The organism is Acetobacter fallax, assembly GCF_011516735.1.
Lineage (GTDB): Bacteria > Pseudomonadota > Alphaproteobacteria > Acetobacterales > Acetobacteraceae > Acetobacter > Acetobacter fallax.
Map to the genome: position 1 here is coordinate 1 of NZ_WOSX01000011.1, position 57671 is coordinate 57671.

The following is a 57671-nucleotide window of genomic DNA, read 5'->3' on the forward strand; positions in this document are numbered from 1 at the left end:
CACGGCCATGCCGAGACCGGCCGAGATCGAGGTGGAGGAGTGAGCCGCGCCGAACGGATCGTATTCGCTCTCCGAGCGCCGGGTGAAGCCCGACAGGCCGCCTGGCTGACGTAGCGTGCGGATCCGGTCGCGACGGCCGGTCAGGATCTTGTGTGGATAAGCCTGATGGCCGACATCCCAGATCACCCGGTCATCAGGCGTATCAAACACAGCGTGCAGCGCGACGGTCAGTTCAACCACCCCGAGCGAGGCTCCAAGGTGACCGCCAGTCGTCGAAACCGTGTCAACCGTCTCCGAACGGAGCTCGTCCGCAACCTGCTTCAGCTGATCCGTCGACAAATTCCGTAAATCAACCGGATAATCTACCCGGTCCAGTAACGGAAAACGTCCCCGGGAGGGGATAGTCTGCTGCGTCGTTTCATCGGGTGTCGATGAAACTGCCTTGCCGTGAGCCATTGATGTCACATCCGTCTGGTTTCGCCGGGAAGACGCGCATGACCGAAAAACCGGATCATGCCACGCCGGAATTTGCATGAGGTCCCTGAGGACGCCCGGACTTCTTCCTGACGCAGGGCCAGGAGAGAACATCTTCTGCATATTCCGTTGAGGCGAATGAAAAAAACAGGTCCGAAACCGGCTGTCCTGTTGGTCGCGTTTCCTCTGTTCTGACAAGCATGGAATTTCGATTGGCTTGTCTGTGTGCTATTAATGCAACATATCTGCAATCAGGTCTTGAGTGCCCGAAAGGGATTATCCTATAGCCGACGCATTCAGACATCGTGGTGCCGTATATTCGCACGCGGGCCATGTGTTGTCCGCAAGCCTGAGCCACGAGACGGTTTCTATTCTTTATCCCGGACATGGCCATATATATGTCCGCAACATGACAGGCAGTCGGTGACGTGCCGACTTAGGAGCAGAGCGTAATGGCGGTACCTTTGATGCAGGCCGTCCGGGTCGGCGCATATGTCGTCAAGCAGCATATTACCGGACGTAAACGTTATCCACTTGTGCTCATGCTCGAGCCATTGTTCCGGTGTAATCTCGCATGCGCGGGTTGTGGCAAGATCGATTATCCGGCTGCCATCCTCAATCAGCGTCTGAGCATGCAGGAATGTCTCGACGCTGATGCGGAAGCGGGCGCGCCGGTTATTGCAATCGCTGGCGGAGAGCCGCTTTTGCATAAGGAAATGCCTCAGATCACCCGGGCGCTGATCGAGCGAAAGAAATACGTTTATCTCTGCACGAACGCTCTTCTCCTTGAGAAGAAGATGGACGATTACGAGCCAAGCCCGTTCTTCTCATGGGACGTGCATCTTGATGGTGACAGGGAGATGCACGATGCATCCGTCTGTCAGGATGGCGTTTATGAGCGTGCGGTCGCGGCAATCAAAAAAGCCAAGGCGCGTGGCTTCCGTATCTCTATCAACTGCACTCTTTTCGATGGTGCGGATCCCAAGCGTGTGGCTTCGTTCTTTGATGAAGTTATGGCCATGGATGTCGATGGCATCATGACTGCGCCGGGTTATGCGTATGAACGTGCGCCTGATCAGGAGCATTTCCTGAACAGGCAGAAGACCAAACAGCTCTTCCGTGACATCTTCCGCCTCGGAAAGGGCCATAAGTGGCGTTTCACACAGTCACCCCTGTTCCTGAACTTCCTTGCTGGTAACGAGACCTACCACTGCACCCCATGGGGTAAACCACTCCGCAATGTCTTCGGCTGGCAGCGTCCGTGCTATTTGCTGGGTGAGGGATATGCCAAATCGTTCGACGAACTGATGAACGACACAAAGTGGGATGATTACGGCACTGGCAACTACGAAAAGTGCGCCGACTGCATGGTCCATTCAGGCTACGAGTCGACAGCCGTGATGGACGCCGTTCGTCGTCCCTGGCATATCGCCAAGGTTGCGCTGTTTGGACCTGAGACCGAGAAGCCGATGGCTCCGGAGATCTCTCTCGCTAACCAGCGTCCGGCACAGTACGTCTACGCTGAGCAGGTTGAAGAGCAGATGCAGGAAATATCAGCTCGCAAAAAACCAGCCAGAATGCCGCGTGTGACGACCGTTGTCAGCGCATCGGCTGACCAGAATTCGGCTGTTCCGGCTGATGCAGCTGACTGAATTACGCGGCGTTTTCTAATCCGTCGATATAGCGACAAAAAGGGGGCGGAACCTGTCGGTTCAGTCCCCTTTTTTGTACATTTCCAGGTGTCATGACTCTTTCCATTCTCATCATCCTTCTCCTCGTTGTGCTCAACGGTATCTTCGCGATGGGGGAACTCGCACTGATTTCGGTGAAGCGTCCCAGACTCGTTATTCTGCATGGGCAGGGCGTGCGCGGAGCGGATCGTGCTCTCAAGCTGGCGGACGATCCGCAGAGTTTTCTGCCGACCGTCCAGGTTGGTATGACACTCGTTTCCATCCTTGAAGGCACGTTTGGCGGTATAAAAATCGAAGCTGCACTGACGCCCTGGCTGGAAACTTTTCCTGCTCTGCGTCCTTTTGCCGCTGATATTTCGATGATCGTGGTGGTGCTTGCCATTACGAGTCTGATGCTCGTACTTGGCGAACTGGTGCCGAAACAGCTCGCCCTGCAATATCCTGAACGGATAGCCGCCCGGCTTGCTGTGCCGCTTGATTTGCTGGCGACGATTGTGCGCCCGATCGTCTGGGTGCTGCGGCAGTCCTCCGATCTGGTGCTGCGGCTCATGCATGTGGCGCCAGCAGATAAACGAGCCCTGACAGAAGAGGAGTTGCGCGCGGTCCTGGCCGAGGGTGCTCAGTCAGGTGTCCTCGAACACGAGGAGCGCACAATGATCGAGCGTCTTCTGCGTCTCGCGGATCGTCCGGTGCGCGCCATCATGACGCCTCGCAACGAAATCAGCTGGATTGAGCGGCATGCCGGACGTGACGTGCTTGTGTCGACTTTGCGTTCGACGACCTATTCGCGTCTCGTTGTGTGTGAGGATGGTGTCGACAATCCTGTCGGCGTCATTCTGGCGCGCGATATGCTGGATCGGCTGCTCGACGGGATGCCTGTTTCGATTGAGGCGGGATTGCGCCAGCCCGTTGTCGTCCCGGATACTATTTCAGCACTCGATATGCTGGAGAGGATGCGTTCCATCCCGCTTGGTATCGCTCTCGTTGTTGATGAATACGGTTCGTTTGAAGGTATTGTAACGGCGTCTGATCTGTTCGGGGCGATCGTCGGTGAGGTCAGCGAACACGGTCAGCATAGTGTTCTGGAAGCAAAAGCTGGCGACGTAGTCATTCTTGAAGGAGCAGAGCCGGCTGACGAGGTGAGGGATCGTCTTAGTCTGGGTGAATTGCCCGGAGAAGGCGATTACCACACTCTTGGCGGCCTGATTCTCGCTCTGTTGCGGCGCGTGCCGGCGGTCGGAGATAAGGTGGTGTTCTCCGGCTGGCTGTTCGAGGTGCTGGAGATGGATGGACGGCGCGTCACGCGAGTGCGCGCAAGCAGGCAGGCACTCGCGGAGAACTGAGAGTAAGACACAGGTTAATCAGGTCCTTAAGCAGCGGACCTGCCGATTGCCTTGTGTGAGGCTGGCCGGGCTCTGCTCCGGAGCCGGGCAAAGGCTGTCTTTGCCAGACAGGTTTATTATCAGCAGGCCGGAGTGCAGGGGGCTGTGGTCCGTTTATTTACGGCCTCTGGTATCACTCAGCCGCGGCACGCAGTCCCATGCCGCCTGCAAGCGGGCAGAGTGGCAGGGCGCCGATCAGAAAGGCCATAAGGAGCTCAAGATCGGGCGCAAAGGGGAGGCCGGTCCGTGCCGCATCAACAGCCGCCGCACCAAAGATGAGGGCTGGTGTGACCAGAGGCAGAACGAGAAGCGGCAACAGCACTCCGCCGCGCCTTGCGCCGAGCACGATCGAGGCTGCCATGCCGCCAACAAGAGACAGAACAATGGTTCCGGGAATGAGGCCCGCCATCAGCACGGGAAGTGCTGAGAACGGGAGCCCCAGCATCATCGCCATTGGCGCGGAGGCGACGAGCAATGGCAGCCCCGTGGTGAACCAGTGCGCTGTCATCTTTGCGAGAGCGACCAGAGAAGGCGGCAGACCGAGGAGTAGTAACTGATCCAGCGAACCGTCTTCCAGCTCAGAACCGAACAGCCGATCAAGGGGCAGTAAAGCCGCGAGCAGAGCGCAAACCCAGATCACGCCCGGTGCCATGCGGCGCAGTAATTCCGGTGAAGGACCTAGCGCAAGCGGGAACAGGGCACCTGCCAGAATGAAAAACAGAACGGCGCCGAGTGTGTCGGCGCCATGACGAAGCGCCAGACGGAGGTCTCGTGCCACGATCGCGGCGAACAGGCTGCCGGCACTCATGGGACATCCTCCCACCCTGTCAGATCCACGAGCGGCGCGCCTGGCAAGGTCAGGTGACGCACATTGTCCAGCGGTAACGGAACATGAGTCGTGGCAATCACCATGCCACCTGCGGCACGGTGCTGTGCCAGTGCGATTCCGAGTCGCTCCACGGATCGTGCATCCAGTCCCAGACTCGGCTCGTCCAGAAGCCAGAGTGGAGCCTGAGCCAGCACAACACGAGTCAGAGCTGCGCGCCGCTTCTGGCCCGCTGAAAACAACCGGACCGGCACATGAGCGAGGTTTGTGAGATCGAAGATGGCGCACGCATCGTCCAGAGACTCGCCGCGGGCGAAGAGCGCAAGGTTCTCTGCCAGTGTCAGTCCAGACTTGAGTGCATCCTGATGTCCAAGATAGGCGATATGCGCCGCGTGCATGGCTACATCCGCGAGAATGTCAGAGTTCTGCCAGAGCAGGCGTCCTGCATCCGGGCGTCGCAGCCCGGCCAGAACGCGAAGTAATGTGGACTTACCTGCTCCGTTAGGGCCGGTGAGCAACAGGGCCTCTCCGGCGCTCATCGTGAGGCTGACCTCGTCGAGAACGAGTCGTTCGCCCCGGAAGACAGAGATGTTTTCCGCAGACAGGATTGGATCGTCATGGAACGGGGCCGAAATTGGAGTGATCCCTTAATTGTGACCGGAAACAGCCCCGTCCGGGCCTGTGCTCGCGTTCTCGTGGTCGCCGGTGTGCTTGTGCCAGGACCCTTCGCCGGTATGTTCTAGCGCCGATCAGAGATCAAGCCGGCGACCGGGGTTAGTCCCGGGGAAAGGCGTGCATCGCAGACCGTGATGTGACGCTGCCGGTATCGACATGCCAGCGGGATGCTGTTGTCGCGGAGGAAGTTTACATGAAAGCGGTTGGGCACGATTCGTTGAAAACCGGGCGCGAGCTCAAGGTTGACGGCAAGACCTACCATTATTTCTCGATCCCTGAGGCCGAGAAGACCATTGGCGACGTAAGCCGCCTTCCGGTCAGCCTCAAGGTGCTGCTTGAGAACGTGCTGCGTTTCGAGGACGGGCGCTCCTACACGCAGGACGATGCAAAATCGATCGCAGGCTGGCTGCCGAAGGGCAGCAGCACGAAGGAAGTGCCGTTCAAGCCTTCACGCATTCTCATGCAGGATTTTACCGGTGTTCCGGGTGTTGTTGATCTTGCTGCGATGCGGGACGGAATTGTCCAGCTCAAGGGTGACCCGGACAAGGTGAACCCGCTTGTGCCCGTCAATCTCGTGATTGATCACTCGGTCATGGTCGACGTTTATGGCACGAAGGATGCTCTGCAGAAGAACATCACCATCGAGTTCGACCGGAACGGCGAGCGTTATGCGTTCCTCCGGTGGGGCCAGGAAGCGTTCAAGAACTTCTCGGTGGTTCCGCCTGATACCGGTATCTGCCATCAGGTGAATCTTGAGCACATCGCTCAGGTCGCATGGACGGCTGAGGTTGGCGGCAAGGAATACGTCTACCCTGACACGCTGTTCGGCACGGATTCGCACACCACGATGGTGAACGGTCTTGGCGTGCTCGGCTGGGGCGTGGGCGGTATCGAGGCTGAGGCGGCCATGCTTGGTCAGCCGATCGCCATGCTGATCCCGGACGTGATCGGCTTCCGTCTGACCGGCAAGATGCCTGAGGGCGCGACAGCGACCGATCTGGTGCTGACGGTGACGCAGATGCTCCGCAAGAAGGGCGTTGTCGGTAAATTCGTTGAGTTCTTTGGTCCTGCGCTTGATCATCTGCCGGTTGCTGACCGTGCGACGATTGCGAACATGGCACCGGAATACGGCGCGACCTGCGGCTTCTTCCCGGTTGATAAACTGACGCTGGAATACCTGCATGAGACGGGTCGCGACGCGCACCGCCTGAAGCTGGTTGAGGAATACTACAAGGCGCAGGGGATGTTCCGTACATCCGAGACTGCTGAGCCTGTGTTCACTGACACCCTGGAGCTCGATCTTTCGACGGTTGTTCCTTCGATCTCGGGTCCGAAGCGTCCTCAGGATCGTGTTGTTCTGACCGATGCCACGACGGCTTTTGAGAAAGAGCTGGTTTCGGGGCTCGGCGTTCCGGCGAACGATGCACACAAACAGGCGAAGGTTGCGGGAACGAACTACGAGATCGGTCATGGCGATGTTGTTATCGCGGCGATCACGTCCTGCACCAACACGTCGAACCCTGCGGTGCTGATTGCTGCCGGTCTGGTGGCCCGTAAGGCGCGTGCTCTCGGACTGATGCCGAAGCCATGGGTGAAGACGTCGCTGGCGCCGGGGTCTCAGGTTGTCACGGATTATCTGAACCGTGCGAACCTGACGGAAGATCTCGATGCACTGGGCTTCAACACGGTTGGTTACGGCTGCACGACCTGCATCGGTAACTCCGGTCCGCTGGCTGACAATATTGTTGACGCCATTGAGGACAACAAGCTGGTCGCAGTTTCGGTGCTTTCGGGCAATCGTAACTTTGAAGGCCGTATCTCACCCAACGTGAGAGCGAACTACCTCGCCAGCCCGCCACTGGTGGTGGCTTACTCGCTGCTCGGCACGATGCGTAAGGATATCACGAAGGAGCCGCTCGGCACGTCTAAGGACGGCAAACCGGTTTACCTGAAGGACATCTGGCCGACGAACAAGGAAATCGCTGCCCTGATCGGGTCGTCGATCAACCGCGAAGAGTTCATCAAGCGCTACAAGGACGTGTCGAAGGGCACGAAAGAGTGGCAGGATCTCAAGGTTGCGACGGGGTCCGAGACCTACAAGTGGGATCACAAATCGACCTACGTGCAGGATCCTCCGTACTTCAAGGATATGGCTGTCGATCCAGGTAAGGGCGGAGGCAACATCTCCGGGGCGCGCGTTCTTGCTGTGCTGGGCGACAACATCACGACCGACCACATCTCTCCGGCAGGTTCGATCAAGAAGGATTCGCCTGCCGGCAAATACCTGATCGAGCATGGCGTAGAGGCGAAGGACTTCAATTCCTACGGTTCACGTCGCGGTAACGACCGGATCATGGTGCGTGGCACGTTTGCCAATATCCGCATCAAGAACGAGATGCTTCCAGGCACAGAGGGCGGGCTCTCGAAACACTTCCCTGATGGCAAGGAAGGCTTCATCTACGATGTGGCCATGGAGTACAAAAAAGAGCACGTGCCTCTCGTCGTCTTCGGCGGCAAGGAATACGGCATGGGTTCGTCGCGTGACTGGGCTGCGAAGGGCACCCTGCTTCTCGGCATCAAGGCCGTGATTACAGAAAGCTTCGAGCGTATCCATCGTTCCAACCTGGTAGGCATGGGCGTTCTGCCGCTGCTCTTCAAGGAAGGGACGACACGCAAGACGCTCGGCCTGAAGGGCGACGAAGTCATCGATATCAAGGGGCTTGAGAAAATCACTCCCCGGATGGACGTGACGATGGTCATTCATCGCGCCGATGGAAAGACCGAAGAGGTGCCTCTCCTCTGCCGTATCGATACTCTGGACGAGGTCGAATATTACCGGCATGGTGGTATTCTTCAGTATGTTCTGCGTGGGATGCTTAAGGCTGCCTGAGACTTATCCGTCTTACGACGACCATGAAATTGCCGACCCGGTGGAAACCGGGTCGGCTTTTTGCGTTGAGACGGTTCTGCGTGCGGAATCGCTCTGTAAATCTTTTGATTCCCATAAAGTCCTGCGCAATGTCTCTCTGACGGTCGAGCGAGGAGAACTTGTCTCGATTATCGGTCCATCGGGCTGTGGAAAATCAACCTTCCTGCGCTGTCTCAATTTTCTGGAAATTCCTGACAGCGGCGTCGTCACCATCGCGGATGACAGTATTCGCCGTAACGGCGGCCCCTGGCGCTCATCGGATGAGGCTCTGGCCCATCAGTTGCGTGCGCATGTCGGTATGGTGTTCCAGTCTTTCAACCTGTTTCCTCACCGCACGGTGCTGGATAACGTTATGCTGGCACCGCGTGTGGTAAAGCATGTCACGCCGTCGGTTATTGAAGCCGAGGCCCGTGACCTTCTCGCCAAGGTTGGACTGGAAGCCGCGGCCCTGCGCTATCCCTCCACCCTTTCCGGCGGTCAGCAGCAGCGGGCTGCGATTGCCAGGGCGCTCGCCATGCGGCCAGATGTCATGCTGTATGACGAGCCAACCTCCGCGCTTGATCCGCGCGTCGCCGAAGAGGTGCTCGAAGTCATGCGCGCTCTCGACCGGGAGGGTATGACGCAAATTGTTGTCACCCATGACATGCGCTTTGCCCGTGCCGCTTCTGACCGGATTGTGTTCATGGAAAGCGGCGAGATCATCGAAATCGGTGACCCTGATGAGATGTGCCTGAACCCGAACGACCCCCGCACGAAAGAATTTCTCGGGGCATCGCTTTGAAAAAACCTGCCTGGTGCACTGTCTTGCTGGCAGCTTTTTTCTGTCTGGTCTCTGTTCCGGAGGCAAGGGCGGAAGGCCCGCTACGATGGGCGGCCGACGGGACGGCAAACGTGCCTTTCACCTTTCATGATCCGGCCGAAGAAAGCCACATGGCCGGATTTGAATACGACATCATGCAGGAGATCGGGCGCCGGCTCGGGCGGGAAACTCAGTTTACCCAGAATGACTGGGACGGCCTGATTCCAGGTCTCCAGCGCGGCTTCTACGACATGGTCGCCGATGGCATTGAGATGACGCCCGAACATGTCGACGCGCTGGATTTCAGCCGTCCTTATTATGTGACAGCGGAGCGGATTGTCGTTCGTCGGGATCAGGCAGGTCTTGATTCCTTCGATCGTCTTGGCGGCCATACTGTGGGCACCATCAAGGATACGCTTGCTGAGCGGATGCTGCGAAGTCGGACTGATGTCACGCTGCGATCCTACGACGAAGAATCCAATGCGTTTTCAGACCTGCGGAACAGTCGCCTGGATGCCGTGCTTCTGGATGGCCCGATTGCACTCTATTACGGCGAAGCTGATCCTGATTTCCGGATTGTCGGTCCGCCTGTTGGTCATCTTTCGTATGGTATCGCTTTTCGGAAGGGCACCAATCAGGATCTGCGCCGCAGAGTCGATGCGGCTCTTCAGACAATGGTGGCGGACGGCTCCCTCCATCGTATTCTGGCACGATGGAATCTCTGGACACCGGAGATGGCGGAATGGACCGGCGATCACTCTGCGCCAGACATCGTGCCAACCGAATGGGAGCGGTATCTTGCGTCCACGGCTCCTGCACGTGGCTGGTCAGCCAGATTTTATCGATATGCAGGCTTTCTGCCCCTGATTGGACGAGGCGCATTACTGACGCTGGCTGTTTCGGGCTGTGCCATGGTTCTGGCCGTGGGTGTGGGACTTGCTCTTGCGCTGGCCCGTCGGTACGGCCCGTCCTGGCTTGCAACGCTGGCCTCAATATATGTTGAGATTGTTCGTGGAACGCCGCTGCTCATTCAGATTCTGTTTATTTTCTATGGTCTTCCGAGCATCGGTGTCCGGCTTTCCCCCTTTGTCGCAGGCGTCATCGGGCTCGGGCTGAATTACGCGGCCTATGAAGCCGAAAATTATCGGGCCGGCCTTCAATCCGTTGCACGCGGGCAGATGGAAGCAGCGACAGCACTGAACATGACGCATTTTCAGGCGTTGCGTTATGTCGTTGTGCCGCAGGCCTTCCGGGTTGTCGTGCCGGTGATGACGAACGACTTTATTTCGCTCCTCAAGGATTCCTCGCTGGTCAGCATCATTACTCTGACCGAACTCAGTCAGACATATGTGCGGCTGTCTTCCACGTATTTCGATTATTTCGGACCAGGTCTTATGGTAGGCGCGGCTTACCTTCTGCTGGGACTGCCTTTTGTGAGGCTCGCCCGGCTGGCGGAAAAGCGGCTTGCTGTCAGTGAGCGCCATGGCGGTGGCCGCCACTGATCCGCGGGTCCGCAATGGTGCCTGTGCGTTTTTGGTATAGCGGCCTCCATTTTCGCTATATTGTGCATAAATAAACGGGCCGTCATCATTGCTCCACAATCCTTTCATGGCGGCGCTTGATGGATCTCCTTTCTGCTCTGCATAGTTTCGTTCGCGTTGCGGCGACAGGCTCGTTTTCAGCTGTTTCACGGGAAACAGGTGCGAGCCAGCCAACGATCTCGCGGCATATTGCTCTCCTTGAGGCGCATTACGGCACGACGCTTTTCGCACGAACCACACGCAGTCTGATGATGACGGAGGATGGGCGCAGCCTTCTTCCTCATGCTTACGAAGTCCTGGAAATTCTTGAAACAGCCGAGACGGTTCTGGGCCGGAGACGGGCTTCCGTCTCTGGTCTCGTCCGTCTGGGTGTCACCACAGCTTTCGGTCTTTATCTGACATCACGCATCAATGATCTGCTTAAGCGGCATCCTGATTTGTCAGTTGAACTGATTATGCGGGACGGCTTTGGCGATCTGGTCGAAGAAGGGCTGGATCTCGCGATTCGGGTTGGTGAGATTGCGGAGGGATCGCTGATTGCCCGTAAACTCGGTGCCGTGCATCGATCACTCGTGATGTCCGCAAAACATTTCAACCCAAATGGACTGCTGGAGCATCCCCGGGATCTCGCTGATCAGCCATGTGTCGTCTACACTTATGGTGGCGGTCGACAGGACTGGCATTTTTACGGAAACGGTGAGGAAAGTGTCGTCGCGCCTGCCACGGTATTTCGGGCCAATAGCAGCGAAGCGGCGCTTTATGCGGTTCAGGCCGGAGTTGGAATCGGTCTTTTGCCGGAATTTCAGGTGCGCGATCTGATAGCGTCTGGCGAACTGATTCATCTTTATCCGCATTGGCAGGTTTCTCCGATGCCTCTCTATGCCGTTCATACCGGTCCCAGAACTCTGCCGCTGCGCACGCGGACTGTCCTCGATTTTCTGGTTGAAATCTCGTCAGGAATTCTCAGATCAGAGTAAGATCCGGGTGCTCTGTGCTGCCAGTCGGAAATGATCAGGGATTTTTTTCATACTGATCTGGTGAGGCGTGGCGGTTATTCCGGTCGAAGGCTTTGGTCAGTCTGTGGTCGTGCCTTTTGACCACGATAATCTCCAGCAGCTGATTCTGCCGAAATGCATATCGAAGCTGTCCGTGATCCGGTGACGCAGGCCAGCAGACCTGTCGGAGTGTGAACATGAACGAAAACGGAGAAGAAGATCACATGTCCGCTCCCGCGTTTCCGCCATTAAACCCCTCAGCGGAACGGGCTTTTTTCGAGCGACGCTTTACTGAACTGGCTGAACGCAATCAGGAGCAGGATCGTTATATTCGCGGCCTGCGTGCGCTGGTTGATATGCTTAGACAGGAACTGGAGGGTTTTCGCGTTCAGGAGGTAAGCGGGCCGGTAACGGAATCTCCGGTTGCTCATGTGGATACGGCAGAATCCGCAAGGGTCCCGTCACCGTGGGGAGTTATTCCTTCTGTGCTCTCCGTGAAAAACAATCTCTTTCTGCCCGCAGGCTGGCCCGTTGCCGGAAAAGATGAAGACGGAACGCAACGTTACGCCGCTCTGAAGGTCTATGGAGAAAATACGGCTCCTTCTGAATGGAGTGGGATGCTTTCTTCATGGTTTGATGATCACGCAGCGGATATCAGTGCGGCCCTCGTGCCGCACGAGATTGCCAGCCCGGACTTTCTTGATCAGTTACGGAAGGCAACTGTGGCACCAGTGATCGTTGTCTGGAGCGGGAAAGTGAAAATATCCGATGACCGTGATGCCCGTATTATCGCAGCGTCTGACCTGAGCGTAACGGATTCTGCCTCTGTCGTATCCAGTATCCGGCAGTTGCATTCAGGTTGTCCCGTTGTCGAATTGCCTCCGGATCACGTTTTTTTCGCAACTTTCAGGTCGCAGGCGGTGTGATGGGACAACGCACGACAAGATACGGCGGCTGTCGCAGATTATGCCCGTCATTGAAGCCAGCCAGACGATTCCATTGTCCGAGAACGCAATAAACATAGCTTTTGTCAGCAAAAATCCCATCCGGCCAGATAATCCTCTGATCCCGGGCGATGACGTCAATGCTGCCATCCGTGTTTCTGCGCATGATGGCGTCATGCTCACCCGCGGTCAGATAAAGGCGGTTCCACGGATCGGTCGCGAGACCGTCTGTCATGACTTTTTCACCAAGATCAACGACTGCATCGGAAAGCTGTTGATCAGTTAAAGAAAAATCAGAGAGAAGGGACGTGGGGAGACTGTAAAGTCTTCGGCTTGTCAGAGGTGAATAATAAAGCGTGCTGCAATCCGTGCTGAGCGTGATGCTATCCACGCCCCCGGTCGGAAACTGTGCATGTTTTGCCTTGTAATGGCGGGGTTTGCCTTCAAGGACAGCCACAAAACCTGGCTCCGCAAGAATAGACGGATGCTGAGTCAGCACGCGCCTTTGTCGCCCTGATGCAACATCCACGACGACCAGACCGGGCGACGTTCCAAATGAGGAATCGGCAACAAAGACCGTGCCTTTTTCACCATGAGTCAGATCGACGCGCAGATCGTTCATATGGCTGTCAGGCAACAACGCTGGCGCTTTGAGCACAATATTCGCAATACGTTTTCGTGTCGTCGTGTCGTAGCCGACAATCTTCGCAGCACCGGGTGGAATCGGATGTCCGACAATCTTTCCATCGTCGATCAGCCAGAGGTGGCCCTGTGTATCGGTTGTCATCCCATGAGGAGAAATCAGCCGCTGATCAATCGGAAGAGATGACTGAAGCGTGGTCTTTTCATCCGGCCATGCAACGGCTTTTCCATTACGCAGTTCGCCAAGCGCAGGATGATTATGATCTTCCGCGTGACGTGGAAAACTCAGGAAGACCCGATTATCCGGCGTAACAGTGATGCCGGAAGGCCCTGGATCAGGAAGTGCTCCAATGACTTCCATCGTGCCTGCGGGCAGCATGTCCTGCGCCATTGCAGCGCCATCGGCGGTGCGCTGATCTTCAGCATGCGCAGATACGGCTGAAACAACCGGGAGCAATGGAGAAACTGCCGCAACACTCAGAAAAGCGCGTCTTCTGACACGGTTTTCCGAGGCGGAAGCAGAAGTCTCAATGTGGTCTGAACCTGAAGGCATGCGGTCATGTGTCATTGAAAATCTCCTTTCAGCGCCGTCACCGACTCAACGGCACACGCTTCATCCTTCTCGCCTCCGGGTGCTCCGGATACGCCAAGCCCGCCAATGACCGTGCCATCAGCCTTGCGTAATGTCGCGCCCCCCGGAATGAACAAAACTTCCGGAACCGTGTTCAGGGCTCCGTTTGAAGGCCCTGTGAGTTTCGCCGCAATCAGTTCGCTGGTGGTATTCTTGCCAAAAGCCTGTCCATAGGAAAATGCTGTGTAAGCCTTGCGATAGGACACGGAGAGGGACTGGAGCGGAACGGTGTCACCCTTGATCACCACCTGTTCGTGTCCGGATGGATCGACGACAGCTGCGGTAACGGAATATCCCTGCCGGGCACAGATGCGTACCGCTGTGGCTGCAAGTTTCTCTGCAGTTTCCCAGTCGAGCTTCTGTGTCGTGATCAGCGAGGCTGCATGCCCGTGAGAGAGACCTGCTCCGATTACCAGAGCTGCGCCATGCAGAGCGCAGTATCGTGAGAATTTTGAAACATGACTGAGCATATTAATAAATTCCTTCCCGTGATCTCAGCATTGTCTGCGGCGGGCGTTACTGGTGTGAGCGCCGAAAATCGAAACAGTCATGCCGATGCGTGCAGGCTTCCGTGTCGACGTTTTTCAATGGCCAGCCGGATTGTGATCAGTGCTCCGGCAGCGGCACAGATGCCACCCACCAGGAAAACGCTCCCATAACCGGCTCGATCCGCAACAGATCCGACAACAGGCCCTGTGGCACCATAAGCAAGATCCTGAAATGCAGCGAAGCCTCCCAGCGCGGTTCCTCGAAGATGAGGTGGAACGATGTGGACGACTTCGACGCCGAGTGAAGGAAACACCATCGAGCAGCCAGCTCCGGTGAGAAGAGCACCGAGAAGTGCGATCCAGGGAGTGTGTGCCGACCAAAGCAGCATCTGTCCGGTCGTCTCCACGAGGAGCGACACAATCGCGACAGGATAACCGCCGATACGATCAGGCAGATGGCCGCACAGGACCCGGACAAGCACGAATGCCAGACCAAAGCATGTCAGTCCCAGTTCAGGATGCGGCCAGTGACTGTGCGTGAAATAGAGGGCCATGAAAGCGCCAAGCGCGGCAAACCCCACTCCCTGAAGACAGACGGCGGCGCCAGGTTTCCAGATCGAGCCAATAATACGCCAGAAAGACAAACGCTGCCCGTTATGGATCGGAGCGGCCGGAACGGACTGCACAAGGGCAAGCCCGACAGCCGGCATGACTGCTGCAACGAGCATTACACCGGCAAATCCGGTTGTATGAAACAGAGCCAGTCCGACGGGAGCCCCTGCCGCAAAGGCGCCATACATCGCCATTCCGGTCAGCGCGAGAACTTTACCCGCTCGCGGTTGTCCCATCAGGCCAATGCCCCAGCCAAGCATCCCTACGATTGTAAGGCTTTCTCCCAGCCCGAGCAGAAGGCGCCCGATGATAAGGATGCCGAAAGCCAGAGGTGGAGATAATGATGTCAGAGCGGTGAGCGCACAGAGCAGATTTGCGACAATATAAATCCACAGGCCGCGCTTCATGCATACACGTCCTCCGCGCCGGTCAGAGATGATCCCGGCATGATTGCGCGTGAGAATAGTGGAAAGGAAAGCAATTCCGACGGCAAGGCCCGCCAGCATGTTTCCAAAACCGGCCCATGATGTCACGAAAATCGGGATAACGGGCAGGGTGAGCGCAACAGCCATATATGAAAAAAACAGAGCGATACTCAGGCGAACGAGAACGCTGGTCCCATGCTCCGTGGTTGTTGCGCTCATTGGCAATCCTCAGAGTGGCTTAAGAATATGCACCTGAAATGGCGCTGCCATCAGTGGTTCCAGCTTTTTAGCCATTTCTTTGAAATGTGATGTCTCCATATGTGCCTTCAGCGCTTCCCGGCTTTCCCAGGATTCGATGAAGACGAACGTGTCCGGATCGTCAAGATCACGGTGCGGTGTATATAGTTTATTGGTGCTTTCGGCCCGCGAGGGCATTTCACAGGCTTTCATCGCAGCAGCGACTTCCGCTCCGCGTCCTGGTTTTGCTTTGACTATGGCGACAACTTCGATCTGAGACATATGTTGTTTCTCCTGTCTTTTGTGGCCGGCCGGCCGGACTGATGGATGACGGGTGCTTCATAAAAACAGGCATTGAAATTTACACCGCAACATCAATGATAATTTTTCCTGTCGCCTTTCCGGATGCCTGATATGTATAGGCTGACCCGATCTGATCGAGCGTGAAGCGCGCCGGATCGAGATGAGGCTTTAACCGGCCATCCTCGACCAGAAGCGCCACTTCGCGCAGAATGTCACCATGATGAGCCGTCTCTTTGCCGGTCAGTAGCGGCAGCAACATAAAGATGCCAGTCATATCGAGGCTACGCCCAAGTACAGAAGACAGATCCTGTGGCTGCCACGCGGCACAGGTTACGAGGCGTCCTGTCAGCCGTGTTGCGGCAGCTGACTGCTGAAAAACATCTCCTCCGACAGTGTCGTAAACAACATCGAAACCGTCTCCGTTCGTCCAGGTTCCGACATAAGACTCAACACTGGCATCCTTATAAAGAATTGGCGTGGCGCCACAGGCCTTCGCATGAGCCGCCTTTTCCGGTGACGAGGCTGTTGCAAAAACTTTGGCGCCCCGTGCAAGGGCGATCTGGATCGCCGCATGGCTGACACCACCAGTGACCCCCTGGATCAGTACCTTCTCGCCCGGGGAAATTTTTGCCCGATCCACCAGACCAGTCCACGCTGTAATGCACACAAGAGGCAGGGACGCGGCTTCACGCATCGTCAGGCCCGATGGTTTGCGGGCCAGCAGAGCGCTGTCGCTCACGACATAATCGGCAAAGGTGCCAGGGTGCCCTTTAACGCCACCAACACAGCCATAAACATCGTCACCGACTTTGAATTCGGTGACGTCCGGCCCCAGCTTCGCCACCACGCCTGCAACGTCCATGCCGGGAATGGCTGGCAGTTCCGGGACAGCAGGCCCCAGAAGATTCTTCATCACCAGAATGTCAGCCGGGTTAAGTGCCGCTGCACACACGCGCACCAGAACCTGCCCCGTGCCCGGCTCTGGCAAAGGCTGGTCTGTGACATCAGGAAGACTGTCAAATTTCCGGAGAAGAGCGGCTCGCATGGTCGTGACTCCGCAGGCATGGGAACAGATCTGTTGGACGGAACCGTATCGCTGCCCTTAAGATGCTGAAAACGAGTTCTCATTCTGCACAGGATCAGTTTTTCTTATGCTCGCAGAAAACAGGTTCTGATCGTGATTTCCCAGGAACCTGCTCTCGACGATTTGAAAGTGTTTCTTGCCATCGCGGATCATGGTGGTTTCACGGCTGCGGCGCGGTATCTTGGCCGCACGCAGTCCGCAGTCAGTTTGCGAATCAGGAAACTGGAAGCACTTCTGGGTCGGCCGCTTTTTCTTCGGAATGCCCATGTCACAGAGCTGACGCCCGCCGGAGAATTACTGGCAGGACGAGCACGCGATCTGATTGCGCGCAGCCGGTCGCTCGTCGAGGATATGGCTGGCGAGACCGCAACGACGCATCTGCGTCTTGGCCTCGGTGAGGTGTTCGTTCCGGCTTATCTCACCAGCATGCTGGCGCGCTTCCGTGTCGCGCATCCCAGGATCGTTCTGGAAATCGTCGTCGGTCTGGCCGGCAACCTGCTCGACCAGTTGCAGGCTGGCCAGCTTGATCTTGTTCTCGCGAACCGGGAAGAGGGACAGTCCGTTCCTGGCCGCATTGTCTGGGCCGAGCCTCTGCACTGGCTTGCCGCACGGGATTATGTCGTGCCGGCCAGCGGTGAGATCGAGTTTGTCAGCCTCCCGCCATCCTGCCGTTACCGGGGAATGGCCGTCAGTGCCTTGCAGCAGGCCGGACGAAGTCTGCGTGTCGTGTTCACATCGACATCGATTGCCGGTATCGAATCCGCTCTTGAAGCGGGCTGGGGTATTGCTCTGCTCGGTCGTTCATCTCTCAGGATGAACAGGCAGCTGCGCGATGTGGGGCAGGATCTTGCCGGGCGATCTCTCAGTAATCTGCCATCCTGCGAACTCGCCATTTTCGGCGAAGGGCATCATGACAGTCGCGCTTTACGCGCCCTGGTCCATCACCTGGAAGACGCTCTTCAGGGTGACGTGGTGGGAACGTAGGTGTCGCAGACCCATCGCGCAAAGACAGAAATCACTTTATGTTCGACCGCTTCGACATATTCTCTGACACATCCGTAACCGGAAAATGGACTTTGAATGGCAACTGAATCTGGCGTGACGACCCCATGAACCAGGGTGCGATGCTTCTCGTCTTTCTTGTGTTTTGCGGTGGCATGGCGGCGCAATGGATCGCCTGGCGCTTCAAACTTCCGGCGATCGTTCTGCTGTTCGGCCTCGGATTGCTTCTCGGGCCGGGACTGGATGTTTTGCATCCCTCTGAACTGATCGGCCCCCTGTTTCATCCGATTGTTTCTCTTGCCGTTGCCCTGATCGTCTTTGAAGGCGGGATGGCCCTCGATTTCCGGCAGTGGCGGGAGGCAGGCGAAGGGATTCTTCGCCTCACGCTGATTGCCTTGCCCATCAACTGGGCACTCGGTTCGGCTGCGGCGCATTACGTTGGCGGCCTGACATGGGGGCCTGCCTGCCTCTTCGGCTCCATCGTTGTCGTCACAGGTCCGACAGTCGTCCTGCCACTCCTGCGTCAGGCAAAGCTTCAGCCCCGCGTTGCTTCGTTCCTGCGGTGGGAGGCGATTCTCAATGACCCTGTGGGGGCAATTCTCGCGACGCTGGTGCTTGAAATCCTGCTGATGAGACCGGACGAAGGTACGGGTGCATTTGTTGTCGGTATTCTGCCGCAGGTCATTATCAGCCTGATCGTGTCGATCGGTCTCGGTATCGCCGGAGGCTGGGGTGTCAGGCAGCTCTTTGTGCGCGACCTCATGCCCGAGCCGCTCAAAATGCCGCTGCTCCTTACAATGGCGCTCGCAGTCTATGCGCTTGGTTCACTTTTCATGGATGGCGCCGGCCTCATGGCAGCAACCGTCTTCGGTATGGCGCTGGCCAACATGCGCGTGCCGGGCCTCAGCGAACTGCAGCGCATGAAAGAGAGCCTCGTCGTTCTTATCGTGTCACTTCTTTTTATCTTACTGACGGCGGATCTGCATCGTGTCGTCCTCGAACGACTGTCATGGTCTGTTTTTGCTCTGACCTGCGCCATCATCTTCATCGTCCGTCCGGTGGGTATCTATCTTTCCACGATTGGCAGCGCTTTGAGCTGGAGCGACCGGATTTTTCTTGGCTGGATTGCGCCACGTGGCATCGTGGCAGCGGCTGTCGCGGGTGTGGCCGGGATACGGCTGAGTGAAGCCGGGTTTACGAGCGCCGAGTTTGTCATGCCCGCCGTTTTCGCCGTTATCGCGGCGACAATGCTTCTGCATGGCTTTTCTCTGACCCCGCTGGCGCGTCGGTTGCACCTGACACTTTCGAATGTCCCCGCTCTGGCTATCGTCGGCGCCAGCCCCTGGTCACAGAATCTCGCAGAAGTGATGATCAGGGCAGGGACGCCGGTAACACTGGTCGATACAGCCGCCCGCGCGCTGGTTCCTGCCAGGCGCGTGGGTGTTCCGGTGCTGCATGCGGAAATGCTGTCCGAAGCCGGAGCTGAGAGTCTTGAGGAACTGCCAGCCGATTATCTGATCGCGGCGACCCCGGATGCTATTTATAACGGGATGGTCTGTGCGCATCTTGCACCGCATTTTGGACGTGCGCGTGTTTATCAGGTCAGCCCGGGTGTCAGACGGCTCGATCAGTATCGTGGTCTCAGCCGCGATGCCCGCGGTAAAGTTCTCGGTCAGCCGGAATGGAATTTTACTTTGCTCGACACACTTTTTGGTGACGGGTGGCGCTTCGAAGCTCTGGATGTGACGGCAGGCACATTCGGGACGTCTGGCAGATCCGATGGCAACAGGCTGGTCTTCATTACGATAAGGCCAGAGGCCGGTTTCTCGATTCAGTCTGCCGAGGATGCTCAGCAGGATCCTCCTGTCGCTGGCGATATTCTGATTGCATTTGTGCCGCCTTCCGTTGCCGGGGTGCCATCGGATGCGGCCGCAGAGGCATAAGGATTCTCATTACACGATGCCTGTGATCACGCTCTCAGGTGTGCGGCCGGACCTCAATCGACACCAGCCCGCGAGCCAGCACATTCCTCAGATCGGTTTCTGTGAGCGCGATGCAGCCTTCTGTCGGGCGTTTGTCCGGTGACTGGAGATGCAGGAAGATTGCGGAGCCACGTCCGGGTATGATCGGATCATCGTTGTAACCCAGTACGGCCACGATGTCGTAAAGGTGATCGTCGCGCCAGAGCTCCTCGTGCCGGGCCGGATGAGGGAGCGTAACCTGCCGGTTGTAATCAGGGTGGGCGACGTCATCACACCAGCCGTCACGCGGAGAAATGGGTTCCAGCGGAAGCCGTGTGCTATCTGGTCCTGAAACGCCGGTTTCCGGTCGTTTTACACGATCAGCGCGGTAGAGAACCCGGCGCAGGACAAGTGAGCCAACAGGCGTGGCGTGGTCACCTTCCTGTTTGTGTGCTGCCACCCCGTTCGCACCGATCACGGCAGTAAAAATCTGATCTGCGCAATGCAGTCGTGCAGCGCTGCCGCTTTCGGGCAGAAGTATGGCATGTATCATGTCGCCGTCTTTCCGGTCGGTGAAGTGCGATCTATACCGGAACAGAAGCGGACTGAAATGGTGCCGCCGTGTATTTTGTGTCACTCTGTCACGGGGTCGTGATGGTGTTTCTCTGTCTCTTCGTGAGCCGGAACGAAGACTGAGTGCGATGACCTGTTGTCGCGGCGGCAAGGGGCGGTTACTGAGCCCGAAAAGAAGATGAGGTAGAGATGTCGGGCGCACGTCCAATTTTGATCGTCGACGATGACCAGACTCTTCGGCATATGCTTGTCGAGCAGCTTCAGGTGGACGGCGAATTCAAAGCCGTTGAGGCGGGATCGGTCGAGGAAGCCTGGGTGGCTCTGAAGACCCCTGATTCCCGTTTTGATGCCGTCATTCTTGATGTGACATTGCCGGATGGTGATGGTCGCGATTTCTGCGTCGAGTTGCGTCGCGCCGGAATCAGGATGCCAATCATCATGCTGACCGGTTCCGACAACGAGGAGGACATTGTCCGTGGTCTCGATGCCGGTGCGAATGACTATGTTGCAAAGCCATTCCGGATTGCTGAATTGCTTGCGCGCCTCCGGGCTCAGCTTCGCATCTTTGAAAACAGCGAAGATGCGGTGTTTACCGTCGGGCCTTATACGTTCCGCCCGTCAGCCAAGCTGCTGGTCGAGACGGCGCGTAACCGCCGGATCCGTCTGACTGAGAAAGAAGCCGCTATCCTGAAATTCCTCTACCGTGCCGGAACCCGGCCGGTACCGCGTCAGGTACTGCTGAACGAGGTCTGGGGATACAATGCTGCCGTGACCACGCATACCCTTGAGACACACATCTATCGTCTGCGTCAGAAAATTGAGCCCGATCCGTCAAGTGCAACGTTGCTGATCACGGAAGGCGGTGGCTATCGTCTTGATCCGGAAGGCGGGGCCGCGAAGGCCTGATCAGTCAGGCCGTCTCCCGCGAAGGGGAGGCGGCCTTTTTCAGGCCGATAAATCCACGACGACCGGTACGTGATCCGAAGGCGAGGTCCAGTTCCTCACCTCCCGCACCACCGTCATACCGTCGAGAAATGGCTGAAGATCCGGTGTAATCCAGATATGGTCCAGACGCCGTCCACGATTGGACGCCTGCCAGTCCCGGTTCCGGTAAGACCACCATGTATACAGTTTTTCTGTCGGTGGGATGAAGTGACGCATCGCGTCTGTAAATCCGGTTTCCATCCATTCCGTCAGGCGCGTTGTCTCGGGAGGCGTGTGACTCACAACGTTCAGTAGCTGCCTGTGACTCCAGACATCGTTTTCGAGTGGCGCGACGTTCAGGTCGCCAACAATGACAGAGCGTGTCAGGTGATGAGTCCTGAACCAGGCCGTCACCTCATCCAGAAAAGCAAGTTTGTGAGCGTATTTCGGATTCAGTTCGGTGTCCGGAATATCGCCGCCCGCCGGTACATAGAAGTTATGGATTTCCACTGGTCCGTTCGTGCCCGCGACACGGGCAGCGACATGACGACAATCGCCTTTCTCACACCAGTCAGGCGTGTCGTGTGACGGTTCAAGGGGCTGCTTCGAAAGGATGGCGACACCGTTGTAGCCCTTCATTCCCCGGCGCATCTGGTAAGGGTATCCGAGTTCCGTGAGGGCTGCTTCCGGGAATAGCGGGTCTGGCACCTTGGTTTCCTGAAGGCAGATCACGTCAGGCAGGAACTGTCGGCTGAGTTCGCCAAGCAGCGGCAGACGGAGGCGAAGGGAGTTAATGTTCCAGGTGGCAATACGCATGGGACAGGGGCATCGCCCATCAGCGAACACAGGGCAAGAGAGATTCGCCCATGGCTGGTCATGACGCTCTCTGCCGGGGCAGACTGCGTCTCCGGTAACATACAGACGATCTTGCAAACCTCACTGTCAGGACCGATTTCCCCATCATGACCTCCGAAATTGCTTCGCCTTCCATCTCACCCGAAGTCCTGGCGCTTCATCAGTCTCTGCTCACACTGGATAGTCACATCGACATTCCATGGCCGGACCGGGATGATGCTTTTCTCGACACCCCCCGGCGCCATGTTGATTTTCCAAAAATGAAACGGGGACATCTGGCAGCGGGATGCTTCGTTGCCTACATCCCGCAGGGCGTGGTTGACGCTGAAGGGCATAGGGCTGCTCAAACTCAGACGATCGAAATGCTGCAGGCGATCAATACCCACATGCAGGGGACTCGTGACGGACTGACCGCACGCATCTGCCAGACCAGCACCGATATTGAGACTGCTTATCGGGAAGGTGTTCTGGCGGTCGTTCCGGGCGTGGAGAACGGGTATGGTATGGGCGAAGATGTCGGCCTGCTTGCCCGGTTCCGTAATCTCGGTGCGCGTTATGTGACGCTGACCCATAACGGACACAACGCACTGGCGGATTCCGGTCAGCCGAGCCGATTGCTTGGGGATACCGAAAGACGGCACGGCGGCCTTTCGGCTCTGGGGCGGGAAGCTGTTGCCGAAATGAACAGACTTGGACTTCTGGTCGACGTGTCACATACCTCGCGTGACACAATGCTGCAGGCTGTCGGGGTCTCATCCGTGCCGGTTGTGGCAACCCATGCGTGCGTGCGGGCATTGTGTGATCACCCGCGCAACCTGGATGACACACAGCTTGATGCGCTGAAAGAGAGCGGTGGCCTCATCCAGATTACCGCCGTGAGTGGTTTTCTGCGTCCTCGCGCTGAACTGGGCGGTCGGCGCGCTACTGTTGCGGAATACATGGATCATCTCGACTACGTGGTGAGGCGCCTCGGACCAGAATATGTCGGGATTTCGTCTGATTTTGACGGAGGCGGACAACTCGAAGGATGGGAGAACGCAGCCGATTCTCCTGCATTAACGGCAGAATTGATGCGGCGAGGCTATGACCGGAGTGAAATCGCCGCGTTCTGGGGAGGTAATTTCCTCAGACTGCTGCGGAAGGCGGAAGAGAAAGCCTCTGTTGTCGCTCTTCCTGCACCTCCGGTCGGGGCATCCGGGTCCTGATCCGCGACCACGGAGCATGAGGCGCCTGAACTCGTCAGAATGGCTCGTGGTTGAGCAACCGGAGCGATGTCGGATTGTGGAACAAACAGGGATCATGCATTCCGGCGACGTTCAGCGGTATCCGATGAATTTTGTCCACGTCCGGGATTGACTCGTAGTGATTTCAATTGTTTCCGACGATTCGTGAAACTCAGTGACTCACCAATTAAAATAAATACAATAAAATCAATGGATTAGTTGCTGTGTCTAAAATTTATGCAATCCAAGGTTCAAGGCGGAAAACCGGGGGGTCCATCAATCTGTCATCTTACGTTCCACAGAGTTATCCACACTTTCAGTGGATGAATTTCTATGACTGATAAAATCCCTGATGGGACTGCGGATCAGACCGGATCGACTCCGGGCTGTAATCTGATTGTGCATGCTCCGGACACGTCCGACGCCGCACCGGTGGTGACGGGCGTGGCTGCAATCCAGCAGGCGCTGAAAACTATGCCCTTTTCCCCCGGCGTCTACCGGATGATCGGGACCAGAGGAGAGGTGCTTTACGTTGGTAAGGCGCGCGCGCTGAAAAAGCGGGTGACGTCCTACACTCAGTTGTCTCGTCTGCCCGAACGGCTGCGCCGCATGGTCACGGAGACGATCTCTATGGAGATCGTGACGACCCACACCGAGGCCGAGGCGCTGCTGCTTGAGGCCAATTATATCAAGCGCATGAAGCCACGCTTCAACATCCTGCTGCGCGATGACAAGACTTACCCGTGGCTTGTGCTGACTGAGCAGCACCCGTTTCCGCAGATTGCCAAGCACCGTGGCAAAATGGAAAAAGGGGCCAGCTATTTCGGGCCCTTCGCGTCAGCCTGGGCCGTTAATCAGACTGTGAATATCCTGCAGCGTGTCTTTCTGCTCCGGACATGCTCAGATGCGGTGTTCGCCTCCCGCACGCGTCCCTGTCTGCTGCATCAGATCAGGCGGTGTTCAGCCCCATGTGTTGATCGGATCAGTCAGGAAGACTACGCACGTCTGGTGGCGCAGGCGAAAGAGTTTCTCGAAGGCCATGACAAAGAGCTGAAGGCCACGTTTGCTGCCGACATGGAGCGTGCGGCGGAATCTCTGGACTTCGAAAGAGCAGCGATCCTGCGCGACCGCATCCGCGCGCTGGCGCAGATGCAGGACTCGAATGTCGTCAACCCCACCTCGATCAGGGACGGGGACGTCATTGCAGTCTGGCAGCAGGGAGGGCAGGCATGCATTCAGGTGTTCTTCATTCGGGGCGGTCGGAACAACGGTAACCGCGCCTTCTATCCGGTGCATACGCGCGACGAGAGCAGCGCGGATATTCTGGCAGCTTTCCTTGCTCAGTTTTATGATGACAAGCCGCCTCCACCGCTTGTGCTGGTCAATTCTGAATTGCCCGAGGTCGCGCTTCTGTCAGAAGCACTGTCGATCCGGCGCGGGCACAAAACAGAAATCCTTCATCCGCAACGTGGCGAGCGTCGTGAAGTCGTCGAACACGCAGAAACCAATGCCCGCGAGGCTCTTGAGCGGAAGCTGGCGGAAAGCGCCGGGCAGGCAAAACTTCTGGAAGGTGTCGCGCGGGTATTCGGGCTGGATAAACCGCCCGTTCGGATCGAAGTCTACGATAACAGCCATATTATGGGCACTCATCCCTATGGCGTGATGATTGTCGGCAGCCCGGAAGGATTTGATCGTCAGTCCTATCGCAAATACGGGATTAAGGGCTCCATCACGCCGGGCGACGATTTCGCCATGATGCGCGAGGTGCTCGAACGCCGCTTCGGACGGACGCTGCGCGAGGCAGAAGCCTCTGGCGAGGCGGGACGGCCTCCGGACTGGCCGGATCTGTTGCTGATTGACGGCGGCGCCGGTCAGTTTTCCGCCGTGCGCGAGGTGCTGGACAGGCTGGGTGTCACGGACGTGAAACTGGTGGGTATCGCGAAAGGGCCGGACAGGGACGCAGGACGGGAATGGTTTTACACTGGCGAGGCTCCTCCTTTTCAGCTCGAACCGCGTGATCCTGTGCTGTACTATCTCCAGCGACTAAGAGATGAGGCCCATCGCTTCGCCATTACAACACATCGTGCCGGGCGTTCGAAGACTCTGGTAAAATCGGAGCTTGATGAAATTCCGGGAATCGGTCCGGCACGAAAACGTGCGCTGCTGAACCGATTCGGCTCCGCTCGGGGCGTCGGACAGGCCGGTCTTTCCGAACTCGAAGCTGCTCCAGGCATTAATCGCGAGACGGCGCGGGCCATTTACGGACATTTTCACCCCGACTGGGCTCCGACATAAAAAATTATTGGGTCGCGAATGTGGCGCAATGTGCGAACTGGTCACGAAATTGCCACCTCAACGAGGGTATTTGTGCATAGCGAGCCGTTTCGGCCCAGGGCGAACTGGAGTATCGTAGGCCGATGATAACCGATCTGCCGAACCTGCTGACTTTGTCACGGATTGTCGCCATTCCGGTTCTGGTTGCTCTCGTTGCGATCAACCGGCCCGGCGCCGCAGCAGCGGCATGCCTCCTGTTCATCGTCGCCGCGGTGACTGATTACTTTGACGGTCATCTCGCCCGGTCGCGTAAACAGCAATCTGATCTGGGACGGATGCTCGATCCGATTGCGGATAAGCTTCTGGTCGGCGCTTCCCTGATGGTGCTGGCCGGCCTTGGGAAGCTGACCTTTGGCGCTCTCTGGCCTGCTATCGTTATTCTGTGCAGGGAAATTCTGGTCAGCGGATTGCGCGAGTATCTTGCCGGAACGCGCATCAGTCTTCCTGTTACGCGACTTGCCAAGTGGAAAACAGGATTCCAGATGACCGCAATCGGTTTTCTCCTGGCGGGCGACAGCACCGGCGTGCTCCTCGGAATGCCCTGGCTGCCCGTCAGTCTGGTGGGTTCGGTCATGTTGTGGATCGCCGCCGTTCTGACCCTGATGACAGGCTGGGACTACCTGGTCGCAGGACTTCGTCACGTTGAACAGGCCACACCGAAGACAGCGGCTGATTTGATTCCCTGAAAATTTTTCTTCGTTGTAACGGGTGCTTTTTGTGCTGTGTTGCCGGATGTGGCCGCGCCGTGTCGTTGCCACTGGTAAAATGGCGCCGACAGAATATTGCGGTAAGTGCTGATTTACCTTGGGCTGTCACACTTGTATCAAGGGGCCGGCACATGGTGTGGATACCGCGCCGGGGCCGATTGAGACGGGGAAAGACTTATGCGGAAAGCCGCTCTTGTGGCGTCGTTGCTGGTGTTGAGCGGATGTTCCGGCTTTGACAAATGGGTGGGTGATACGGCGACGTGGCCAGGGGAAAATCCTAACGCACCGCATGGCGACTCTGAAACGATGCGTCGTGTTCGTGGTTATGCTTACGCTGAGACTCCGTTGCTGCCCGAATCAGGTAACATATGGCCTGGTGCGCCCAAACCATTGCCCTCTCTCTCGGACGTAGCTGCCGAACGTGATTCGACACTCGGAACTGGTCCCAAAGGTGAGTTGCCCGATGGCGGGAATCTCTCGATTGGGGACGATATGAATAACAGCTTCTCCGGTTCAGGCCTGCCAAGCCAGGAACCTGATGCGGCAGAAAAATTTGGTGCCGGGAAGTCGGGCAATTCGACTATCGAAATTCCGAACGGAGACGGGACCACGACCATCATCCACCCTGATGGTTCGATCAGCACTGTGAAATCGTCAGCGTCACACCGGACCGGGACAAACGATTCGACCGGTAAAGCTGCAACTGCTCCCGCTGGTCTGGTCCCGACGCATTGAATAGCCAGTGAGTGAGTTGTTACAGCCAGGCTGGAGGACGGCATGAGCGGAACGGTAACGGTTCTGTATTTTGCGGCTCTGCGTGAACGCGTGGGACGTTCGCGTGAGGTTGTTTCGCTTGATGGTGTAATGACTGTAGGCGCCATGCTGATGTCCCGGCGTGACAATGATGCCGTGCTCGATGCGGTATTTTCAGGACCAGGTACAGTGCGTGTCGCTGTTAATAAGATTCTTGCAGATTTCGAGGCGCCACTTCATGACGGCGATGAGGTTGCGTTTTTTCCGCCAATGACGGGGGGATAGTCAGAGACGTCGCATCGACAAGTCATTCAGGAGTCCTCAATGGCCGGATTGCATTCTGAAGCTGAAGCGAGTCTGCGGGTGCTGGTGCAGGAGAGTCCTTTTGACGTGGGGACAGAGATGGCTTGCCTGCTGGCCGGTTCGATCCATATCGGCGGTCTGGGCTCTTTTCTTGGCGTGGTGCGTGGAGGTAATGGTCTCGTGGCTTTGTCGCTGGAACATTACCCGGGCATGAGTGAGCAGATGCTGACGAAGCTCGCAAGCGAAGCAATCCGGCGATTCGCTCTCTGTGGGTGCACGATCATTCACCGTTTTGGACGGCTTCTGGTCGGTGAGCCTGTGGTACTGGTACTTGCTGCGGCGCCCCATCGTGCGGATGCTCTTGATGCAACCCGGTTCCTGATTGACCGCCTCAAGACAGGTGCCCCGTTCTGGAAATCCGAGGAATTTTCGGACGGTCGATGCCGCTGGATTGAAAGCCGCGTGGAAGATGAAGAGGCGGCAGCAGGGTGGTAATCCAGAGGGTCTGGTCTTTGACCTGTGTGAGTCTGGCAGGTACAGGACTGACAGGGCTCTGCGGTCCCTGCCGGCTCCGGGCTGACCCCGGATATTTTCAACCACAGGTAGTCTGCACAGCCGCTGGTATAAGAGAGCACTGACGAAGCGATGTCGCGTCTTCGGAGCTGCCAGTTAGTTTCTGAAAGCGGTTCCTTTTTTAAAACTCACATGCTGCCCGCAGAGAGGCGGGCTGATTATCCGTGCCAGGCCGGATCCTCTGAGCCGGGACGTGGGCTCGAGGCTGGTTTCAGCGCACCATCATACCCCTGAAGAAGAGTCGGTGCCCAGGCGATAATCCACTCGTTTACAGCGCCGACAAAGCGGGCAGTAAATGCTGACCGACCCACGCCCTGCTTTGACCAGTCATCGAGCGATGTACTGAGTTTGGCTGAACCGGGATCCGCCGGACTCAGAGCAATTTCAACGGTTTGAAAATTAACTCCGCCATCCTGTGCCTGAACAATGTGTGACCACAAGGCTGAAACGAGCACGGGCGGCATAGGAAAACCAAGCACGTGAAGTCGCTTGAATGCCCAGTTGATAGTCGCGGATCCGCTGACATTATCTGAGATGGTAAGGGTGGAATATGTTGCGACGCACTGGCTGGAGTGCGCAGTGGACCCGAGAACACGCCTCATATAGTCGCGATCGTCATGACAGGGGGCTTCAATCTCGCCAACACCATCAGGTGGCACGGAAGCTGTGGTCGCCCGGGCGATAATCACTCCGGTTACGACGCCTTTGTCAGTTCTGACCAGGACATTGCTCGTGAGTTCACCGTGCGGGCCGTCCTGTGTCGTTACCACAGGGTGCCACGTGCCTGCCGGCAGTGGCAGCTGACGCCCTGCAAATGGCAGGATATCTGTCAGTTCTGAATCAATGGGGGGCGCGGCGGCCATGCCTGTTCCCTGCGAGGCATTCCCTCCGGCCGGGGCTGGCGGAGGGGCCTGCCCGGTCTCGCTGGCAGCAGTTTCGTCGCTACCGGCAGCCGGAGGCGCATCCCTCCCGAGCATATGGTCGACTTTGTGGGTCAGTCTGGAAAAGGGAGGGAAGACACGTAACAGCCATGGAGCAGGATAGAAGACGGTGATGGCTGAGAAAAAGACCATCCCGAAGAGAGCAAGACGCCAGAGCGGCGCACGACGCCAGAGACGCGAAGCAGCAGACATAATTATTACTGCTGTCAGGGCGTCAGGTGAGCACGGGCGGGCGATGCCGACTCATCGGCAATTTCCGCGGCTATGCCGTCCTCGCCGTTGACGATCCGCACCATTTTCGCACCCTGCTGCCGCGCCACGATCAGAGATTCGCTGATCATCTCCTCAATCGATCGTACCAGATCACGGGCGGACGCCGCGTCTCCCATACGCATCTGGCGCCGCATAACTTCTATGAGAATCGCCGGGTCAATACCGCCGGTTTCAACTTTCAGGCCGTAACTTTCGATCATGGCCTCAATTTCGAGTGCGGAGACGCGCGCAACATCCAGCCCCTTCAGGGCGCGGAATACAAAAATGCGATCGAGACGATTGAGCACTTCCGGTGCGAAACCCGCCTGACGCAGCGCCTCGACCGATTCGGCACGCATTTTATCAGGATCATCAGAAAGCCGGTCCGCAATAGCCGTCAGTGCTTCGGTGGCGATATTGGATGTCAGAACGAAGATCGACTGCACTGTCGAGACATGAGCGCCCGTCGACGCTTCGGTCACATATCCGTCGTTCCAGGCAATCAGGAATTGCTTGAATACATCAGGATGCGCTTTTTCGATCTCATCGAGCAGCACCACGGCATCCGGCTTTTCTTTCAGTCCACCCGTCAGTTTTCCGTAGGTATCGGACCCGACATAGCCTTTAGGTGAGCCGAACAGCTGCGTTGCCGCATGCGGACTGCTCATCTGCGTCATGTCGAAATGCAGCAGAGGCCGCTCAAGCTGACGAGCCAGCTGTTTGGCAAGATAGGTTTTACCCGTGCCAGGAGGGCCGGCGAGCAGAAAGATACCAACAGGTTTGCCGCGAACCTGAAGCGCGAGCCGGCGCCGCAGCTGAGCCGCCATATCCTCGCATACCTGATCCTGGCCGATAACACGGGCTCTCAGGTTGGCTGCCAGCTCTTCGGCGTCAATGGTCGTATCCCGCTGTTCGCGGGCGAGCATCTCCTCCAGAGCATGTCGATTGGTGAGTCGCGCCAGAACGTCCATCATCCATCCCCGTCGGCGAAGAAGCCCTTTACGTGCCATCCGTTCGGCACGCGTTTCAAACAATAGCCCGGAAATCGTAAACAGCGCACCCGCCGCAGCGAGCATCGGCCATACCGGAGCACACCATTTCATGAAATGGTCGAGACTTGCGAGAGAAAGATGCAGGCTGGCCGCGGCCTGCAGACTCGCAAGTAGCAGAAAAATTACCATCATGACCGGCATGAACCGGTTCAGGGCCGGTAGCAGGCTCTTCATGCCGTAATTCTCCTGAATGCACAGCTTATAACCGGACCGGCCGGCGACAGCCAGCAGACGGATTTTGCCTCGTTCATTGTGCGATCACTGTCATAGTCAGATATTCATCACGATGGATTGCCGGCAATGCCATCGGGCCAAGAATTGTCAGTGCACCTGGTTCCACGCCGGCCACCCCGGGGTCAGAGACCGGGTTCACCTGAACTTCGCCACTGATGAGGATCGGCAGGATCACGGAAACCGGCTTCTGCGACAGCAGCACGACGCGTGTCACGGGACCGGACTGAACCGATACAGCTCCGCCGTGCCCTCCGGCATCGAAAAACGGCAGATTTACAAGCCGGTATTCACGCCGTTTGATGCCTGCGAGAATTTTGGCCTGTTCTGAGGCTGAGTATCCGGCGTCCCGCAGAGCCTTTGCCGCGTGCTCAGGGGCGATGAGTGCAAACTGTGCCGCCACAGTAGGGCCTGTATGAGCGGCTTCTTGGGCAAGTCCGGTCGTGCCCTGGGTGACGGGTGGCGCCGAAGATGGCGAATTTGAACTGTTGTTGAGCCAGAAGCCCCCTCCGGCAAGCAGGCTGATTCCCGCCACCGTTATGACCATAGCGCGCAGACCGCCACCGGTGGTTTCGGCTTCTGGCCGGGCTTTGCGAAGAGGATCTGGTTGCTGGCTCATGGCTTTGCCGATCAGACATCGCACCGAAGGCGTGCGCAAGGGAAGAGCGTTATAAATTCCATGTAAGGTCGTGCCTTATCGTAACTGAACGTCGCGCAGCCGGAAAGAATGTTGTCTCTGAATGAAGCAGGCGTCACACGCTCTCTTGCGGTTGGTGACGAAATACCTTAAACAGGCGAAATTCCTTTCATCTTCCGGCTTTTGGGGGGTGGCCTTTACGGCCGCCTTTTTTGTTTTGGACGAAGCTCTTTCGACACATACCGGCCTTGAGGCCCGCATCGCTGAGCTGATCATGCCGAGTCTTCATGAACTCGGTTTCGAGCTTGTGCGTGTGTCTGTTCTTGGACGTGATACGCCTACGGTGCAGGTGATGGCTGACCGCGTCGACGGATCTCTGATCACCGTCGACGACTGTGAGCGGATCAGCTATGCTGCCGGTGCCATACTTGATGTCGATGATCCAATTCCGGGTAACTGGACGCTGGAGGTTTCATCATCCGGTATTGATCGTCCTCTGACTCGGCCAAAAGACTGGAATCGTTTTGCCGGACACGTTGCGAAGGCTGAAGTGCTGGTTCCGGTGAACGGTCGGCGCCGGTTTTCCGGTGTCGTGCTGGGGGCGGGCGAAGAGGGTGGTCGTCTCCGTCTTGATGACGGGAGTGAGGTTGTTCTCCCGTTTCGTGAATTGCGGAAGGCGCGGCTGGTTCTTACGGATGCGCTGATCGAGGCAACGCAGCAGATGATGCGTCCCGCGAAACCGGTGGATGAAGATCCGGCTGAGGCCGGGGGAGCATCAGAGAGTGGTGTTGCCGAAAAGAAAAAGCCGCAGCGGCGTCATTAGGCTATCGTGCCAGGGTGGCAAAGCTGCTCATGTGATATCATATGCAAACCGAATGGGTTCGTGGCAGAGATGGCTCGCTCCTGATGTTTGCAAAGTCTGACTGACAGGGTTTTCAGGGTCTGGTCTGTCTTGGAGTTCTGAAGAGTATGGATACCTCCGTTTCACGTCCCGAGCTGCTTCTTGTGGCTGACGCTGTTGCGCGCGAAAAACTGATTGATCGCGAAGAAGTCCTTGAGGCGATGGAGCAGGCCATCCAGAAGGCGGGCCGTGCGAAATATGGCCATGAGAAGGATATCCGGGCCACCATCGATCGTAAGACCGGTGAAGTCAGGCTATCCCGGTGGACTGAGGCCGTTGAAGCGGTGGAGAATGAGGAGACTCAGATTCCGCTGCATATCGCCCGTAAGTTCAAGCCGGAAATTCAGCTCGGTGAGCACCTGATTGATCCGTTGCCGCCGATTGATTTTGGCCGCATCTCGGCTCAGACGGCTAAGCAGGTCATCGTGCAGCGTGTTCGTGAATATGAGCGGAAGCGTCAGTATGATGAGTTCAAGGACCGTGTGGGTGAAGTCGTCAACGGTACTGTTAAGCGTACTGAGTACGGTAACCTTATGGTTGAGATCGGCTCGGCCGAGGCGCTTCTGCGTCGGGATGAGCTGATCCCGCGTGAGATGTTTCGGAATTCAGATCGGGTGCGGGCGTATATCTACGATGTTCGTGATGAGCCTCGTGGTCCTCAGATTTTTCTCTCGCGGACACATCCGGCTTTTCTTGCGAAACTGTTCGCTCAGGAAGTGCCGGAAATCTATGACGGTATTATTGAGATTAAGGCAGTCGCTCGTGATCCCGGATCACGGGCCAAGATGGCGGTGATCTCGCGTGATGCGTCTATTGATCCGGTTGGCGCGTGCGTTGGTATGCGTGGATCGCGCGTCCAGGCTGTGGTAGCCGAACTTCAGGGCGAGAAAATTGACATCATCCCGTGGAGCCCTCAGGCGGCGACTTTTGTCGTTAATGCTCTGGCTCCGGCCGAAGTCTCAAAAGTTGTGATGGATGAGGATGCCGGTCGCGTCGAGGTGGTTGTGCCTGATGAGCAGCTCAGTCTGGCAATTGGTCGCCGTGGTCAGAATGTTCGTCTGGCCAGTCAGCTCACTCGCTGGGATATTGATATTCTGACGGAAGCCGAGGAATCGGAACGCCGTCAGGAAGAATTCCGCCGTCGCTCGGGGCTTTTTGTCGAAGCACTGGATGTGGATGATGTTATCGCGGGTCTGCTGGTAACGGAGGGGTTCGATACGATCGAAGAGCTCGCATATGCTGATGCGGAAGAACTTGGTGGAATCGAAGGATTTGACGAATCCGTAGTCGAGGAGCTTGTTCGTCGTGCGGAGGGCTTCCTTATTCGCAAGGAAGAGGAACTCGACGCGAAGCGTGCGGAACTGGGCGTAACGGATGATGTCGTCGCGCTGAATGTCTTTACCAATCAGATGCTGGTGACGCTGGGTGAAAATGGCGTGAAGACGCTGGATGATCTCGCTGATCTCGCCGGTGATGAACTCATTGAAATTCTCGGAACCGCTGCGATCGACGAGGAGGCTGCGAACGAGATCATCATGCTTGCGCGAGCGCACTGGTTTGATGACGATGCGGAACAGGCGCCTGACGTTGCTAAGGAGGTGTCTCCTGAGCACGACGTCCAGCAATGACTCTGAGTGCTTTTCCAACGCTTTAGAGGCGTCTCATGTGCCGCCATCGGATCTTCGGGATTCCGATGGTGGTTCGGAAGATGATGAAAACGAGCAGGGTTCGCTGCGCCGTTGCGTGGTAACACGTGAACGCGCGGCTCCCGAACTTATGCTACGTTTCGTCGTCGGGCCAGACCGTGGACTGGTGCCTGATTTGAACGCGCGGCTGCCTGGACGGGGAATCTGGTTGAGTGCCCGTCGGGATGTGCTAGAAACCGCACGGACTCGCGGAGTCTTCGCAAGAGCTGCGCGGGGACAGGTTGTAATTCCATCTGATCTGGTGGCTGTGATCGAGTCCGGACTTGCACGGCGCGTAGTCGAGATTCTTGGTCTTGCCCGAAGGGCAGGGCAAAGTGTGAGTGGTTACGCTAAGGTTCGTGAATGGATCGAGGCACGGCAGGTTGGATTGATTGTGCAGGCATCAGACGGAAGTCCTGATGAGTGTGCCAGGCTTTTGTCAGGCGCGCGTGACCTGCCAGTAGTAAAGCCTTTGACGGCATTGTCGTTGGGGCATGTTTTTGGTCGCGAGCGCGTGGTGCACGCGGCGCTGCGGAGGGGAGCCCTGGCTACCCGCCTGCAGCAGGAAAGTGAACGTTTTGCAGGAGTGGCCGGTGCGGTCACTCTGCGTGCGTCGGATATATCCGACGATCGGGTTGAACAGGCGGATAAATGAGCGAAGGCAACGATCAGGATCAGGGTAAGGGGCGTCTGTCCCTGCGGCCGGCGGGCCGTTCGGAGGTGGGGCACACAGTTGATGCTGGATCCGTGCGCCAGAGCTTCAGCCATGGTCGTTCAAAAGTAGTCCAGGTCGAGGTCCGTAAGAACCGCAAGCCCGGTCCTGGCGCGCCAAAAGCTGGTGTCGCTGGTGGCGGGCGTGGTCCTGGAGGCGGTCGCGCAGGTGCTAAGAAAGGGCTGACGGACGCCGAAATGGCAGTACGTCACCGCGTCCTTGATGAGCAGCGCCGTGAGGCCTCGCTTCGCGAGGCTCAGCGTATCGAGCAGGAAAAGATTCAGATTCTTTCCGCCGCCGAAGAAGCCCGGCGCCGTGAAGAGGACGAGCGTCGCGCTGCCGAAGAAAAGGTACGTGAGGAAGCGGAAGCTAAAGTGGCAGTTCAGGGGGGTGCGGAAAAGCCCGCATCATCTGAGGTGCCTGTTGAGGAAGCTGGTCCGGTCGTTTCGGCAAAGCCGATTCCGGGTACGGTGACTCTGGCTCCTCCGCCAGGGCGGCTCCGGCCGCTGGCCGAACGTGCTATCATGCCGGAGAAACCTCTGGTTCAGACGCGGCCGCCAGCTGCTGCGGCTCCTCAGCCTTCGGCTCCTGCCGGAGAAACGCTGCGTCTGCGTGGTAGCGGTCGTGAAGGTGAGGATGATCGTCGCGGTCCGTCCCGGAAAGGGCCTGTTGTGCCAGCTCGTAAGGGGCCTGGTGCGGCGAAGAAAGAGACAGGTCGCCGGTCCGGTCGAATTGATGTTCAGGCTGCGATCGAAGGTGATGACGATAAAACCCGGTCACTCGCGTCTGTGCGTCGTCAGCGTGAGCGTGAGCGGCGCCAGGCCGAACTGGAACGGCTCCGGACTGACCAGGTTCGGGTTGTACGTGATGTTATTCTGCCCGAAACCATCACGGTTCAGGAACTCGCCAACCGTATGGCCGCCCGTCAGGGCGAGGTTATCAAGTCACTCATGAAAATGGGTGTCATGGCGACCGTGACACAGTCCATTGATGCGGACACAGCGGAACTTGTGGTCGAAGAATTCGGGCATCGTGCACGCCGTGTTGCTGACAGTGACGTTGAAATTGGTATTGCTGGCGTCGAGGATAAAGAAGACGATCTGGGTCCGCGTCCGCCGGTTGTTACCGTCATGGGTCATGTCGATCACGGCAAGACATCGTTGCTGGACGCACTGCGCACCACTGATACAGCCGCAGGGGAAGCAGGAGGCATCACTCAGCACATCGGTGCCTACCAGGTGACACTTGCTTCCGGTGCGAAAATTACTTTCATCGATACGCCCGGTCACGAAGCCTTCACGGCTATGCGTGCACGTGGTGCATCGGTGACGGATGTCGTCGTTCTGGTTGTCGCGGCTGATGACGGTGTGATGCCGCAGACGATCGAGGCTATCAAACACGCAAATGCCGCAAATGCTCCGGTTATTGTTGCCATCAATAAGATGGATAAGCCGGGAGCAGATCCTGCCCGCGTACGCCAGGATCTGCTCAGCCATGGAATTGTGGTTGAGTCGATGGGGGGTGATGTTCAGGATATTGAGGTTTCGGCTCTTAAGAAGACAAACCTCGACAAACTGGAAGAAGCCATCCTGCTTCAGGCCGAAATTCTCGATCTGAAGGCTAATCCGCATCGCGCTGCGGAAGGCGTTGTTATCGAAGGGCGTCTTGACCGTGGTCGCGGACCCGTTTCGACGGTGCTCGTGCAGAAAGGTACTTTGCAGAAAGGCGATATCGTCGTTGCCGGTGCAGAGTGGGGACGCGTTCGCGCGCTGCTTGATGATCGCAATCGGCAGATCGCTGATGCTGGTCCATCAATGCCGGTCGAAATTCTGGGTATCGCCGGAGTGCCTGAAGCAGGATCGCCTTTTGTTGTTGTCGAAAACGAGAATCGGGCGAGAGAAATCTCTGAATTCCGTCAGCGAAAGATTAAGGAGCACACTGTTGCGGGGCAGACCGCAGCGCGTGGAACACTTGATCAGATGCTGGCCCGTATTCAGGCCGGAGCGCAAAAGGAAGTTGCTGTTCTCGTTAAGGCCGATGTGCAGGGTTCAGCCGAAGCGATTAAGGCAACGGTCGAGAAGCTTGCTCATGAGGAAGTTGCAGTTCGTGTTCTGAACGCGACCGTTGGTCAGATCACTGAGAGTGATGTGCAACTGGCTAAGGCGTCCGGCGGAATCATCATCGCCTTCAACGTCCGTGCAACATCTCAGGCACGGGAAATGGCTCAGCGCGACGGTGTGGATATTCGTTACTACTCGATTATCTATCAGGTGGCTGATGACATCGAGCAGCTTGTCAAAGGCAAGATCGCGCCGAAACATCGCGAAAAGTTCCTCGGTTATGCCGAGATTCGTCAGGTGTTTAATATCACCAAGGTCGGCAAGGTCGCAGGCTGTTACATCACAGAAGGTGTGGTCAGGCGTGGCTGTGGCGTACGCCTGCTGCGTGATGGCGTTGTCATCCATGAGGGTGATCTCAGCCAGCTGAAGCGCTTTAAGGATGACGTCAAAGAAGTCGCACGCGGGTATGAATGTGGTCTGTCGTTCGCAGGCTATAACGATCTGCGTGAGGGTGATGTTGTCGAGTGTTATGAGATGGAGCTTGTTCCAGCGTGAGCCGGGGATCTTCTCGTAAAACAGATGGAAAGGGGCCGGCGGGGCGACTCGCCGGCCTCGCCGAATTGGGGCCGTCTCAGCGTCAGCTGAGGGTGTCTGAAGAAGTGCGCCGGGTTCTCGCGGAGGTATTCGCACGGACGACGTTCCGTGATCCGGATCTTGCAGGCGTGATCATTACTGTAACTGAGGTTCGGATTTCTCCGGATCTAAAGCATGCAACTGCTTTTGTGGCACGTCTTGGCCGAAACGATGTGGACGCCGTGTTACCTGCATTGAAGCGTGTTTCGTCATTCCTGCGAACTCAGCTTTCGCACACGCTTCGGCTGCGCATGGCGCCCGAAATACATTTTCAGCCTGACACGGCGCTTGATTACGCCATGGAAGTTGACGCTCTTTTGCGGAAGCCAGAAGTTCAGCGCGATCTGAAAGATTAAGTAATTTAATCTTCAGAACTTATTTCCGGATGTAGATGCAGGCCTCTCTGGTATGGCTAAATCCAGGACGTCGCACCCGGAAAATGTAATCATAATGGCATCCCTCACTTCTGTGAGGGAATAATCTCGAATCTGACATCCTCGGGTCAGATGTCAGAACTTCAGACGCAAGGCTCTTCGACTGGTTGAGCAGACATTATATTTCTTTTGATGAAAATTGCTTTTTTAAGCCAGTATTTTGATTCGTTAATATTTTTATTGATGCCATGTCCTCCCTCGAAAAGAACAGTAAGTAGCAACGTCGAGCCCAGATGCCCACTTTCACCGGCAGACCGTAAGAAGGTGATGGCTTTCCGGATGTTTCGCGTCACGTAATGACCGTTCACGAATATTTCTCCCAGTTTGGCCTGGGCATCGACAATACCCCCTTCAGCAGCCTGCATCAGAAGCGAAACAACTTTATCCGCTTCTACTTTCGGTGATGTCATCAGACACAATGCCAACTGCCATGCAGAGAGTGCGTCACCGTTTCGGGATCTGTGCTCCAGCTTTGCAAGTCCGGTCTTCCGGAACGAGGCGGCTATGACCGGATTTCGGACAATTTCGCCGATCCTGGCAATTGCCGTGATTTCTCCCATATCAAGCGCGATAAATAGCCATTCCGTGCCTTGGTCTTCAGTTCCTTCATGGTAGCGTCCGCTGGAACACCAATCCGCAAGAAGAAGTGCTGCACCCGAGTGACCAAGCTCGATAGCGCGTTTGCACCAGCTTGCCGCTTCAATCATATTCGGACCTGCACCATCTGAAGTGCTGTGCAGAACAGCCAGACGACAAGCGGCTTCCGCGTCTCCGGTCAGCGCAGCTTTTCGTAACCAGGTTTCACCTGCAGTGAGATCCGACTTCCCCCCTTTTCCTTCAAGAAGAAAGATGCCCGTTCTGGTCTGAGCTTGTCTTTGTCCACTATTGGCAGCAATTTCATAATGGAGAAAAGCCTTGCCTAAATCGCGGGAAACACCTTGTCCCATCTCATACAATCCACCCAGAAGCCACGATGCAAAAGACATTCCTGCATCTGAGGCTTCTTCAAGAATTCTTACGGCTTCTTTTAAGGCGTCAGGCTTCTGTGCTGCATTCCGGAGAAGGAATATCCCCAGCCCCAGCATACCGCGCCGGCTTCTTCCATCTCGCGCATGCCGGTAATGAGTCTCAGCCAGTCCAGGATTCCGATAGTGTGGCGGCCCTGAACTGAGTATTTGCCCAAGGATGGCATGAGCGTCAGCGCTGCCTGCCTTTGCCGCCCGCTCAGCCCAGCTAAACGCAGTATCAATATCCGGGCGAGAAACGAGAGTATTTTCGGGTAAATGGTCGCTATTAAAAATTCCGGCGTGTTCCATATCCGGAAGACCTGCAAGGCACAGAAAGGCCATGAGAGTCATTGCTTCTGTAAGACCGGCATGGGCAGCCTGCTCCAGCCAGATAATGGCCTGTCTGCGGCACCCCGGAACTCCCTGACCTTTCAGATAGCACAGGCCTACCTGAAAGGCGGCTTTATAGTCACCATTTTCCGCAAGATGAGACAGAGAACGTACTGCTTTTATCTGATTTTGCAGATCACCTGCTTCAAGACGTTCAATGCTCTTGTGAAATGTTTTTTCTGGTGAAGATAAATATCTTCTGGTTTTTTCAGTAATATCTTCAAAATATTCTAATATCATTTTCCCTGTCCATTCAGGTCAGGAAGCGGTCGCAAGGATAGCCTGCGTCACATCGGGCGAAAAAGAAGGTTCCCGCAAATACGGGAACCTTCAATGCTTCAGATCAACCCGGCTATTCAGGCAAACTGGATATCCCTGGCGACACTTGCAGCACTAAGCCCATTGTCGTTCTGGAGATGGATCACCATGTCGCTGGAAGCAGAGAAACTATGACTGTTATCGGCGTCAACAAACACATAGACATTGTTAGCATCCGTCTGAGACACAAGAACTCCGCCAATATCAGTCGTCCTGGCTGCACTTTCTGTAGCATTGGGCGTGTCAGCGCTATAAAGCGTCTCATCCGTAGCGCCTTTGAACAAATCCGCAACACTGGTGAGATCAGCAGAAGATGTGATGGTACCGGTAATTGCAGAACTCGCGCCCGCAATGAGTACGTCAGCACTATCCAGGCCCAGTTTCGACAGATCAAGCTGATCACCTGTGGTGAAACCGCTGATCGTATCGGTTTTTGAATTCAAATACGTCAGAGATTTAGCGGGGTCTGTCGCTGACAGGGCAGAATCAGACGCAGCGTTGAAGTGGAACGTATTTTCACCATTGCTGCCGTTGATGTTGAACGTGTCATCACCCGCACCACCGGTGAAGCTGTTTTTGACGGTTCCCGATGCTCCTTCGTTGATGTTGAACGTGTCGTTTCCGGTGCCGCCAGTGAAGCTGTCCGTCGCTGTTGATCCAGCGTTCTCTGTAACGGTGACGATATTGTTGCCAGATGACCCTTTATAGACGAAGTCTGAAGTGTCCCCGGACAGATCAGTCGTCAGGTTAATCTGACCCGTAGAAGAAGACGCATCGAAGCTGCTCAGATTGTTCGCCCCATCAATGCCACTGATCGTAAGATCACCACTTCCTGAAGCCTGAATGCTGCTCAGTTGAGCCACATTGGAAATGTCGCCAACAGAGAGTGCTGCATTGTCAGTAAGATTCAGGTTCGTCAGATTGGCGGCATCAATGGTCTGCAAAGTATTTGTGTAATCTGTGGCCGAAGCGGTGCCGCCTGCCACTGCAGTCGATGCAATGTTCAGGGTCTCGGTTGAGTGTCCAGGCATAAAGGACGCCGACTGACCGGCGACCTGACCAAGTGTCAGCGTGCCAGCTGTTTCCTGTCCGGTAACACCTGTTGTTGTATCGCCGGAACCACCGACAGCATTCAGGCTGACGTCGAGCGTATGTGTGTTGCCTGAAGTTTTCCCGAGATTGACCGTCATATTGCCCACCCATCCGGAATCAGATCCGGCGTCGGACGTCGAGGCGAGCGTCAGACCATCAGAGGCATTATCCAGTACAACATTAGATAATGTCTGGTTCCCTGTGACCTGCACGGTAGAGACACCGGTTCCGGCAAGCTGCGACAGATCAAACGTGCCTTTTGCGGGAGACGCCTGATCGGCTCCGAGTTCCAGAGTAGAGAAGTTGGAGAATTTGTCGCCACCGGTCGTAATCGCGCCATCTGTCATTTTGATGGTATTGGCGCCAGTTCCGGCAGTGAATGTCGCCTTGGTAGTGTCCTGAGCCCCAAGAGCGACAGTGTTGTTTCCGTTGCCCAGTGTCACGGCAAAGCCGTTCGTGCTGTCTGCCTGATTGCTCAGATCAATGTCGTTGTTACCATTTCCGACAGAGATGGAGGTGAGACTGTTGTCGCCGCTGAGCGTGATGCTGTTGTTGCCATTTCCGGTCGTGGCAGATGTCAGTTTGGCATCGTTAGCGAGAATGGCAGCATTATTGCCATTGCCGAGAGTGGCTGACGCCGCGTTAGCGTCGCCCTCAATTTTGAGTCCTGTAATGCTGCCAGTATATGTGGTGGAGTCAAAGGTCGATAGCTGCGTGAATGTTTCACCGGACAGATCAAGTGAACCAGTCGTGCCACTTGTTGCTCCTTCGTTCGCAACTGTGACTGCCCCGGTTGCATCCATGCCCGTGCCCGCAAGTGATTCCGCCCCTGCTGCGTCACTGTTGATTGTCAGTGTTTTCAGGGCATCAGCGTTCGTGACATTCGCTGTAAATGTATCAGGGTTGCTCAGAGAAGCAGAAGATCCTGACTGCAGGTTGAGAGCCAGATTGCTCAGAGGCGCTGATGCTGATCCTGTGACATTCAGCGTGCTGCCAGCGGATGCATTGACGTTCGCCGTAAAGGAAGATGTGGTCGTCCCGTCAATGGTAACTGCAGCCCCGGTGGAATTGTCGATATTCGCCGTGGTGACAGACGATGCGTCGTCATAGACCATTTGGCTCTTGCTGCTATTTTCAACTCCGGCAGTTGTGACACCGGTGGTGTTGATAAGATCTATGGTTCCTGTGGCTGCAGGGGAGTTGAATAACTCAATATTCCCGATCCCGGTCAGCGTCGGGGTATAAGTGGTCGTGGCAGCAGTCGTAGCCGTAGTCGTGGCTGGAGCGGTGGTCGAAGTCGTCGTCGTGGTTGTCGTGGTCGCTGCAGCCAGTTCCACGTTCAGGGTATCGTTGCCGCCATTACCGGTGATCGTATCTGCGGACTGGAGTGTCGTCGCGCTGGTACCATTGGCTGTAATAGTAGTTGGTGCCGTGAATACGTCATTGCCAGACGTTCCGGTGTAAGTTGTCTGTGTTCCGGTTATCGCGATCTGGTTCGGTGTTGAGGCAGGAAGACCCTGACCGATGTTAAGAAGGTAGTTCAGATCGGATGTTGCAAGGTGGCCGTTCGCCTCATTCGATTCTACGATGCCGACTGCTGCCTGACTTAGCGTGTCGCCGGAATTTACCCAGAAACTGATTTCGCTGTCTGCCGGAGCGCGTCCGAGAGCATGTTCATAAAGGCTGGTAATAGCGTCGTTTGTTAGAGCGCCTGTACCATAGATGGCCTGACCTTCGGCCGAACTGATCATCTGAGAAGCGATATCTGCTGAAGATACGCCTCCGGTGGCCATCGAGACCCAGTAATGCAGCCCGGCGGCATCAGGGGCACGCCCAAGGATGCCTTGGTACATCTGGATAATGGGATCAACATTTGTTTGAGCTTCCGCCGAAGTGGCGAGTTGCGATTCGACAGAATCCAGTGAGGTGCCGCTGCTGGCGGCATTGACCCAGTAAGCAAGACCACTGGAATCAGCCTGCCTTTGCAGGATATTATTATAAAACTGCTCTACGGAAGAAACTACTGACATAATAAACCTCAGTACCATTACTTTAACAAGCCATCTGCGGAGAATTCTGCAATAGTTCTTCGCGTCTGGATTTCAAAAGTTTCAAAAAAATCTCGTTTTGTAAACAGATGATTGGATTATTTATTGAATTGTGTAAAATTGTGAATTGTATTAATTTTATAAATGAAAAATAGAAATTTTCTTAATAAGAAATAAAGTATATAATTATGTAATTTATTATTAAGAAATTGTTATATTTTTTGTGTTTACTAAATTATACACATAAAATTTACTAATTTTTATATGAAAATAACATCGTGTATCTTGCAGGGTGGACAAACTGATATCTCCACATCATACAAATTCAATTATCAGTAATGGAGCAATAAACTACTCGGATTTATCATGTATGCGCTCCCAGGGGACCTGCTATTAGGATCAGGACCTATTAATTGTTGAATTGAGCTGTGTTCCATGATTTATGGGCATTCGGGGGATGAGCCTGTGAGTGATGTGTTTTTGCTGTCTGAGAGCCAGACGGAGAGGATTACGCCGTATTTTCCTCTGGCTCATGGGGTGCCACGCGTGGATGACCGTCGCGTGCTCAGTGGAATCGTATATGTGATCCGTAACGGGCTTCAGTGGAAAGATGCTCCGAAAGGCTATGGCCCTCATAAGACCTTATATAACCGCTTCATCCGCCGGAGCCATCTGGGTGTTTTGACCGGATCTTTGTGGCTTTGAGTGAGCAGGTGGATCGCTCAAAACGCCTGATGATGGATGCGACCCACCTCAAAGCGCACAGGACAGCGGCGTCCCTGCTCAAAAAGGGGCTTTTCCTCGCCATATCGGATGCACAAAAGGCGGACTGAACTCAAACTGCATGCTGTGTGTGATGGCCAGGGCCGGCCTGTCCGCCTGCATCTGACTGCTGGACAGGTCAGTGACTTCAGAGGGGCTGACGTGCTGCTCGCAGGCCTTCCCGACGGGACAGAAGAAGTCATCGGTGATCGGGGTTATGACAGCAACCGGATCAGACGATCTCTTACAGAGCAGAACATCACCGCCTGCATTCCACCGAAGAAGAACAGAAAATCAAAACCACCTTACAACTGGCACCTGTATAAAAAGCGCCACCTGATCGAAAACATGTTCGCAAGGCTGAAAGACTGGCGACATGTTGCGACCAGATACGACCGGTGCACTCATACATTCATGTCTGCCATCCAGATCGCAGCAAGCTTCATTTTCTACCTCAAAAAATGAGTCCTGAGCCTGGAAGTAAATAACGCAGCCGTTATCCACACGATAAAACACGCTGAATAGCACTGGTGAGCGCCGAAAGCTCGTTAGCCGTTATTGTAAAAGCCGGTGTCAGATAGATGATATTCCGGAAAGGCCTGATCCATACACCCTCCGCGATAAACCGTGTTCGTAAGGTTGCCGGATCAGCGATGTGTTCCATCTCGACAACACCTATAGCGCCCATTACGCGAACATCCCGCACGCCCGGTAATGTGCGGCATGGCTCAAGCTGTTCAGAGAGCGCAGCTTCAAGGTTCGCGACCTGATCAAGACGGGGTTCACGTTCAAACAGATCCAGTGATGCGTTCGCGCAGGCGCAGGCAAACGGGTTTGCCATGAAAGTTGGGCCATGCATCAGAGCATGTTCCGGGTTGTCAGACAGAAAGGTCTCGTAAATATGGCGGCGCGCAACTGTTGCCGCGAGAGCAACAGTGCCACCTGTCAGTGCTTTCGAGAGCGTGATGATATCAGGCACAATTCCGGCCTGATCGCTGGCAAACATTGAGCCGGTTCGCCCGAAACCAGTGAATATTTCATCCAGAATGAGAATCAGGCCATATTTATCCGCAGCTTCGCGCAGAGTACGCAGTACTGCGGGCGGGTGAAAGATCATACCCCCGGCACCCTGTACAAGCGGTTCCACCACAATGGCCGTGATCGTGTCAGCATGTGTTTCGAGAAATGTCTCGAATGCGGCAGATGAGGCCGCATCCTGTGGAAGATCGATTATGTATTGTGATGGCATCACACCAGAGAAGAGATGATGCATGCCTTCTTCCGGGTCGCAGATCATCATGGTGGCCAGGGTGTCACCGTGGTAGCCGCCCCTGAAAGACAGAATCTTTGTGCGCCCGGTTTCACCACGATTGATCCGGTACTGAATTGCCATCTTGAGGGCAACTTCCACGGCAACTGAACCGGAATCAGTATAAAAGACGTGGTCCAGGTCACCGGCCAGGAGCGCAGCCAGTCGCGAGGCCAGCCGCAGAGCCGGCTCATGCACCATGCCGCCGAACATAACATGCGGCATGCGTGCAAGCTGCTCTTCCGCACAGGCACGAATATGAGGGTGATTATAACCGTGACATGCGGTCCACCAGGCGGCCACACCGTCGATCAGACTGCGTCCATCCTGGAGTTCGATCAGGCTGCCACGAGTGGAGCGCACCGCCAGTGGCGCCGGTGCGGTTTTCATCTGACTGTAAGGCAGCCAGATATGGGGCAGGCCAGAGGTGTACCAGTCTGGTGCAGACAAGAGAGAGTTCCATTTCCTGAAAAGGGAATTGCCTCGTTTTCCCATGATTTTCCCGGTTTTTCCGACCGGTGAGGTCCGTCAGTGCCCCATATACAGTGCAGAGCGATATTTCTGAAGATAATCGGCCCCGAGTTTTGTTTTCCGGACAGTCCTTAGTGTATCAGCAATTGACCGATGTGCCCGTCTCCGGCACCACGACGAAGTGATGACACAGTTCGATCCTCTTTTCCGGCAGGCGCTTGCGGAACTCGACATCGAAAGCAGACGTCGGCATATGCGGGCATTTCAGCCAGCCGGCCCGGCCGTGCTGGTGCGGGCCGACGGACGCCGTCTGACAGATTTTTCTTCGAATGATTATCTCGGACTTGCTCATCATCCTGCTCTGACAGGGCGATCCATGGAATGGGCCTCCCGTTTCGGAACAGGCTCAGGCGGGTCCCGGCTGGTGACGGGAACCCGCACTCAGCATGAGCAGATCGAAACGAAAGTCGCCGCTCTGAAGGGGTGCGAGGCGGCGTTACTGTTTGCCAGCGGCTGGCAGGCCAATGCGTCTCTGGTGCCAGCTCTCGCGCGTCTTTCCGTGGAGCAGACAGGAACAATGCCGCTGGTCTTCACCGACCGGCTGAATCACGCCAGTCTGCATCAGGGGTGCGCGGCTGCCGGAGTGCGTCAGATCCGCTTCCGGCATAATGATCTCGAACACCTCGCATCCCAGCTTATGGCCCGTGTGAATGAAGCGGGCCTGCGTGTAATTCTGACCGAAAGCGTGTTCAGCATGGATGGCGATCGCGCCGATATCTCAGGGCTCGTGGCTCTGGCTGACCGGTTCGATGCTTTTCTTTGTCTGGATGAGGCTCACGCAACAGGCGTGCTGGGTCCGCACGGCGCCGGGCTGGCGAGTGAGGCGCCTGGAGGTGTTCATCTTATGATGGGTACATTCAGCAAAGCGCTGGGAGGAATGGGTGCGTATATCGCCGGTTCCCGCGCACTCTGTGACTGGCTGCTTAATACAGCATCCGGTTTCGTGTTTTCAACAGCTCTGCCGCCGTCAGTGCTTGGCGCGGCGGACGCGGCGCTGGACCTTCTGCCTGACCTTGAGAAAGACAGAGCACGTGTCGCACTGTACGGAGAAACGCTGCGGTCCCGCCTTGTTGCTGCCGGTTTTAATACCGGATCGTCTTCGACCCAGATCATTCCTGTTATGATCGGCAGCGCTGAAGAGGCAGTAAGAATTGCCGCAGATCTGGAGGATGAGGGACTTCTTGCAGTTGCGATCCGTCCCCCTACAGTGCCGCAGGGAAAGAGCCGCCTGAGAGTGACACTTTCAGCAGCGCATAACGATGAGATGATTGAATGTCTTATCGAAGCCATCATCCGTCACTGCAGACCAGACTGATGCGGGTTGTTTTTGTTCACGGCTGGAGTTTTGACAGGTCTTTCTGGGAGCCGGTCATCCGAAAGCTCGGATACGAAACCCACTCTCTGGATCATGGGTTTTTCGGAACCCCGGATCTGATGATTCCTGAGGACGAACCGGTGATGGCCGTTGGTCATTCACTCGGGCTTCTCTGGCTGTTATCGACAGACAATCTGCCAGATGGCAGCTGCATACTGGGGATTAACGGATTCACGCGTTTTACCCGTGCGCCGGATTTTTCTGCTGGTGTCGCGCCACGCGTTCTGGATCGTATGCGGACCGGGCTTCATCGGGGTGCAGGAGATGTGATCCGGCAGTTCCGTACGAATTGCGGATTAGCGGCAGAACACATTGAGGAACGCACCTCACCGGCAGAAGCCGGTCCCGTGCCTGAGCAATTGCAGCGTGGACTGGATCTGCTGCAAAGCGGTGATGCCCGGTCATCCCGATGCCAGGTCCGTGCCGCACTCGCCAGCAGAGACGATCCGATCGTAACAGTCGCGATGACGGAAGCCTGCTTTTCTGAGAATCAGCTATGCTGGTCTGAAACGGGTGGTCACCTTCTGCCTCTGACACAGCCCGATTTATGTTCCCGATTTATCCGCAATGCCATGGAGCGACATGATTATGCGACCTGATTCCGGGCAGAGTGAGCGTCGTCGTATCGGTGAGCGGTTCGACGCTGCTATCAGTTACGATACCGCCGCTTCGATTCAGCGGCTCACCGCACGACGTCTGCTGGAACGGATTGAGGAGGCTTTCGGCGAAAAACGGCCTGGTCGAATTCTGGAGTTCGGTTGTGGAACCGGTGCGTTAACCATTCTTTTGCACGAGAAATGGCCTGAAGCAGAACTGATCGCGACCGACATCGCGCCGGGTATGCTGACCCGTGCCCACGCCCGGTGTGGCGACGGTGTGAGTTTTGCCTGCATGGACATGGCGGACCCCGAACACGCTGACGGAGTGGACGGGGTCTTTGATCTTGTTTGCGGCAATCTCGCACTGCAATGGGCAGAAAACACAGATGCCGTACTGGCCGGGCTGGCCGGGCGGCTCGCGCCGGGTGGTCTCCTTGCGGTTTCGACTCTGATGGCGGGCAGCTTCGCAGAGTGGCGTGCCGCTCATGCGGCCGAAAATACGAGAGCATGCATTCGCCTGTATCCGTCGTTTAGGACACTTGAATCGGGCTGGCCAAATATTTCGTGCGAGGCGGGAGAGACGATCAGGGCAGTCGGGCGCTGGTCGAATGAAACGATACTGGAGCAGACCGGAAGCGGGCTGGCTTTTCTGAGAGGACTGCGGCGGATTGGCGCGACGGAGCCCCATTCCGGCAGTCGGCCACTTCAGCCTGGTATCATGCGGCGCGTTCTCCGACGTTTTGACGAAAGCGGAGCGGCAGTAACGTGGGACATTGCCTATGGTCTTTTCCATATGCCTGCCGGATGTGGCGTATTCGTGACGGGAACGGATACCGGCGTGGGCAAGACCTTTGTGTCTGCCTGCCTGACCCGTGCATGGCACGCGTCCTACTGGAAACCGCTGCAGACCGGTCTGGCTGAGGAAGACGGCGATACGCCTGAAATTGTAAGACTGACCGGCGCGGATCCGGACCGCATTTTTTCGCCAGCCGAGACATTTCTGGCACCTCTGTCGCCTGATGCGGCGGCAAAAGAGGAGAGCAGACGTGTCTGTCTTCAGAAGCTTGTCCTCCCGCAGACCGGGCCAGGTTGCCCTCTGGTGGTCGAAGGCGCGGGCGGGTTGATGGTGCCTGTAACACCACCGGATGCTGCGAGAGGCAAGCCTGGTGTGATGATGATCGATCTGATTGCGATGTTTGGTCTGCCGGTCGTGCTTGTTGCGAGAAGCGGGCTTGGCACCCTCAATCATACATTGCTCAGTCTGGAGGCTTTGCGGTTACGCGGGATAGCTGTCTTCGGTGTTGTTCTGAACGGGCCGCTAAATCCCGGCAATCGCGCCGCAATCGAGGAACATGGCAATGTGCGCGTTCTGGCTGAGTTGCCGTATGTCGGAAGTGTGACGCCAGAATCGGTCGAGCATATGTCGCGGCTATTTCCGAACCGGGAGAAGGAAACCTGGTTACAGAACGGCTGATAAAGTCAGAAACAGACTTTTTGCAATTCCCGTAAATGAGAGCGCGGTTGTTGTCGTGCTCAGTCGCTGCGCCTGCGGAGAGATTGTGGTTTCGTCGGGCGTGTCGCGGGGGTGCCAGGTGGTAATGCAGGCACGGGCAGCACTGCCAGTTTGATGCCGAGTTCGGATTCGATTTTGCGCATGGTTTTGCGTTCCGCCGCGGCACATAATGTAGCTGCCCACCCTTGCCGACCCGCCCGCCCTGTGCGGCCGATGCGGTGCACATAAATATCGGACTGAGTCGGAGGAGCCATGTTGATGACCTGGCCGACCTGTTCGACGTCCAGGCCTCTGGCGGCAATATCGGTCGCAACGAGAATCATGGCTTTACCGCTTTCAAAATCCTGGACAGCGGCATTCCGGGTGGGCTGGCTCAGGCGGCCATGTAGCACAACGGCACTGAGTCTGCGTTTTCGCAGATAATGAGTCAGCGTATCCGCTTCGTCTCGCGTAGTGACGAATATGATCGCACTTCGATCAGGATGGCGCCGGAGAAGAGCTTCAGCTGCCATGGGTTTATCCTGCGACTCAACAAACAGAATGGCTTGCCGCACGGACGGTCTGGTGCCGCTTTCGGGTTCGATATGCAGTGGTTTGTGAAGAAAATCCTGCGCAGCGGACGCACTCTCGGCCGAGAGTGTTGCGGAAGCCAGAATAGTCTGGCGATGTTGCGGGAGCAGCGCATGAATGTTCTGCATTTCCTCCCTGAATTCAGAGGTCATCAAACGGTCACCTTCATCCAGGATCAGGTGACGACATGAGGTGATATCGATCTGCTCTCGTCGCAGAAGGTCGAGAAGCCGGCCTGGTGTGGCAACGATGATACGGGTGTCAGCAGGTGGTACACCCGCATCCTCCTCTGGTTCGATGTGTTTCGGCTTCCGACCGCGGCCAGACTCCGCCGGAACTTCATGAGCGCCCCCGTAGACGGCGAACGGGATGAGACCAGGCCGGGAGGCAAGGAGACGGCCCATTTCAGCAACCTGCCGGGCGAGTTCCCGTGTCGGAACGATAATGAGCGCCGTTGGTGTTTTCTTCCGGCTCATAATGTCCATGAGAGGCAACAGATAACTTGCTGTCTTACCTGTTCCGGTCGGGGCAAGGATCCGGGCATCGGATCCTGACAGGACGGCAGGAATGGCCAGCCGCTGGATTGGTGTAAGCACCCTGAGGCCAGCCTCTGCAGCATGTCTGACCAGGTCGGCGTTCAGCCCCGGTTCTCCGGATGAAGACCTGTCCGGTTTTGGTGTGCTGATCTGGCCGGAAGGAGAAGCAACAGAGCCGGGTGACATTTGGCATTTCCTGAAAAGAGGTGTGAGGTAGTCAGTGCTGAGCCGGTTTTGTACGGGATAAATGCCCCACATCTGATGCATATGCCAAAACGCAGGCACGGGCGCCACATTTCGTGACGCCCGCGCCTTCCAGTCGAACTCCGGCGCGTTCGACTGGTGCTCACATTACCCATTCCGGTTTGTTCAGTTCGGCGTTTCCCACAGTCGTGTGGATGGCCATTTCAGGCTGTGGCGTGCTGCATCCCCTTTCGGTCAATCGACGTTTCGGATCGGCAGAATCGAAAGGGCCGGAGTTTCAGCCTGATACACAGGTCAGGCGACTTTTGCATGATAGGGCACAGGCTCCATACGCAGCATAGATTGTCTGCGGGTTTCGATAGCGCGCCAGCTGATCGGATGTCCGACAGCCAGCGGTTCGAAACCCGCCTGCTCCCGGGCAATACTGCATGCTTTGAAATGAGTATTGTGCTGTATTTTCTGTGATTTTCGATGAATAAAGCTCCGACTGACTCCAAGAACTTTTGCCGCATTTCGAAGTGTCATCTTCTTTTTATCAAGAAGAAAGACAAGTTTTTCATCCAAGTCGGAAGACCAAGTCAGGGCGCGAGGCATAAATACTCTCTCTTGTTTGCCGTGAATGGGTGAACGGCGCCATTATTCCGATACCAGTTAAAAAGCGAAGCTGAGAATTCACGTTTCATTAACGTTCTTGCTGATGTTGCAATAATTATGAGTGGAAAAAAAGTTTTTGTGTTTGTTGTTATCGTATTTTCAATAGATTATTTATTTTTATCTTTAGAAATTTATTATGAAATAAGAAGATTTATTTTATGGTGAAAAATTTTATAAATAATACAATGGGGCTAAAATTGAGCCGGATACAGAGTCTCATGTAACACGTTTAAAATCTTTGTTAGACGCTACATCATTGAAAATTAAGGTTTAATTTTAGGTTCGGCGTCGTGGCTCAAAGTTCCCGGCAATCAGCGGATACGTTGTGAAAATTGTTACAGAAAAACCCATGGATTATAACGGGTTCTGGCCGTCAATTACTTTGAAATATTAATTTCTGAGTATATGGACGAATATAGACATGAAGAGCCTGCGGGCGCGTTTTCTATGGTCGCGCAGTTCTTTTTTCCAGTCTGGCAACGTGAGATCAGGCTTCTGCGACGCAATCTGCGACTCTCACTCCGGATCGTCGATCGGGAGTGGAGGTCAGGTCAGCAGTCCCGCAAGGCAGGCAAAAGCAATGCCAAGCCCGATGTTGCGGTTTGCGCGGAACTGCGCGAGGCAAAGCGCCGGATCGCCAGGGTTCACGAGCGCTGCTTGTCTGAAAAGCATACCGATGCAAAATAAAGCGGCCAGGTAGAACCCGAAGCCGGTATGGGCGAATATGCCTGCGAGAAGCAGCGCGCCTCCGGCAGATCCATAGCAGATGCCGACGAAAACGCGGGCCCGACCTGCCATAAGACGAGACGTGGATTTTACCCCGATACGAGCGTCGTCATCCATGTCCTGGAAGCCGTAAATTGTGTCGAAACCGAGCTGCCAGAGGATTGTAGCGAGGTAGAGAGCCGCCTGAGCCAGGTCGCAGCGATCTGTTGCCGCCGCATATCCCATCGGCGCACCAAATCCGAATGTGAATCCCATGACCAGTTGCGGCCACCAGGTGAAGCGCTTGGCGAGCGGGTAAAGCCCGACCAGCAGAAGCGATGAAGCACCAAGGACCTGTGAAAGCGGATTTAACTGAAGCAGGATCAGAAGGCCGATCAGCAGCAAAGCAGTCAGGAAAAGTGCCGCGTGTCTCATTCGCAAAGCACCCGACGCCAGAGGCCTGCCCGCTGTGCGGGCAACCTGGCGGTCGATATCACGGTCCCACATGTCGTTCACGACGCAACCTGCAGATCGCATCACAATGCTCCCGATCCCGAAAAGCACCAGAAGGCGGAGGCGCTCATCAGGCGAAATGCCTTTTTCGGCTCCGGGCAGGAGGATGCCCCACGCTCCGGGGAGAAAGAGCAGCCAGGTGCCAATCGGGCGATCCAGCCGGGCGAGGAGAGCATAAGGTCGTATCAACGGCGGAAGACGTGAAATCCATCCGGTGGCGCGAATGTCGGTATGCGGGGTTACAGTGCCTGGCACCGTGTTCTCTCCGGCAGAATTTAAAGATACGGTCGATGTGCGATCCGCGTCGGCAGACTTGACCTTCAGGCCAATCCCGTCGAAATCGCGCCGATTGATGCGGATCGACCTCGTCGCGGTCAATGGCTGATCTCGTCGAGTTCAGGAAATGCTACCAGGCAGAGGATGCCGCAATGTCGACTCTGCATACGCTGCCTCGTCTGTTTATTGCCCCGGAAGCGCCGGAGCGTGCCGGGGAGAGTGCCAGACCTGAGATGATCCGCGCCATGTCACCCGAACAGGCCCGGTATCTTGGCACTGTCATGCGGCGAGGCGAAGGAGACGAGGTCCGCCTGTTCAACGCGCATGACGGGGAGTGGCTCGCGCAAATCACCAGCCTGCGCCGCGATCGGGGTAATTTTATTCTGCGGGAGAGGCTGCGGGAAGCTGCGGCCGAAGAAGGACCCGTTCTGGCGTTTGCCCTGCTGAAGCGGGATGCAACCGATCTGGTAATCCGCCTGGGAACAGAACTTGGCGTCAGCCGGTTTATTCCGCTCATCACAGAACGCACGGTCGGCCAGCGTGTGAATGGCTCACGCCTGGAATCGATTGCGACAGAAGCCGCGGAGCAGTGCGAGCGACTGAGCGTGCCCAACATTGACGCCCCGATCCGTTTTATGGATTTCCTTGGTCAGTGGCCTGAAAAAAGCCGGCTTTTTGCCGCCGTTGAACGCTTCGATGAGAGAGATATTGCGGATAAAACCGGAGAAAAAAGACCCGGGTTGTTCTCAGGAGCAGTGCCGGAAGATGGAATTCTTATCGGGCCAGAAGGTGGGTTCAGCACGGCAGAGCTTGACGCCGCGCTTGCCCGCCCCTTTGTTACGCCCATAACACTGGGCAACAGAGTTCTGCGTGCCGAGACAGCCGTCGCCGCTGCGCTCGCTCTGTTCGATGCCCGGATCCGAAACGCTTGAGGCGGCGGCTGCCTGCCGGAACAGGATATCCCTGTTTCAGCACGGGGGCGGGCCGTCCTGACTGGAAGCCCCAGCGCTGATGTCAAACCCTGCTGATCAGGACGCTCGCCCCATTGCGTCCACAAAGGAACTCGCCGACGTGCTGGCGTCGGGCTGCAAACCCCGGGATTCCTGGCGGATCGGCACAGAACACGAGAAGTTTGGCTTTGTGCGCCCTGAAGCTGCAACGGATAAACGTCGCGCTTTCTCGGCACCGCCTTACGCACCTGGCGGAATTGAGGACCTCCTTAACGCGACGGAACGGCAGGGTGACTGGACGCCGATATGGGATGAAAAGGCAATCATCGGACTGAAAGGGCAGGGCGTGAATCGCGGCGGAGCGATTTCACTGGAGCCTGCCGGACAATTCGAACTGTCCGGTGCCCCTCTGGCCAGTCTGCATGAAACCGCTGATGAGTTTTCCCGGCATTTCAGGTTGCTCCGTGAGCCGGCACGTAAGCTCGGGCTGGGCTTTGCACCCCTGGGCTTCCACCCTCTGGCCAGCCGCGCTGACCTGCCCTGGATGCCGAAAAGCCGCTACGCGATCATGCGGAAATATATGCCGCAGGTTGGCTCGCTCGGGCTCGACATGATGCAGCGGACCTGCACCGTGCAGGTCAATCTTGATTTCGCCTCCGAGACCGACATGGCACGGAAGATGAAAGTTTCTCTGGCGTTGCAGCCAGTCGCAACCGCTCTGTTCGCCAATTCGCCATTCTATGAAGGCAAACCGAACGGATGGCTGTCCAATCGTGCGCGCATCTGGACCGATACAGACAATGCGCGGTCAGGCATGCCTGAAATATGCTTCAGCGACAGTTTCGGATTCGAATCCTACGTTGAGTGGGCGCTCGACGTCCCGATGTATTTTATCGTTCGCAACGGCAGGCTGATCGATGTTGCGGGCCGGTCATTCCGGGCCTGGCTGGCCGGCGAACATCAGGATGGCCTTGACGGATTCACGCCGGCAATCGGAGATTTCGAGGATCACCTGACCACAGTGTTTCCAGATGTGCGGCTGAAGACATTTCTTGAAATGCGGGGCGCCGATGCCGGTTCGCCAGAGATGATGCTGGCCCAGTCAGCCCTCTGGGTCGGGCTTCTGTACGATGATGCTTCTCTTTCAGCGGCAGAATCCCTGATGCGTGAACATACGGCAGAAAGCTATCGGACGCTCCGTGGTGATGTTCCGGCTCGTGGTCTTGATACGCCGTTTGGAAGCGGTACGGTGAGGGATGTGGCGGCGCGTATGGTTGCGATTGCAGCCGACGGCCTGCGGGCGCGTAATCTGCGCGATGCTGACGGGCGCGACGAGACACTCCACCTTGCACCGCTATTTGAGATTGCAGCCGGCGGGCCGACCCAGGCGGAACACTGGCTTGCCCGATATGAAGGCCCATGGGCCGGCGACACATCCCGCATCCTGCTCGAAGCAGAAATCTGAGCGATGTGGCGTTTCCGTCGTCGCGGGCTTCTGGCGACGGGGAGCGCCGTCCTCGCCGAACTCACGCTGCCCCTGAGGGCGTTGTCGCAAAGCATCGGCCGTGCCGGATCTCATGAGGGCGATAAAACGGTGACATCCCCGCTCGTCAGACTGCGTCTGATGGAGACTTCTGATCTTCATATGTTCGTTTATGCCTGGGATTATTATCGGGCGCGGGAAGACAACTCCGTGGGACTTGTCCGCGTTGCCAGCCTGATCCGCGCGGCACGGGCGGAGGCACGTAACAGTCTGCTTTTCGATAACGGAGACATTGTTCAGGGCAATCCGCTCGGCGACTACCTCGCCCTTCCAGGGCGTATGAAAAAAACCGGCGGACATCCGATGTTCCGGGCCATGAGCCAGCTTGGCTATGATGCCGCAACATTCGGGAACCACGAGTTCAATTACGGGCTGCCATTTCTCGATGAAGCCTTACGGAGCGCGGATTTTCCGTTTGTCTGCGCCAATGCCGAACATCCCGACGGGACGCCCCTTGTTCCACGCAGTGTCGTGCTGGACCGCAATGTTGCCGATGAAACGGGTCAGATCCATCGGCTGAGAGTTGGCGTCATCGGTTTCCTGCCGCCACAGATTGTGACCTGGGATGCCATGCATCTGACTGGTCGCGTCCGCACAACCGACATTGTCGAGGCTGCCCGGCAATATGTGCCGGAATTGCGAACCCGCTGTGACCTGCTGGTCGCGCTTTGTCATTCCGGTATTTCAGCGGCCCCGCGTCAGGGGAATGAGGAAAATGCCGCACTTTATCTGGCCGAAGTGCCGGGTATCGATGTGGTCTTCACCGGACACGCCCATCAGGTTTTCCCTGGTCCGGATTATGAGGGGCTGCCGGGTGTCGATGCGAAAGCCGGCACACTCGCCGGGAAACCCGCCGTGATGCCGGGTTTTTGGGGTAGTCACCTCGGTGTGATTGACCTGAAATTACGACGTGAGGTTTCAGGCTGGACTCTGGAAGGATTCCATAGCGAGGTCCGACCGATATACATGCGTGAGTCAGGCAACGTGATGCCGCTCGCGCAGGATGATGCTCTTACTGCCGCAGTTGCCTTGCCCGCACATAAGGCGACCATTGCCTGGATGGCGCAGCCGGTCGGGGCCACCAGCATGCCGCTCAATACGTATTTCACCTTCCTTCAGCCCGATCCATGCCTTGCTCTCGTGAACGCAGCGCAGATCGGGTACACGCGTCCGATTCTGGCGCATTCAGATGCTGCATCTCTGCCGATCCTGTCGGCAGCGGCGCCGTTCAATGCCGGTGGCATGTCACCGGATGCCTTTGTCGATATCCCCGCAGGCCCGCTGACGATGAGGGATCTGGCGAATATCTATACCTTCGCCAATACAATCAGCGTCGTGCGCTGCACCGGTGCTGAAGTGAAGGAGTGGCTTGAACGATCGGCCATTATCTTCAATCGCATTGTGCCCGGCCTGGCTGCACCGCAGAAACTTCTTGCTCCCGGATTGCCCGCCTATAATTTCGATGTCATCGCCGGTGTCACATATGCGATCGATGTGACACAGCCACCGCGTTATACACCGGACGGTGTGCTCGTTGCTCCGGACGCCCACAGGATCGCGGATCTGCGCTTTAATGGGAAGCCTGTCGATCCGAAGCAATCCTTTGCCGTGGTCACCAACAACTACCGGGCGGGTGGTGGCGGCCATTTTCCGGGGACGGGAAGCGATCACATGGTGCTCACTGCACCTGATGGCAACAGAGATGCTGTTATCAGATACGTAGCCGGCCAGAAGATCGTTAATCCGTCTGTTGCTCCGGTCTGGCGCTTCGCGAAGCCGCCGCTGGCCACCACCGTGTTTATCGAGGTGCCCGCAGCCGCCTCTCATGTCGTCCATAATGATACGTTGCACCGGCTCGGTGACGGAACGAACGACCTTGTGCGATATGCACTGACTCTTGCGTGATCAGTTGTACCCGGCCGGGGGTGCTGTCCGCTCAGGGCGCTTGACGTCAGCAGCTTCCGCCCGCATTGCTTCCGCATCATGCGTGTCGCCGTCATTCTCCTCGCCGCCGGACTGGGCAGTCGTTATGCTGCCTCCACCGGTGCCAGTACCGCCAAGCAGTTTGTGACGCTTGCCGGTCGTCCTGTTATTCGTCATGCCGCCGAGGCGCTGGCGCCCCATGTCGCGCTCCTGCAGCCAGTGGGTGATCCTGATCTTCTGAACGAAGCGCTGGATGGATTGCCTGTCCTTCCGGTCGTTGCCGGTGGCGCAGAACGTCAGGACAGTGTCCGGGCTGGCCTCGAAGCGCTGGATGCGCTTCCGGAAGATCAGAAACCGGATCTCGTGCTGGTCCATGACGGTGCCCGCCCGTACGTTCCGGCGCAGCTGATCCGGGGCGTGATCGCAGCTCTGAGCGAGCATCCGGGAGCTATTCCGGCCGTGCCCGTGGCTGATACCCTCAAGCGTGCTGAGAACGGTGTGATTACTGGGACAGTTTCGCGGGACAATCTGTTCCGCGCTCAGACTCCGCAGGGGTTCCGCTTTGCCCTCCTGCGTGATCTGCACCGTTCAGCCGTCGCGCAAAGCGGTGCCTCGGCGACTGATGACGCATTACTGCTTGAAAGTGCAGGTTTCAGCGTCGCCCTGGTTCCGGGTTCCGAAGACAATATCAAGCTGACTTATGAGGAGGATCTGGTGCGTCTGGAACGCCTGATCGGCCCGGCCCTGCTGCCGCGCACCGGCTTCGGTTACGATGTCCATGCTTTTGCCGAGAATCGGCCGCTGATCATCTGCGGCATCAATGTGCCTCACACGCGCGGACTCGCAGGGCATTCCGACGCGGATGTCGGAATCCATGCCCTGTGTGACGCGATTTATGGCGCGCTGGCGGAAGGCGACATCGGCCGGCATTTCCCGCCCAGTGAGAATGAATGGAAGGATGCCGACAGCGCCCGCTTCCTTGTCCATGCCGGTGAACTCATTCGCAGCAAGGGCGGTATGCTGATCAATGCCGACGTTACGCTGATCTGCGAACGCCCGAAAATCGGCCCTCATGCAACTGCCATGCGCGAACGGATGGCGTCTTTGCTACAGGTCGATGTCGACAGAATATCCGTCAAGGCAACAACGTCCGAGCGTCTCGGTTTTACCGGTCGCGAGGAAGGAATCGCCTGCACGGCAACGGCAACCGTTCTTGTTCCCTGAAATCGGAGACCAGTCTGTCAGACTGGAGCTGGCTTTACCCACCTGATCTCTTGTATATCTGATACCAGTTGAGGCTGACATACGGAACGAGAGCCGCAGGGGGGCTCCGCCTCACACCCCGTCAGAGATGCAGCCCTTCGGCATCCGGTTTGTTACTCAACAGATCAGGGCGAAGGGGCCGACCTGCGGTCCCTTCCCGGTCCGG

The 57671-nt window shown here is 56.5% G+C and carries 47 protein-coding genes and 1 pseudogene; 29 read left to right on the plus strand and 19 right to left on the minus strand.

Features of this window, described 5'->3' with window-relative positions; all coding sequences use genetic code 11:
* On the minus strand, nucleotides 1-456 hold a 456-nt coding region (locus GOB85_RS07640; protein WP_277875875.1), incomplete at its 3' end, for a 1-deoxy-D-xylulose-5-phosphate synthase N-terminal domain-containing protein.
* A gap of 470 nt (nucleotides 457-926) precedes the next feature.
* Between GOB85_RS07640 and hpnH the strand changes: the two genes are divergently transcribed.
* Both hpnH and GOB85_RS07650 read left to right on the plus strand, forming a co-directional pair.
* Entirely contained in the window at nucleotides 927-2126 is a 1200-nt protein-coding gene (gene hpnH, locus GOB85_RS07645; protein WP_173576970.1) for an adenosyl-hopene transferase HpnH, read from the plus strand.
* Between the two features lie 92 nt (nucleotides 2127-2218).
* Nucleotides 2219-3508 (plus strand): hemolysin family protein, encoded by a 1290-nt coding sequence (locus GOB85_RS07650; protein ID WP_173576971.1) that lies wholly within the window; start codon nucleotides 2219-2221, stop codon nucleotides 3506-3508.
* Nucleotides 3509-3680: 172 nt separating this feature from the next.
* On the opposite strand, the gene ccmB is transcribed toward GOB85_RS07650, so the two are convergent.
* Together ccmB and ccmA are read right to left on the minus strand one after the other, a co-directional pair.
* Complete coding sequence (ccmB, locus tag GOB85_RS07655; RefSeq protein ID WP_173576972.1) at nucleotides 3681-4355, minus strand: heme exporter protein CcmB; 675 nt, start codon at nucleotides 4353-4355, stop codon at nucleotides 3681-3683.
* Nucleotides 4352-4981, minus strand: a complete 630-nt coding sequence (gene ccmA, locus GOB85_RS07660) for a heme ABC exporter ATP-binding protein CcmA (protein ID WP_173577035.1) — start codon at nucleotides 4979-4981, stop codon at nucleotides 4352-4354. The genes ccmB and ccmA overlap by 4 nt, the downstream gene beginning before the upstream one ends.
* A 260-nt stretch (nucleotides 4982-5241) precedes the next feature.
* Between ccmA and acnA the strand changes: the two genes are divergently transcribed.
* From acnA to GOB85_RS07685, 5 genes are all read left to right on the plus strand, one after another.
* Nucleotides 5242-7938 carry an aconitate hydratase AcnA gene (acnA, locus tag GOB85_RS07665; protein ID WP_173576973.1) on the plus strand — a complete coding sequence of 899 codons (2697 nt, stop codon included), beginning with the start codon at nucleotides 5242-5244 and terminating at the stop codon, nucleotides 7936-7938.
* The gene (locus GOB85_RS07670) at nucleotides 7889-8758 is read left to right on the plus strand and encodes an amino acid ABC transporter ATP-binding protein (protein WP_242011359.1); all 870 of its coding nucleotides are present in this window, start codon (nucleotides 7889-7891) and stop codon (nucleotides 8756-8758) included. Before acnA ends, GOB85_RS07670 begins: the two co-directional genes overlap by 50 nt.
* Nucleotides 8759-8781: 23 nt before the next feature.
* Complete coding sequence (locus GOB85_RS07675) at nucleotides 8782-10278, plus strand: ABC transporter substrate-binding protein/permease (RefSeq protein WP_242011360.1); 1497 nt, start codon at nucleotides 8782-8784, stop codon at nucleotides 10276-10278.
* A gap of 119 nt (nucleotides 10279-10397) precedes the next feature.
* The gene (locus tag GOB85_RS07680) at nucleotides 10398-11294 is read left to right on the plus strand and encodes a LysR family transcriptional regulator (RefSeq protein ID WP_173576974.1); all 897 of its coding nucleotides are present in this window, start codon (nucleotides 10398-10400) and stop codon (nucleotides 11292-11294) included.
* Between the two features lie 215 nt (nucleotides 11295-11509).
* Nucleotides 11510-12238, plus strand: coding sequence for a hypothetical protein (locus GOB85_RS07685; RefSeq protein WP_173576975.1), 729 nt, complete (start codon nucleotides 11510-11512; stop codon nucleotides 12236-12238).
* Here the strand turns inward: GOB85_RS07685 and GOB85_RS07690 are convergent.
* The 5 genes from GOB85_RS07690 to GOB85_RS07710 all read right to left on the minus strand — a co-directional run bounded on the left by GOB85_RS07690 (nucleotide 12219) and on the right by GOB85_RS07710 (nucleotide 16639).
* Nucleotides 12219-13451, minus strand: a complete 1233-nt coding sequence (locus GOB85_RS07690; protein WP_173577038.1) for an L-dopachrome tautomerase-related protein — start codon at nucleotides 13449-13451, stop codon at nucleotides 12219-12221. The two genes, GOB85_RS07685 and GOB85_RS07690, sit on opposite strands and share 20 nt — an antisense overlap.
* 11 nt (nucleotides 13452-13462) lie before the next feature.
* Nucleotides 13463-13999, minus strand: a complete 537-nt coding sequence (locus tag GOB85_RS07695) for a GlcG/HbpS family heme-binding protein (RefSeq protein ID WP_173576976.1) — start codon at nucleotides 13997-13999, stop codon at nucleotides 13463-13465.
* 77 nt (nucleotides 14000-14076) lie between these two features.
* Nucleotides 14077-15273 (minus strand): arabinose transporter, encoded by a 1197-nt coding sequence (locus GOB85_RS07700; protein ID WP_173576977.1) that lies wholly within the window; start codon nucleotides 15271-15273, stop codon nucleotides 14077-14079.
* A 9-nt stretch (nucleotides 15274-15282) separates the two neighbouring features.
* Nucleotides 15283-15573, minus strand: a complete 291-nt coding sequence (locus GOB85_RS07705) for a putative quinol monooxygenase (RefSeq protein WP_173576978.1) — start codon at nucleotides 15571-15573, stop codon at nucleotides 15283-15285.
* A gap of 79 nt (nucleotides 15574-15652) precedes the next feature.
* Nucleotides 15653-16639 (minus strand): zinc-dependent alcohol dehydrogenase family protein, encoded by a 987-nt coding sequence (locus GOB85_RS07710; protein WP_173576979.1) that lies wholly within the window; start codon nucleotides 16637-16639, stop codon nucleotides 15653-15655.
* Between the two features lie 132 nt (nucleotides 16640-16771).
* Here GOB85_RS07710 and GOB85_RS07715 point away from each other — a divergent pair, with 132 nt between their 5' ends.
* Both GOB85_RS07715 and GOB85_RS07720 read left to right on the plus strand, forming a co-directional pair.
* On the plus strand, nucleotides 16772-17662 hold the full coding sequence (locus tag GOB85_RS07715) for a LysR substrate-binding domain-containing protein (RefSeq protein ID WP_173576980.1): 891 nt from the start codon (nucleotides 16772-16774) through the stop codon (nucleotides 17660-17662).
* 125 nt (nucleotides 17663-17787) lie between these two features.
* Nucleotides 17788-19623: a cation:proton antiporter gene (locus GOB85_RS07720; RefSeq protein WP_173576981.1), complete on the plus strand. Its 1836-nt coding sequence runs from the start codon at nucleotides 17788-17790 to the stop codon at nucleotides 19621-19623.
* Between the two features lie 34 nt (nucleotides 19624-19657).
* Here the strand turns inward: GOB85_RS07720 and GOB85_RS07725 are convergent, their stop codons facing one another.
* A complete protein-coding gene (locus GOB85_RS07725) occupies nucleotides 19658-20194 on the minus strand; it encodes a L,D-transpeptidase family protein (protein ID WP_173576982.1) in 537 nt (178 codons plus the stop codon).
* A gap of 209 nt (nucleotides 20195-20403) precedes the next feature.
* Here GOB85_RS07725 and GOB85_RS07730 point away from each other — a divergent pair, with 209 nt between their 5' ends.
* Nucleotides 20404-21120, plus strand: coding sequence for a response regulator transcription factor (locus tag GOB85_RS07730; protein WP_173576983.1), 717 nt, complete (start codon nucleotides 20404-20406; stop codon nucleotides 21118-21120).
* 39 nt (nucleotides 21121-21159) lie between these two features.
* Here GOB85_RS07730 and GOB85_RS07735 read toward each other — a convergent pair whose 3' ends face one another.
* Nucleotides 21160-21954, minus strand: coding sequence for an exodeoxyribonuclease III (locus GOB85_RS07735; RefSeq protein WP_173576984.1), 795 nt, complete (start codon nucleotides 21952-21954; stop codon nucleotides 21160-21162).
* A gap of 146 nt (nucleotides 21955-22100) precedes the next feature.
* Between GOB85_RS07735 and GOB85_RS07740 the strand changes: the two genes are divergently transcribed.
* The 6 genes from GOB85_RS07740 to GOB85_RS07765 all read left to right on the plus strand — a co-directional run bounded on the left by GOB85_RS07740 (nucleotide 22101) and on the right by GOB85_RS07765 (nucleotide 27808).
* A complete protein-coding gene (locus GOB85_RS07740) occupies nucleotides 22101-23198 on the plus strand; it encodes a dipeptidase (protein WP_173576985.1) in 1098 nt (365 codons plus the stop codon).
* Nucleotides 23199-23549: 351 nt separating this feature from the next.
* Nucleotides 23550-25511, plus strand: coding sequence for an excinuclease ABC subunit UvrC (uvrC, locus tag GOB85_RS07745; protein ID WP_173576986.1), 1962 nt, complete (start codon nucleotides 23550-23552; stop codon nucleotides 25509-25511).
* 122 nt (nucleotides 25512-25633) lie between these two features.
* Nucleotides 25634-26236, plus strand: a complete 603-nt coding sequence (gene pgsA, locus GOB85_RS07750) for a CDP-diacylglycerol--glycerol-3-phosphate 3-phosphatidyltransferase (RefSeq protein ID WP_173576987.1) — start codon at nucleotides 25634-25636, stop codon at nucleotides 26234-26236.
* Between the two features lie 198 nt (nucleotides 26237-26434).
* Nucleotides 26435-26992 (plus strand): hypothetical protein, encoded by a 558-nt coding sequence (locus tag GOB85_RS07755; protein WP_242011362.1) that lies wholly within the window; start codon nucleotides 26435-26437, stop codon nucleotides 26990-26992.
* A 42-nt stretch (nucleotides 26993-27034) separates the two neighbouring features.
* A complete protein-coding gene (gene moaD, locus GOB85_RS07760; protein WP_173576988.1) occupies nucleotides 27035-27295 on the plus strand; it encodes a molybdopterin converting factor subunit 1 in 261 nt (86 codons plus the stop codon).
* 39 nt (nucleotides 27296-27334) lie between these two features.
* Entirely contained in the window at nucleotides 27335-27808 is a 474-nt protein-coding gene (locus GOB85_RS07765; protein ID WP_173576989.1) for a molybdenum cofactor biosynthesis protein MoaE, read from the plus strand.
* A gap of 236 nt (nucleotides 27809-28044) precedes the next feature.
* Here GOB85_RS07765 and GOB85_RS07770 read toward each other — a convergent pair whose 3' ends face one another.
* From GOB85_RS07770 to GOB85_RS07780, 3 genes are all read right to left on the minus strand, one after another.
* Nucleotides 28045-29019, minus strand: coding sequence for a hypothetical protein (locus tag GOB85_RS07770; RefSeq protein ID WP_173576990.1), 975 nt, complete (start codon nucleotides 29017-29019; stop codon nucleotides 28045-28047).
* Between the two features lie 14 nt (nucleotides 29020-29033).
* Nucleotides 29034-30305 carry an AAA family ATPase gene (locus GOB85_RS07775; protein WP_173576991.1) on the minus strand — a complete coding sequence of 424 codons (1272 nt, stop codon included), beginning with the start codon at nucleotides 30303-30305 and terminating at the stop codon, nucleotides 29034-29036.
* Nucleotides 30306-30378: 73 nt separating this feature from the next.
* Nucleotides 30379-30981 (minus strand): hypothetical protein, encoded by a 603-nt coding sequence (locus GOB85_RS07780; RefSeq protein ID WP_173576992.1) that lies wholly within the window; start codon nucleotides 30979-30981, stop codon nucleotides 30379-30381.
* A gap of 208 nt (nucleotides 30982-31189) precedes the next feature.
* Here GOB85_RS07780 and rimP point away from each other — a divergent pair, with 208 nt between their 5' ends.
* The 5 genes from rimP to rbfA all read left to right on the plus strand — a co-directional run bounded on the left by rimP (nucleotide 31190) and on the right by rbfA (nucleotide 37346).
* Nucleotides 31190-31822: a ribosome maturation factor RimP gene (gene rimP / locus GOB85_RS07785; protein WP_338421674.1), complete on the plus strand. Its 633-nt coding sequence runs from the start codon at nucleotides 31190-31192 to the stop codon at nucleotides 31820-31822.
* 146 nt (nucleotides 31823-31968) lie between these two features.
* A complete protein-coding gene (gene nusA, locus GOB85_RS07790; protein WP_173576994.1) occupies nucleotides 31969-33528 on the plus strand; it encodes a transcription termination factor NusA in 1560 nt (519 codons plus the stop codon).
* A gap of 37 nt (nucleotides 33529-33565) precedes the next feature.
* On the plus strand, nucleotides 33566-34240 hold the full coding sequence (locus GOB85_RS07795; RefSeq protein WP_338421675.1) for an RNA-binding protein: 675 nt from the start codon (nucleotides 33566-33568) through the stop codon (nucleotides 34238-34240).
* A complete protein-coding gene (infB, locus tag GOB85_RS07800; protein ID WP_173576996.1) occupies nucleotides 34237-36912 on the plus strand; it encodes a translation initiation factor IF-2 in 2676 nt (891 codons plus the stop codon). Before GOB85_RS07795 ends, infB begins: the two co-directional genes overlap by 4 nt.
* Nucleotides 36909-37346 carry a 30S ribosome-binding factor RbfA gene (gene rbfA, locus GOB85_RS07805; RefSeq protein ID WP_173576997.1) on the plus strand — a complete coding sequence of 146 codons (438 nt, stop codon included), beginning with the start codon at nucleotides 36909-36911 and terminating at the stop codon, nucleotides 37344-37346. Before infB ends, rbfA begins: the two co-directional genes overlap by 4 nt.
* Nucleotides 37347-37507: 161 nt before the next feature.
* Here the strand turns inward: rbfA and GOB85_RS07810 are convergent, their stop codons facing one another.
* Complete coding sequence (locus tag GOB85_RS07810) at nucleotides 37508-39061, minus strand: SEL1-like repeat protein (protein WP_173576998.1); 1554 nt, start codon at nucleotides 39059-39061, stop codon at nucleotides 37508-37510.
* Between the two features lie 116 nt (nucleotides 39062-39177).
* Nucleotides 39178-42261 (minus strand): DUF4214 domain-containing protein, encoded by a 3084-nt coding sequence (locus tag GOB85_RS07815; RefSeq protein ID WP_173576999.1) that lies wholly within the window; start codon nucleotides 42259-42261, stop codon nucleotides 39178-39180.
* A gap of 483 nt (nucleotides 42262-42744) precedes the next feature.
* On the opposite strand from GOB85_RS07815, the pseudogene GOB85_RS07820 reads away from it, so the two are divergent.
* Nucleotides 42745-43506, plus strand: a pseudogene (locus tag GOB85_RS07820) (IS5 family transposase).
* 31 nt (nucleotides 43507-43537) lie between these two features.
* Here GOB85_RS07820 and GOB85_RS07825 read toward each other — a convergent pair.
* On the minus strand, nucleotides 43538-44845 hold the full coding sequence (locus GOB85_RS07825) for an adenosylmethionine--8-amino-7-oxononanoate transaminase (protein ID WP_173577000.1): 1308 nt from the start codon (nucleotides 44843-44845) through the stop codon (nucleotides 43538-43540).
* Nucleotides 44846-45005: 160 nt separating this feature from the next.
* Here GOB85_RS07825 and GOB85_RS07830 point away from each other — a divergent pair, with 160 nt between their 5' ends.
* From GOB85_RS07830 to bioD, 3 genes are read left to right on the plus strand one after another with little or no spacing between them, the layout of a single operon-like run.
* Entirely contained in the window at nucleotides 45006-46196 is a 1191-nt protein-coding gene (locus GOB85_RS07830; RefSeq protein ID WP_173577001.1) for an aminotransferase class I/II-fold pyridoxal phosphate-dependent enzyme, read from the plus strand.
* Entirely contained in the window at nucleotides 46154-46855 is a 702-nt protein-coding gene (locus GOB85_RS07835) for an alpha/beta fold hydrolase (RefSeq protein ID WP_242011364.1), read from the plus strand. The genes GOB85_RS07830 and GOB85_RS07835 overlap by 43 nt, the downstream gene beginning before the upstream one ends.
* Nucleotides 46845-48329: a dethiobiotin synthase gene (bioD, locus tag GOB85_RS07840; protein WP_242011365.1), complete on the plus strand. Its 1485-nt coding sequence runs from the start codon at nucleotides 46845-46847 to the stop codon at nucleotides 48327-48329. The genes GOB85_RS07835 and bioD overlap by 11 nt, the downstream gene beginning before the upstream one ends.
* A 59-nt stretch (nucleotides 48330-48388) precedes the next feature.
* Here the strand turns inward: bioD and GOB85_RS07845 are convergent, their stop codons facing one another.
* From GOB85_RS07845 to ubiA, 3 genes are all read right to left on the minus strand, one after another.
* Nucleotides 48389-49660: a DEAD/DEAH box helicase gene (locus tag GOB85_RS07845; RefSeq protein WP_173577003.1), complete on the minus strand. Its 1272-nt coding sequence runs from the start codon at nucleotides 49658-49660 to the stop codon at nucleotides 48389-48391.
* 312 nt (nucleotides 49661-49972) lie between these two features.
* Entirely contained in the window at nucleotides 49973-50272 is a 300-nt protein-coding gene (locus tag GOB85_RS07850; protein ID WP_173576969.1) for a hypothetical protein, read from the minus strand.
* Between the two features lie 606 nt (nucleotides 50273-50878).
* Entirely contained in the window at nucleotides 50879-51805 is a 927-nt protein-coding gene (gene ubiA, locus GOB85_RS07855; RefSeq protein ID WP_173577040.1) for a 4-hydroxybenzoate octaprenyltransferase, read from the minus strand.
* Nucleotides 51806-51978: 173 nt separating this feature from the next.
* Between ubiA and GOB85_RS07860 the strand changes: the two genes are divergently transcribed.
* The 4 genes from GOB85_RS07860 (at nucleotide 51979) to GOB85_RS07875 (ending at nucleotide 57466) form a co-directional block, all read left to right on the plus strand.
* Nucleotides 51979-52758: a 16S rRNA (uracil(1498)-N(3))-methyltransferase gene (locus GOB85_RS07860; protein ID WP_173577004.1), complete on the plus strand. Its 780-nt coding sequence runs from the start codon at nucleotides 51979-51981 to the stop codon at nucleotides 52756-52758.
* A 79-nt stretch (nucleotides 52759-52837) separates the two neighbouring features.
* Nucleotides 52838-54241 (plus strand): glutamate--cysteine ligase, encoded by a 1404-nt coding sequence (locus GOB85_RS07865; RefSeq protein WP_173577005.1) that lies wholly within the window; start codon nucleotides 52838-52840, stop codon nucleotides 54239-54241.
* Between the two features lie 3 nt (nucleotides 54242-54244).
* The gene (locus GOB85_RS07870; protein ID WP_173577006.1) at nucleotides 54245-56224 is read left to right on the plus strand and encodes a bifunctional 2',3'-cyclic-nucleotide 2'-phosphodiesterase/3'-nucleotidase; all 1980 of its coding nucleotides are present in this window, start codon (nucleotides 54245-54247) and stop codon (nucleotides 56222-56224) included.
* Between the two features lie 78 nt (nucleotides 56225-56302).
* Nucleotides 56303-57466: a bifunctional 2-C-methyl-D-erythritol 4-phosphate cytidylyltransferase/2-C-methyl-D-erythritol 2,4-cyclodiphosphate synthase gene (locus GOB85_RS07875; RefSeq protein ID WP_173577007.1), complete on the plus strand. Its 1164-nt coding sequence runs from the start codon at nucleotides 56303-56305 to the stop codon at nucleotides 57464-57466.
* Nucleotides 57467-57671 lie beyond the last annotated feature (205 nt).

Coding starts and splice junctions, on each gene's coding strand:
- hpnH (WP_173576970.1), top strand. CDS start 927: ATGGCGGTACCTTTGATGCAGGCCGTCCGGGTCGGCGCATATGTCGTC.
- GOB85_RS07650 (WP_173576971.1), top strand. CDS start 2,219: ATGACTCTTTCCATTCTCATCATCCTTCTCCTCGTTGTGCTCAACGGT.
- ccmB (WP_173576972.1), bottom strand. CDS start 4,355: ATGAGTGCCGGCAGCCTGTTCGCCGCGATCGTGGCACGAGACCTCCGT.
- acnA (WP_173576973.1), top strand. CDS start 5,242: ATGAAAGCGGTTGGGCACGATTCGTTGAAAACCGGGCGCGAGCTCAAG.
- GOB85_RS07670 (WP_242011359.1), top strand. CDS start 7,889: ATGGTGGTATTCTTCAGTATGTTCTGCGTGGGATGCTTAAGGCTGCCT.
- GOB85_RS07680 (WP_173576974.1), top strand. CDS start 10,398: ATGGATCTCCTTTCTGCTCTGCATAGTTTCGTTCGCGTTGCGGCGACA.
- GOB85_RS07685 (WP_173576975.1), top strand. CDS start 11,510: ATGAACGAAAACGGAGAAGAAGATCACATGTCCGCTCCCGCGTTTCCG.
- GOB85_RS07690 (WP_173577038.1), bottom strand. CDS start 13,451: ATGCCTTCAGGTTCAGACCACATTGAGACTTCTGCTTCCGCCTCGGAA.
- GOB85_RS07695 (WP_173576976.1), bottom strand. CDS start 13,999: ATGCTCAGTCATGTTTCAAAATTCTCACGATACTGCGCTCTGCATGGC.
- GOB85_RS07700 (WP_173576977.1), bottom strand. CDS start 15,273: ATGAGCGCAACAACCACGGAGCATGGGACCAGCGTTCTCGTTCGCCTG.
- GOB85_RS07705 (WP_173576978.1), bottom strand. CDS start 15,573: ATGTCTCAGATCGAAGTTGTCGCCATAGTCAAAGCAAAACCAGGACGC.
- GOB85_RS07710 (WP_173576979.1), bottom strand. CDS start 16,639: ATGCGAGCCGCTCTTCTCCGGAAATTTGACAGTCTTCCTGATGTCACA.
- GOB85_RS07720 (WP_173576981.1), top strand. CDS start 17,788: ATGAACCAGGGTGCGATGCTTCTCGTCTTTCTTGTGTTTTGCGGTGGC.
- GOB85_RS07725 (WP_173576982.1), bottom strand. CDS start 20,194: ATGATACATGCCATACTTCTGCCCGAAAGCGGCAGCGCTGCACGACTG.
- GOB85_RS07730 (WP_173576983.1), top strand. CDS start 20,404: ATGTCGGGCGCACGTCCAATTTTGATCGTCGACGATGACCAGACTCTT.
- GOB85_RS07735 (WP_173576984.1), bottom strand. CDS start 21,954: ATGCGTATTGCCACCTGGAACATTAACTCCCTTCGCCTCCGTCTGCCG.
- GOB85_RS07740 (WP_173576985.1), top strand. CDS start 22,101: ATGACCTCCGAAATTGCTTCGCCTTCCATCTCACCCGAAGTCCTGGCG.
- uvrC (WP_173576986.1), top strand. CDS start 23,550: ATGACTGATAAAATCCCTGATGGGACTGCGGATCAGACCGGATCGACT.
- pgsA (WP_173576987.1), top strand. CDS start 25,634: ATGATAACCGATCTGCCGAACCTGCTGACTTTGTCACGGATTGTCGCC.
- GOB85_RS07755 (WP_242011362.1), top strand. CDS start 26,435: ATGCGGAAAGCCGCTCTTGTGGCGTCGTTGCTGGTGTTGAGCGGATGT.
- moaD (WP_173576988.1), top strand. CDS start 27,035: ATGAGCGGAACGGTAACGGTTCTGTATTTTGCGGCTCTGCGTGAACGC.
- GOB85_RS07765 (WP_173576989.1), top strand. CDS start 27,335: ATGGCCGGATTGCATTCTGAAGCTGAAGCGAGTCTGCGGGTGCTGGTG.
- GOB85_RS07770 (WP_173576990.1), bottom strand. CDS start 29,019: ATGTCTGCTGCTTCGCGTCTCTGGCGTCGTGCGCCGCTCTGGCGTCTT.
- GOB85_RS07775 (WP_173576991.1), bottom strand. CDS start 30,305: ATGAAGAGCCTGCTACCGGCCCTGAACCGGTTCATGCCGGTCATGATG.
- GOB85_RS07780 (WP_173576992.1), bottom strand. CDS start 30,981: ATGAGCCAGCAACCAGATCCTCTTCGCAAAGCCCGGCCAGAAGCCGAA.
- nusA (WP_173576994.1), top strand. CDS start 31,969: ATGGATACCTCCGTTTCACGTCCCGAGCTGCTTCTTGTGGCTGACGCT.
- infB (WP_173576996.1), top strand. CDS start 34,237: ATGAGCGAAGGCAACGATCAGGATCAGGGTAAGGGGCGTCTGTCCCTG.
- GOB85_RS07810 (WP_173576998.1), bottom strand. CDS start 39,061: ATGATATTAGAATATTTTGAAGATATTACTGAAAAAACCAGAAGATAT.
- GOB85_RS07815 (WP_173576999.1), bottom strand. CDS start 42,261: ATGTCAGTAGTTTCTTCCGTAGAGCAGTTTTATAATAATATCCTGCAA.
- GOB85_RS07825 (WP_173577000.1), bottom strand. CDS start 44,845: ATGGGAAAACGAGGCAATTCCCTTTTCAGGAAATGGAACTCTCTCTTG.
- GOB85_RS07830 (WP_173577001.1), top strand. CDS start 45,006: ATGACACAGTTCGATCCTCTTTTCCGGCAGGCGCTTGCGGAACTCGAC.
- GOB85_RS07835 (WP_242011364.1), top strand. CDS start 46,154: ATGTCTTATCGAAGCCATCATCCGTCACTGCAGACCAGACTGATGCGG.
- bioD (WP_242011365.1), top strand. CDS start 46,845: ATGCGACCTGATTCCGGGCAGAGTGAGCGTCGTCGTATCGGTGAGCGG.
- GOB85_RS07845 (WP_173577003.1), bottom strand. CDS start 49,660: ATGTCACCCGGCTCTGTTGCTTCTCCTTCCGGCCAGATCAGCACACCA.
- GOB85_RS07850 (WP_173576969.1), bottom strand. CDS start 50,272: ATGCCTCGCGCCCTGACTTGGTCTTCCGACTTGGATGAAAAACTTGTC.
- GOB85_RS07860 (WP_173577004.1), top strand. CDS start 51,979: ATGTCGACTCTGCATACGCTGCCTCGTCTGTTTATTGCCCCGGAAGCG.
- GOB85_RS07865 (WP_173577005.1), top strand. CDS start 52,838: ATGTCAAACCCTGCTGATCAGGACGCTCGCCCCATTGCGTCCACAAAG.
- GOB85_RS07870 (WP_173577006.1), top strand. CDS start 54,245: ATGTGGCGTTTCCGTCGTCGCGGGCTTCTGGCGACGGGGAGCGCCGTC.
- GOB85_RS07875 (WP_173577007.1), top strand. CDS start 56,303: ATGCGTGTCGCCGTCATTCTCCTCGCCGCCGGACTGGGCAGTCGTTAT.